Source organism: Endozoicomonas sp. G2_1 (assembly GCF_017744155.1).
Lineage (GTDB): Bacteria > Pseudomonadota > Gammaproteobacteria > Enterobacterales > Alteromonadaceae > JAGHQT01.
Genome location: NZ_JAGHQT010000007.1, coordinates 57,672 through 115,342, shown reverse-complemented (window position 1 = coordinate 115,342; position 57,671 = coordinate 57,672). Strand labels below are relative to the sequence as shown.

The window sequence follows — 57,671 nt, the reverse complement described above, 5'->3', positions numbered from 1 at the left end:
AACAGTTGTTTAACAATCAAAGTTTAGCACTTTACCAATCACTCGATGACTGGCTACAAGCACAAAGCACTATCGCTATCAAACGCAGTTTTTACTCACCAATACTAAACTACGGTTACAGCGAAATAAGTCAAAATGACGAAGTTTGGCAAGACTTCAACGCGGAATTTCCCGACCATCAAAGTCGAGTTACCCATACAAAAAATCAACCTAATTACCGCTGGTTAATTGGCAGGTCGGCAACGGTTGGCGTTATCGAGCTCAATATTAACATTGATAAAAGTAACGCTAACGCACTACTGTCGGAAGTGACAAAGCTTTCCACTGTGCTCAATCAATTGATACAAAGCCACAACCAAGCGTTCGCCGACAATCAAAACGCTCAAATATCATGGCACTACACTGGCCCAGTTGCCCTTAATCATGCTTATATCGATGTTGTTAGAGCCGAATTGATAATGTTTATTCCTGGCGTGATATTGCTATTTTTAATTGTGCTGCGAACAGTGCTCGGCCAGTTTAGTACCAGCCTTGTCCTTATTGGCGCTGGCCTAGTTTCTTGTCTTATTGGCTTTGGCATGACCGGGCTATTGAGTGTATCCGGATTAATCAGCGGCCAAATTACCGCGATTAACGCATTCACTCCAGTGATTATTATTACGCTATCAATTGCGGCAAATTTGCATTTAGTTATCGCATTTCAGCAACCTTTAAAATCACACGTAAACAACGAAATTACCGATTTTAGTAACCAAAAAAATGCGCTATTTTTGGCACTTGCCGCTAACAAGCGACCATTAATAATGAGCATGCTCAGTACCGCATTTGGCTTTGCTATGTTATTGTCGAGTCCGTCGCCTCCGATTCAAAATATCGGCATCACTATCGCCTTTGCCATGTTAGCCAACTTAGTAATATGCCTTATCTACTTACCTAATTGGCTATTAAAAATGGCAGCTGAAAATAAAGAAAACCGCTGCCAGACGGCATTATCGGGCGCACTCAAAAACCTCGCTATTATACTCGAAAAGCGAGGCACTTTAGTTATGTTAGCTATTTTCCTGATAAGTGTGGTTGCCATCGCTGGCTTGAGTCAATTCAATATTAACGATAAACCTTTGGATTACTTCGCTAAAGACCACCCTTTTAGCCAAGGAACAGCAGTTGCAGAAAAAGAGCTCGCCGGTGTCAGCGTACTCAATTATCAGCTAACCACTTCACAATCAAACTTGGCTAACCGCTCAGACTTAGCTGTATTGGCCGCCTTTAAAAGCTGGTTAGCATCTGAGCATCAAGCAAGTTTAATCACACCACTCAATCGCCTACTTGATAACCCTGCATTAGTTGATAGCCTTGAATTATCTTCAACGCTTGGTTCAAAGTGGCAAAACCAACCCTATTTTAGCCATTGGTTTGCGCCTAATTTACAGCAAGCAAGATTGCAAATATTGTTGCCAAAACTCGACAGCAAAACACTACTCGCCAGTGAACAAAGCATTAATCAATGGTTTAACCAAGCAAATGCGCATCAAGATTCAAGCCTAGCGCTAGGATTAACGTTAGACTTAGGATTAACATTAGACTTAAACCTAGACAGAGTCACCAGCCCAGATTTAACCTTTGCAACCCTGGTTGAAAACAATACCAAAAACATGTTTTTTTCGCTGGTTTTCGCCCTTTTCGCAATCTCAATAATCATTGGTTTAGTAGAAAAATCAGTCAAAATTGCGATGATAGCCTGTCTGTGCAACAGCTTACCCATTGCCCTTGTTTATGGTTTGTGGAGCTTAATTGGCGGTGATATCACATTGGGAAGCGCCTTAGTGATGGGCATGATTATGGGCATTATTGTCGATGATAGTTTGCATCTGATTCACAAACGCCGCTTTGCCAATTCTATTTCAGCCTTGCTCAACCTTGCTGGACCAGCTATTGTCGCCTCCAGCATAATGATACTTCTGGGTTTAAGCGTCGGCCTTGTCGCTAATTTCAAACCAATCTCTGACCTTAGCACGCTCGTTTTACTGAGTATTGTTGCTGCCCTTATCGCCGATTTATTGTTACTACCGCTTTTGTTAAAGAAAGCGGGACTGCTGAGCATTAAGGTCAAAAGCAGTGAAGGTAAAAGGTAATCAAAGTGAAAGGCAATTGCGATGACAGATAAACCATACCGCTGCTTTACTGGAAAACTAATCGCTAATGCGACGGTTACCACTAGCCGTTGGTTTGAATCGTGGCAACAACAATTCCAACAAACAGATTTAGCCGTCACTTTAAGTTCAGAGCAAGCAAATGCACTGGCAAGGTTACTGCCACTGCTAATGTGTGGAGAACAATCGGCCCAATTGGTGTTTAATCAAACCCTTGAACAATGCCAAGCCGATAGCGAAACAGGTATATACCAGCAACTGGCAGAGATTGAAGCTGACGAACAATTTCACGACTTAGCGCTACAACAAGTATTTGCTCAGTTGCCAACTCCAGAAGGTCTGTCTCGAATTACTCGCCGAGCTCAATTGTTTTTCTGTCGCTTAAATCAAACCAAGAGTAAACAAGAACACTTTGCCCGTATTCGCCATTTAGACGCCTGCGTCACCATTATTATGTCGGCAATGGCAGCGAGCGCACTTGGTCCACAGCACGTTATTTCACAGCTGTTTCAACACATTCAGAAAGACGAAGCTAGGCACGTTAAAATTTCTAGCCAATATGTTCGACTGCTTGGCGGTGACAACAAAACGATTTTAGCCGAAGCCCAAATGATTAAGCGCGAGTTAGTTAATTTACTGAGCAGTGAAAAAACAGCATTTGAAACCCTTGGTGTCGACAGCCAGCAGTTATTTGCGAGAATATTGAAATGACCAAACCTTACCAACAACAGCTCGATGCCCTTGCTGATCTGCCTCAAGCAACTTTTGCTACCTATTCAGTAAAGCTGGTCAGCGCTAGTCATGTCTTGCCCAATAATCCGATTAACAATCACGAGCTAATTCAAGCGCTAAAACAACAAACGTCTTCGGGCTTAGCCCGTAAAGCTACGATTATCAGTAAACGTTTAGGGATTGAGCAGCGTTATTTAAGCCGCTCATTAACCAGTGCCATCAGCCAAGCACAGCCAAGTAGTACTGACATAGGCTATAAGGCAATCACTCAAGCGTTATCAGCAGCCAACTTAACCGTTGACGACATCGGCTATTTAATTGGCCACACCACAAGCCCAGCAACATTGCTGCCGCCCAATATCGCATGGGTGGCAGAGCAACTAAACTATCACGCGCCTTATATGGAACTCAGACAAGCCTGCACTGGCTTTGCCAATAGCTTGCAAATAGCGTCAGCCATGTTGTCGAGTCAAACTTGCCAGCATGTTGCGATTATGGGTAGTGAAGTTGGCTCAGTCTACTTTGATTTATCGAGTGAATTTATCGACACCAAACAACTAGTTAATTTTATGCAAATGGGCGATGGTGCCGGCTCGGTTATTTTGAAAACTGTGGAGCCAAAAGATTTCGACCAAAGTGGCGTGATTAGTGATATTTACACCGGTCAAATTGGCGTTGGTAAAATGCCTGGTTTTTCAATGCCACAAGGTGGCAGTAATGCCGTCTATTGCCAGCAAGGTCTGCCATATTTTGACCATCAAGTCATTAATGTTAGAGAAAGTGGTGAGCAGCTATTTGTTATGGGATTAAGAGCCATTCTCACACGCGGTTATCAGCTTGATGACTTTGCTTATATTTTGCCGCATCAAGTCAATGGTCATCTCGATACTTTACTAAGCGAACAGCTCGGCGTACCTGCGACGCGCATTATCAATGATGCAAAACACCTCGGTAATTTAGGCTCCGCCGCTATTTGGGTCAGTTTAGATCGATTGATAAAATCCGAGCGTTTATCCAAAGGTGATAAAGTTTTAGTGCTTGGCGCGGAAGCCACCAAATACATGTATGGTGGCTTTGTTTATCAGCATTAGCTTACTTTTCTAACACTGAAGTTACTGGGCTAACACTTGCCCTTCACGTCTTGGATCAGCGCCGCCAATCAATAACATATTAGCTTTATTGGCATTAGCTTTGTCGTTTGCTTTTTGCCCAGATGCGTTATTGCTGAGGTTACGCACTTCTATCGCGTGTAAACCGCTGTTTAAGTCTCTCACCTGCACTTTGTGACCCATGGCAACTAGTTCAGGTTCAAGCGTCGCAATCGAGGTACCTTTTTCAAGTGTTGTATAGCGATTTCTATTGGTCACTTTGGGCAAATTAATCGCTTCTTGTGCATCTAGTTGCCAATCTAGGACACCGATAACGGTTTGAGCAACGTAATTAATAATGCGGCTACCACCTGGCGCGCCAACCACTAACTTCAAAGAGCCGTCGCGATTAAAAACCATGGTTGGCGCCATTGAGCTTCTCGGCCGTTTATTTGGCTCAATGCGGTTAGCCACTGGTTTGCCATCTCGCGTTGGTGCCAGCGCAAAGTCAGTTAATTGGTTATTTAAAATAAAACCTTCAACCATCACAGCCGAACCAAATGCCATTTCAATGCTAGTGGTCATGGAAATAGCATTGCCCTCGCCGTCGACAATTGAGACATGACTCGTTGACGGTAAGTCGTAATTTTGTTCATCGGCGTATGCCAATGCAGTATCGGGTTGACCTGCAGTGGCTTGTCCCATATCTCGGCTGCGGTTAATTAATTGGCTGCGCATTTGGGTGTAGTCATGGGCGATCAAGCCTTGGCTTGGCACTGAGACAAAGTCACTATCGGCGAGATAACGGGCACGGTCAGCAAACGCTAAGCGAGAGCTTTGACTAAATAAGTGAGCCGCCATTAAGCTATTTGGCGCGTAATCACTCATGGTGAACTTTTCAAGCTGCTTTAGTATTTGAATAACAGCAACGCCACCCGAGCTTGGCGGTGCCATACCACAGACGCGATACTGGCGGTAATCACCACATAAGGCCGGCCGTTCAACCGGTTGGTAATTGGCCAAATCAGATAGACTCAGCAAGCCCGGTGCAACCGCGCTTTTAGCGACGGCATCAACCATGCGCTTGGCGATCCAGCCCTGATAAAAAGGTTTGATACCATCTTTGGCAAGGCTGCGATAAACCTTGGCCAATTGAGGATTTTTTAACAAGGTTCCCGCCTGAATTGGCTCGCCTTGCGGAAATAAGTAATCTTTTAACGGTGCCAATTGCGCGACACCAGGGTTAAACTTTAGCGCGACTAATTTCGCCATCCGCGGTGAGACAATAAAGCCTTGCTCAGCTAATTCAATGGCATCGGCAAACAATTCAGACCAAGGTAGATTGCCGTGTTGATCATGAGCCATTTTTAGGCCCGCCAATACGCCCGGGACACCTACTGAGCGACCGCCAACAACGGCTTTTATCCATGGAATGGCTTTGCCATTTTGATCTAAAAAGAGCTTATCTGTGACCTTTTGAGGGGCGGTTTCACGGCCATCAAAGGAGGTCAATTTTTGCTTTTGTTGGTCCCAGTGCAAGATAAAGGCGCCACCGCCAATACCGGAAGACTGAGGCTCAACTAGGGTCAGTACCAACTGCACAGCAATGGCGGCATCGATAGCACTGCCACCGCGCTGCAAAATATTGTAACCGGCTTGGCTAGCATAAGGATTAGCCGCTGCCACCATATACTCTCTACCTAATACGGCCGTTTTGGCTTGTCTGCCAGTTGCCGCCTCAGGCTCTCGGTCTTCTCGTTTATTATTCTTAGCGAGTTTTGCCGTTATTGGCGTTGTTGTTACTTGTCTAGTATCTGATTTAGTATCTGAGGCTGCGTAAGCGTTGTGATGAACTAGGCTCGTGCTCATTGCCGTGCTTAAAACAGCAGCGCTTAGCGCGAACCTAATTGGTCTGAAAGACCCTGTTGATGGTAGAGATAACATCATAAATCCCATGGGTTGAGTAAGTTTAAATAACGCTAAATGTGGTTTAACGAATGCCGCTTGGCGCTATTTTTATCAAACCGCTATTTGTGCGTTGGCACAAAGCGTTGATGAAATTGATTAAAATCGGCAAAGCTCGCTAACAGCGGCTGATATTTTTCACTCGAGCCTTCAAGTAAACTCAGTGCATAGCCACAAGCTTCTAACGTTGAAAACGCATTGTCTTTGCGGGTTTTTCGTATTTGATATTGACTGACAAAGCCCTGTGGCAATGCCACCATAGACAGTTCACGTAAACAAGTCGATAGCATAAACATGCGATAAACCTTTTTCCACGTACCATCTAGCAAAACTAAACAATACTCAGTTAAATCTTCACCATCAAGATGCTTGCGATAATTTTCATCAATTATTGTTGCCGACTCGCCCGGATATAACAAGCGCACTTTATCGCCGTATGTCTGCAAAATATCGTTAAATTGCGCACTTTGATCAAAGTTTTCACCGACGATAACAGTTGAATGTTTCAACGAGCCGGATAACAAAGGCACCGACGCTTTACTTTGTTTTACTTCAGTTGGGTGCTGCAGTATGACAACTGGCATTTCGTTGTCGATATCAGTGAAAAATCGACAAATACAGGCTTTTTCAGGTTTGAGGCAATGTTGGCAAACCCGTCGTTTAGTATTATCGCGACTCTGGTCAGTAGTATTCATCGAGCTTGAGGAGGTGTTATCAGGCATTAATCATTACAATAAAACAACAAGCGTTTATTGTAACGATTAATGCACTGCTAACCCAGCGATTAATAATCGCTGCAGGTTAGTTCAAGCGAAATTGGTGGACAATAGCAGTAAGTTTATCGTTGGCTTGTGCCAAAGCTTCTGCGGCATGATTAACTTCGCGACCATTTTGCACCACGTGTTCAACCATATCACTGATTTTAATCATATTGCGATTAACTTCTTCAGAAACTGAGTGCTGTTGCTCTGCAGCGGTGGCAATTTGCAAGTTCAAGTCGTTAATATCAGCGACGGAATTGACAATTTGATCTAGGCTACCGACAACACCATTGGTTTGCTGTGCTGCTTCTTCACAGCTATTACGAGTGTCTTCAATACCTTTAATTACGTTTTGCGAACTGGTTGTTAAACGGTTAATGGTATTGTGAATTTCACTGGTGCTTTCTTGAGTTCTCGAGGCTAACGCTCTAACTTCATCAGCAACAACGGCAAAGCCTCGTCCTTGCTCGCCAGCACGTGCAGCTTCAATCGCAGCATTTAACGCCAACAAGTTAGTTTGTTCGGCAATATCGCCAATCACTCTAAGCACAGCGGTAATGTTGGATATTTCATCACCCATCAAATTTACGTGAGCGGATGATTGCTCAACCTTACCAACCAACTCAGTGACGTTTTGAATTGCGTCAGTGACAGCTTGTTTAGATTGCTCCGCTTGGCTGTTTGTTTGGCTAGTAAAATCTACCGCTTCGGCGGTATTACGAGCAACATCATTAGAAGTAGCGCTCATTTCGTCAAGTGCAGCAGCAACTTGTACCGTTTCACTTCTGTGACTGTCTAAAACCTGATTGCTGGTCTGGTTAATATTTTGCAATTCGTTAACACTTGTAGCCAATTGTCCTGTAACACTAGCCACTTCAAGCATCATATTTTGTAGATTACCGATAAAGGTATTAATGTCAGATGAAATTATCCCTAAATCATCTGTGCGATAAACCTGTAAACGCTTGGTTAAATCGGCATGGCCACTGGCGAGATCGCTGACCGTGTTTTTAAGCTCAATAACTGGACGATAAGCAAAAGAAATGGCGAAGTATATGGCAATAGTCGATAACACTATCATCACTAAGGTAGTGATAACAGATTGAACAAGCGATTCATCAATAACGCGGTAAACTTCAGCAGTGTCGACCGCTACTAGCATGTACCAGTGGTTATGTTGGTTTAATTGCACTTTTTGATAATAAGCAATTTTACTTTTACCCAAAAGTTCAAACTCAAATAATCCCGTGCCAGTTGCCAACATCACGCGTTCTAACTCAGCCAGTTGTTCAAAGTCAGATAAACGAGATTCACCCGGCACATCTACTTCACCCGTAGAAGAAATAGTTAAACCAGTGTCGTCATACAATGCGGCAATGGCGCCACTAAATGTTGCTGCTTTTACAAATGGGTCTAAGGCATTTAAATGAACGTCTGCAGAGAGCACGCCGGCAAATGTTTGACCGTGATAAAATGGCTTAGCGATAGTGACCATCACTTTGCCAGACGTCGCCCCGACGTATAAGTCTGAAATGATAATATCACGAGCGTTTTTTGCTTGTTGATACCAGCCGCGGCCACGTGGGTCATATTGACCGGCGTTATATTTACCTTTGCTACTGCTGTACGCAGAACCATTTTCAAAGCCAATAATAAAGGTCGACGCTTCTGAGACGTTAGCCAGTATTTTCAAGCGAGCAATGATTTCTTGTTCCGATAGACGAACAGAAAAAAGCTCTGCTGAGCCCGCGACTTCTTTTTCGATGTTGGCGATATAACTCTGTACTTTGTCAGCATTGCTCGACAAACGTTGAACGGAGTACTCGTTAACGTTTTGTTTAGTAAGACTAGATAATTGTTGATAGGCGATCACAGCCAATGTGACCATAGATAAGGCGAGTAAGCTAATCGCAACGACCAGGATTCGTCCTTTAAAATTTAACAAATGTTTCAAATTAAACCTCAATTTAAACTTGTTTCCAATTTTTTGTACTTTGTCTTTGCCAATTTGCTAGCGCAGAAATTGACAAAGTTGGCCAATATAACGTATTTACTCTAACAACTCACCTGAGAAAACACATTTTTTTATATTTTTCGTCTAAAGCACAAAAACCTCTGAAACTCACAATTAAATTGAGGTTTATTTAGTTATTACTCGGGCACTCTAACCCAGCCCTCCATGATAATTCGCGCGCTGCGGCTCATGATTGCTTTTTCAGCGTGCCACTTGCCCGCTAATTGGCTCGCTTGAGCGCCAACCCGCAAGGTGCCAGAAGGATGGCCAAAACAAACACTGGTGCTATCACCACTGCTATCATTGTTGCCTGCAGCACTCGCAACAAGTGTACCGGGTATTGCTGCAGCGGTTGCTATTGCTACTGCCGCGGTGCCCATCATGGCGTGGTGGAGTTTACCCATAGACAATGCTCGCACTAACACATCAACATCTGTCGCACTCACTTCTCTACCGCTTGATGATTGATAGCTTTGCGCCGGTGCGACAAACGCTATTTTAGGTGTGTGTTGCCGCGTGGCCGCTTCAGATAAGTCATTAATTAAGCCCATTTTTAAAGCGCCATATGCCCGCAAACGTTCAAATTTTGCCAAGGCCTCAGCATCATTATTGATGGCGTCTTGTAGCTCGGTGCCGGTATAACCAATATCTTGCGCATTAACAAAAATGGTCGGAATACCGGCGTTAATCATAGTGGCAGGCAATGAGCCACTGGCAATAATGTCGGTCGGTACGGTTAATTCATCAACTAAGTTGCCGGTCGGGAACATATCACCGTCGCCATCAGCTGGGTCGACAAATTCCACTTGAATTTCCGCTGCTGGAAAGGTGACGCCATCGAGTTCAAAGTCACCGAGCTCTTGGACTTCACCATCGCTGATGGGCACTTGAGCGATAATGGTCTTATTGATGTTAGCCTGCCAAATGCGTATTTCGGCCACGCCATTTTCTGGCACCCGCTCAGGCGCAACTATGCCACAATGAATGGCGAAAGCGCCAACAGCGGCAGATAAATTGCCACAGTTGCCACTCCAGTCGACAAAAGCTTTATCGATTGAAACCTGACCAAATAAGTAATCAACATCGTGATCAGCTTGCTCGCTTTTTGACAGTATCACTGTTTTGCTGGTACTAGAGGTTGCCCCGCCCATACCGTCAATTTGTTTGCCGTATGGGTCAGGACTACCAATCACTCGCAATAGTAAGCTGTCTCTGGCTTGACCTGGTACTTGAGCGGCCTTTGGCAAGTCGGTTAGATTAAAAAACACGCCTTTACTGGTGCCGCCCCGCATGTAAGTTGCAGGTACTTTAATTTGCTTAGCTTGTATAGCTTGCTTTGCTGACATAGTTTCACTCCGAAATAGTTGTCTGGGCGCAACTCATATAGATTATTAATGTGCCGATTCTAGAAAGTCTTGGGCGAATTTCTGCAATACGCCGCCAGCCTTGTATACTGACACTTCTTCTGCGGTATCTAGTCGACACTTAACGGTAAACGTGACTTGTTCACCATTTCGACGGGTCATCACTACTTGCATAGTGCCTCCTGGTGCTGGCTCGCCAACAACATCATAGGTTTCGCTACCGTCAATAGCATAGCTATGGCGAGTGTCGTCATTGATAAACTGCAAAGGCAATACGCCCATACCGACTAAATTGGTGCGGTGAATACGCTCGAAACCTTCGGCAACAATCACTTCAACACCGGCAAGTCTAACCCCTTTGGCTGCCCAATCTCTCGATGAGCCTTGACCGTAATCAGCACCCGCGATAATAATCAAAGGTTGGCTGCGGTTCATGTAGGTTTCAATAGCTTCCCACATTCGACTTTCACGACCTTCAGGTTCAATGCGGGCCAAAGAGCCTTGTTTAACCTTACCGTTTTCGTCACGGCACATTTCGTTAAGCAACTTAGGGTTGGCAAAGGTTGCACGCTGTGCGGTTAAGTGGTCACCTCGGTGGGTCGCATAAGAGTTAAAATCTTCTTCAGGTAATCCCATCTTATCGAGGTAATCTCCTGCCGCGCTATTGCGCAAAATCGCATTTGACGGAGATAAGTGATCAGTGGTGATATTATCGCCTAATACCGCTAATGGCCGCATTGCTTTCATGGTGCGCTCGCCAGCTAAAGCTCCCTCCCAATATGGCGGTCTGCGAATATAGGTGCTTTGTGCTCGCCAGTCATATAACGGGCTTTTCGCTGGTTCAAACGCGCCTAAATCGAACATTGGCGTATATATTTTCTTAAATTGCTCCGGTTTAACAAACTCGTTAACAATCGCGTCAATCTCTTCGTCGCTTGGCCATAAATCACTCAAACGAATATCATTGCCAGCGCTGTCTTGACCAAGCACGTCTTGTTCAATATCAAACCGCATGGTACCAGCAATAGCGTAGGCAACCACTAAAGGCGGCGATGCTAAAAACGCTTGCTTAGCATAGGGATGAATACGGCCGTCAAAATTTCGGTTGCCCGATAAAACAGCGGTTGCGTATAAATCTCGGTCGATGATTTCTTGCTGAATCACAGGGTCGAGCGCACCACTCATACCATTACAAGTGGTACAAGCATAAGCGACAATACCAAAGCCCAATTTTTCTAGTTCTGGTAATAAGCCTGACTCTTCTAAATACAACTTGGCGACTTTAGAGCCTGGGGCAAATGAGCTTTTCACCCAAGGCTTGCGCACTAAACCAAGTTCATTAGCTTTGCGTGCCAATAAACCGGCTGCAACCACGTTGCGCGGATTCGAGGTATTAGTACAACTAGTAATCGCAGCAATGATCACTGCGCCGTCAGGCATTTGACCATCATCGCTGTCACTGGTTTGACTTTCCGGTGATTTAACAAAGCCTTGGTCTGATAGTGCACTTGTCGGCAATCGGCGATGTGGATTAGAAGGGCCCGCCATATTGCGGCCAACGCTTGATAAATCAAACTCTAATACGCGCTCGTACTCTGCTTCAGTTAAATCGTCTGCCCAAAGTCCAGTGTGTTTCGCGTATTTTTCTACTAATTCAATTTGCTCTGGCTCACGACCGGTAATCTTCAAATACTCTATGGTTTGTTGGTCGATGTAAAACATGCCGGCAGAGGCGCCGTATTCCGGCGTCATATTAGCAATGGTTGCTCTATCACCTATGGTTAAATCAGCAGCGCCATCGCCGAAAAACTCCAAGTAACTCGAGACAACGCGCTCTTTACGCAAAAACTCAGTGATTGCTAAGACGATGTCAGTGGCGGTAATACCCGGTTGTCTTTTGCCCGTTAACTTAACGCCGACAATGTCGGGTAAGCGCATCATTGACGGTCTGCCAAGCATTACCGTTTCTGCTTCTAAACCACCAACACCAATGGCAATAACACCTAAGGCATCAACATGGGGCGTGTGGCTGTCGGTACCAACACAGGTATCGGGAAACGCCACCCCGTCGCGCAGTTGAATAACCGGTGACATTTTCTCAAGGTTGATTTGATGCATGATGCCGTTACCCGCTGGGATAACATCAACATTTTTAAACGCGGTTTTAGTCCACTCGATAAAGTGAAAACGATCTTCATTACGGCGCTCTTCAATTGCTCGGTTTTTATCAAAAGCTTCTGGGTCAAAGCCGCCGTGTTCAACTGCTAACGAGTGATCAACAATCAGCTGTGTTGGCACAACTGGGTTCACTTTAGCCGGATCTCCGCCTTGCTCAGCGATGGCATCCCTCAGACCCGCCAAATCAACCAAAGCGGTTTGTCCAAGAATATCGTGACAAACAACACGAGCCGGATACCATGGAAAATCTAAATCTCTCTTGTTGCCAATAATCTGCTTTAGTGAGTCAGTTAACGCTTCAGGTGCACAGCGACGCACCAGTTGTTCAGCAAGCACGCGAGAAGTGTACGGTAATTTGGCATAAGCACCTGGGCTAATGGCCTCTACTGCTGCGCGGGTATCAAAAAAATCTACGTTGACACCATTAACCTTGTAATCGGGTAATGGCTTTCGATGTTGGTAGTTCATCATGTGGTCCTTGTGGACAATAACAGAGGTTATCAAGCAACTTAATGACAATAACAACCTGTAAAAAAAACCGAAGAAAGAGCCCTAATGGACAATGTTTTACGAATGGCGAGAACTAGCAGCTGAGCACGGCTACTAATTCTCGTTAACCGATTTATCGCTCGGCAATTGGCGCGACTTTTCGAGGCTCTGCCCCGGTGTAATCAGCACTTGGACGAATAATCCGGTTGTTGTCACGCTGCTCCATTACGTGTGCCGCCCACCCGGTTAGACGCGAGCAAACGAAAATTGGCGTAAACAACTTAGTTGGAATGCCCATAAAGTGATAAGCAGAGGCGTGGAAAAAGTCTGCATTACAAAATAGCTTTTTGGTATCCCACATAAACTCTTCACACGCCACAGAAATATCGTACAAAGAGGTATCACCAAATTCAGCAGCCAGCTTTTCAGACCATGCTTTGATAATAACATTGCGCGGATCCGACTCGCGGTAAATGGCATGTCCAAAGCCCATGATTTTCTCTTTGCGCTCTAACATGCCTGCCATTTGCACTTTGGCATCTTCTGGCGAGCTAAACTTTTGGATCATATCCATTGCCGCTTCATTGGCACCGCCGTGAAGTGGACCGCGTAACGAGCCAATAGCGCCCGTGATACAAGAGAACATGTCCGATAGCGTTGAGGCACAAACACGGGCAGTAAAGGTAGAGGCGTTAAATTCGTGCTCAGCGTATAGAATTAACGAAACATCCATCACTTTGCGATGCTGATCTGACGGTGTTTCACCGCGTAATAGCTTCAAGAAATGGCCGCCAATAGAATCTTCATCGGTTGTACAATCAATTTCTACACCTTCGTGGCTGTAGCGATACCAATAACACATAATCGCCGGAAACGCTGCCAGTAAGCGGTTTGCCGCTTTGTTTTGCTCTGAAAAATCCACTTCAGGCTCAATATTGCCCAAAAAGGAACAACCCGTACGCATAACATCCATTGGGTGAGCATCGGCAGGAATGCGCTGCAGCACTTCTTTTAACGCTTGTGGTAAGTCGCGCTGAGCCTTCAACTCAGCTTTGTAATCAGCGAGTTCACTCACTGTTGGCAGCTCACCGTTAAACAGCAAGTATGCAACTTCTTCGAAAGTAGCGTTATCGGCCAAATCAGACACATCGTAACCGCAATAGGTTAAACCAGAGCCAGATTTACCCACTGTACACAACTTAGTTTCACCAGCACTTTGACCGCGTAATCCAGCGCCGCCTAATTTCTTATCTACCATCACTTATCTCCTAATATCCTGTTGTAATTCTTTTGTTGTAATTCTTTTTAGGCTATTTGTTCTTGCCTTGGGCAAACAAACTATCTAGCTTTTGCTCGTAATCGTGGTAGCCGAGGTAGTCGTATAGCTCCATACGCGTTTGCATGGTATCTAAGACCGCTTTTTGGTCACCGTCGGCAAGTAGAGTTTTATAAACCAGTTCTGCCGCTTTATTCATTGCTCTAAAGGCTGATAAAGGATAAAGCACCATGGCTGCGCCCCATTCGCCTAGCTGCTCTTTATTCCAAAGCTCAGTTTGACCAAATTCAGTGATATTGGCCAAAATTGGGACATCTAACGCTTCTGAAAACGCGCGATAGTGCTCTTCTGTTTTCACTGCTTCAGCAAAAATACCGTCAGCACCAGCGGCAACGTAAGCTTTAGCTCGTTCTATTGCTTTTTCTAGCCCTTCTTGAGCAAAGGCATCAGTACGCGCCATAATGAAAAAATCTTTATCGGTGCGCGCATCTACTGCCGCTTTAATGCGATCAACCATTTCCTCTGTCGATACTATTTCTTTGTTTGGTCGGTGACCACAGCGCTTTTGTGCTACTTGATCTTCCAAGTGAACCGCAGCAGCACCCACTTTTTCCATGTCTTTAATGGTTTTAGCAATATTAAATGCTCCACCCCAACCAGTATCAATATCAACCAACAATGGCAGACTCGATGCAGAGGTAATACGCTGAACATCGGCGACAACATCATTTAACGATGTCATGCCCAAATCAGGTAGACCGTATGAAGCATTGGCAACACCACCACCGGATAAGTAAATAGCTTGGTGACCAAGCTGCTCTGCCATCATTGCACAGTAGGCGTTGATCGTACCAACCACCTGTAACGGCTTGTTATTTTGGAGGGCTAAACGAAATTTAGCGCCTGGCGATAAACGTTCTGACATACTGTGTTCCTCGATAGATAAAGTGTTAAATAAGGTACTTATTCATTATTGCCAACTTGATTGGCAGTCAAATTAACAGCAATTTTGCTTTCGATATTTTTGCGCGACGCGGCAATATGGCGACGCATTAAAATTTCTGCCAATTCACCATCGCGCTCAGCAATGGCTTCAACAATACGGGCATGCTCGTCAAACGCTTTGCTAGCTCGCGGGCTATTCATACCAAATTGGCAGCGATACATGCGGATAACGTGGTAAAGCTGACCACAGAGAATATTGATAAGTTCTTGATTGTGGCTGCCTAGAATAACTTTGTAGTGAAAGTCTAAATCGCCTTCTTCTTGGTAATAGGCAACGCCATCTTGCAACGCTTTGGCACTGGCGTGTTTGTTGAGCATGGCTTTCATTTGCTCGATTTCGTCTTCGGTCATATTTTGCGCCGCTAAACGACACGCCATGCCTTCGAGAGCTTCGCGCACTAAGTAGATTTCAATCAAGCTCTTAACCGTACATTCAACAACGCGAGAGCCAACATTGGCTTTGCGTTCAATTAAATGACATTTCTCTAATCTGTTAAGTGCCTCTCGCAAGGTTGAGCGGCTCACTTGAAAACGCTTAGCTAACTCGGGTTCGCTAATCTTGCTACCCGGCGCTATCTCGCCTTCAACAATGGCAAACTGTATTTGTTCAAATACTTTATCTGCGGTGGTAATCGGTTGTTGTCTCGTTGGATTATTAAACGCCATAAATTGTCGACAATCTTAAAAACTTGCAATGATAATAAACAAATCAGGAGTAAGATCAAGCGAGCACAGGCAAATTGTCGACAATTTTAGACTATAGTCGTAATCAATCTTGTAAATATATTAATCCAAGGAGGAGATCAGCAGTTGCACTGAACAGCGAAACTGCTGAAGAATGCCCTATTAACCGAAGAACCAATAGCAAACGACAATTGCCGCAAACATACCAGCAAAGTCGGCAATTAAACCGCAGCTAATGGCGTGGCGAGTATATTTTATACCGATAGAGCCAAAGTATACCGCCAATACATAGAAAGTCGTTTCGGTCGAGCCTTGCATCACTGAGGCCAAACGACCAGCAAAAGAATCTGCACCATAGGTATTCATGGTTTCAATCATCATCGCCCGAGAACCTGAGCCGCTTAACGGCTTGATAAAAGCCGTTGGCAGTGCATCAACAAAGCGTGAGTCAAAACCAAGCCAGACCACTAATTGGCGAATAATGTCGACAATCCCGTCTAAAGCGCCGCTGGCTCTTAACACGCCAATGGCGCACAACATCGCCAACAAGTAAGGTATCAACTTAATACTAACCTCAAAACCTTGCTTAGCTCCTTCGATAAAGCTTTGGTAAACATCGATTTTTGCACGAACACCCGCCACTAAAAAACCAACCAGCACGGTTAAGATAAGAAAGTTGCCCAAGAACGAAGATTGCTCCGCCAACGCCTGAGCGCTTAGCTGAGTAAAATAAACTAACAAGCCACCAATTAACGCCATAGCTGCGCCGAGATAGAGCATCACAACGCGATTCAACAAGTTTATCCGCTGGACAACCGCCACCGCGCACAAGCCCGCCATAGTCGACGCAAAGGTTGCTAATAAGATGGGTAGAAAAATATCGGTTGGCTCTGCTGCCCCTTGCTGCGCTCGATAAACAAAAACAGCAATCGGAAACAAGGTTACCGACGAGGTGTTAAGTACCAAAAACAAAATTTGTGCATTAGTCGCGGTATCTTTGCTGGGATTAAGCGATTGTAGATCTTGCATTGCTTTTAGGCCAAGTGGTGTCGCCGCGTTATCCAAGCCTAAAAAATTGGCCGACAAATTCATTGTCATTGAGCCCATTGCAGGATGGCCTTTTGGAACATCAGGCATCAATTTAGTAAAAAGCGGCGAAATAAACCTAGCCAATGCCCCAACCACACCAGCTTGTTCAGCTATTCGCATCATGCCAAGCCAAAAACACAAAATGCCAATCAGACCGATGGCAATGTCAACCGTGACCTTGGCCATGGTAAAAATACTACTGACAACTTGCTCAAAAATATCCGCTTGTCCGAGTACTAGCCACTGAAATAAACAAGCAATAAAGGCGACGAAAAAGAAGCTTAACCAAATGAGGTTTAACACGACGAGCTCACTAAAAATGACACTGGAATTATCTTAGCACTAAAATTATCAGGAAAAACAAATCATTGAAAATTACCATCACATTGTCAGACAAAAACTCGCTGAATTTAGCGAATAAAATTCGCTTTTTAAAGAAGCTGCACTACACTTATCTTATCGTTCAAAAACTGTACAAATAAATTATTCAGTGCTCGCTAATATCTCGTACTTAACGGGTAATTTTGTAAACAGTTAAATAGCGCACGGCTCATGCCAATGAGCCATTCCCCTGAGCCCGAAGCAGTCTCTGTTTCGGGCCTTTTTTATGTTCATGAAAGAACGGTCAGACTTATTGTTCCAGACAAAGTCTAAGTACCGACGTCCATGTCGGCACGAGGTTTATGCTCCTGCAAACCTTTATGTACCGACGTCCATGTCGGCAATAGCGCGGTGCATGGCCTTTAACGCCATCCGTGGCTCCCAAGGCATTAATACTTCCGTGTATGTCAGATGGCAAGGAGCGCATATGCTCACAAAAAATGCCAACTTTACTGATACTCGTCAAGCTGGACATCTATCTATATCTGGAAGGTTACCTTGCAGTTTCAGGAAACAAGCGTCTGAAGTTGTTTGAGGTGATTTCAGCGATTTGTTCAACCGATTGACCGCGGACACTGGCAAGAAATCTTGCGACATCAGCGACATAAGCCGGTTGGTTTTGCTTTCCTCGATGTGGTACAGGAGCAAGGTATGGCGAATCGGTTTCAATCAATAAGCGATCATCTGGCACTTGCTTGGCAACATCGCGCAGCTCACTGGCATTTTTAAAGGTGACAATGCCAGAAAACGAGATATAAAATCCCATTTCCATTGCAGCTTGTGCCATTTCAAGACTTTCAGTAAAGCAGTGTAGAATACCGCCGACTTGTTCGGCGCCCTCTTCTCGCATAATGGCAAGGGTATCTTCACGAGCATCTCTAGTATGAATAATCAGTGGTTTGGCTAATTTTTTCGCCACTTGAATATGCTTGCGAAAGGCATCTTGTTGGACCTGACGCGTTTCTGGCGCGTAGAAGTAATCTAAGCCAGTTTCACCAACGGCAATAACGCGCTTAGTTTGTGCCAATCGTTCAAGCTCTTGGCTATCAACCATATCTTCTTGATTAAGTGGATGTACACCACATGAGTACCAAACATTGTCAAAATGTTGAGTACTTGCCACCATATCTGGAAAATCTTTCAGCGTGACTGAAACACAAAGTAACTCACTGACCTTAGCCGCTTTTGCATTGGTTAATACGTTATCAAGGTTGTCGCCAAAGTCTTCTAACTTGAGGCGATCTAAGTGGCAATGGGAGTCAATAAACAAAATTCTATTCTCGTGGTAAAGTCTGTATCTATGGTGCAGCAAAGGTTAAATAACTTACTGGCACTATTGGCTTGTCTTGAGCTTATTTGGTGCAGGCAAGTCGCATTACATGGTTAATGTTGGTTCTGAGGAATTTAAAAACCGAGCTATCGATTTTTCGATTTGGTTGCGAATATTATCAGGATCTTTCAAAAAACTAATACCGACTCCAGCTGGTGTACCGTTTTGCGCGCCAAGTGGCGTCAACCAGCACACTTTGCCTTCAACCGTTGATGGCTCCAGCGAGTCTGGCAACATAATATCAACCGCACATTCAGTGCCCAATTCGTATTGTTCAGGGGTGCGAATGAAAATACCGCCGTGTTTTAAAAACGGCATATAAGACTGATACAAGTCTCGATCACTGACAAATTCTAAGCTGAATTTTTCCATAATTTACACATTTACGTATTATTTGGCATTTATTGGTACTAATTAGTATTAAGCCACAGCCAAGAGATTTTTTAATTCGATTAATAACTTGTCTATGATATAGCGCTTGTTGACTTGCACCAAGTGTTTTATTTGGCCTTGGCATTTTAATAGCAATTCAAACGCAGATTGTATTTGTTGAGCTTGGCTTGGTAATTCAACAAGCTCGGCTGAAGTATTATTGTACTGCTGAGCATTAGCGCTTGTGCTTTTTACCGAACGGCGCACCGAATAAGCCAAATACTTTTCTAACCAGCGCAAACCGTGTTGGTGGTTCACCAATAGTTCGCTGAGCTGCTGATAAGATCCGCGACCTTGAAGATAGTCAACCAACAATTGACAAAAATCGTGGTACTCTTGCATGACATCAGGGTCAATGAGCTCTGGCAGTTGCGACAAGTTAACAAAGCTGTCTTGCTGCTCGGCGTTGTACAAATTAGCTAATGCCTGACCACTGGGTGGCCTAATCGAAATCACTTGGCAACGACTGACAATAGTCGGTAACAACTTTGCCATATCATTTGTTAGTAGCACAATCACAGTATTTGGGCTTGGCTCTTCCAATGTTTTCAGCAAGGCATTGCTCGCGGCAACAGTCATTTTATCAGCACAATCAATTTGTACTGTTTTAAAGTGACCGAGTTGCGCCCTCTTCTGAACAAAGTCTGTGAGCTGTCGAATATCATCAACTCCAATTACTTGTCCATCAGGTGTTAGGTGCTTGTGATCTGGATAGGTGTTACTGACATTTAGCTGACAATGCTTACATTGCCGACAAGCTCGGCCATCAGCTGGTTGCTGGCAACCGAGCAATTGAGTTAGCCAGCTGGCGAGCGCACTCTTACCGACGCCACTAACACCAGCAAAAATCAGGGCATGAGGTAAACGCTGCTGCTGCCATTGCTGATGCAGTTGGCTCTGATATTGGCCGAGCCAACGATAGTCGGTATTTGATGATAGCGGCAAAAGATTTTCCAATTAACTAGCAAGTACAACAATAAACAGCACTATTCTATCAACAGATTGTCATTTAGATCGACACTGATTGTGATTATTCTCGAGAGCAAATTCAAACAGGTGCTTGAATTTTGCTCAACCATAGTCAAATATAGGGACTAATCGTTTAAAAATAATAAAAAATTAATGGTGGGGAAAATGTCAAAAGATAATGTTCAACAACAAGTATCAGCACAAGAATGGCAAATGCGTGTCGATTTAGCGGCTGCCTATCGGCTAGTTGCTTTGTATGGTTGGGATGATTTAATTTTCACTCATATCTCAGCTCGAGTACCCAATACAGACCACCACTTTTTAATCAATCCCTATGGCATGATGTTCGAGGAGATTACTGCATCTAGCTTGGTCAAAGTAAACTTGAATGCGGAAAAAGTGATGCCATCAGAATACGATGTTAACCCTGCTGGTTTTACCATTCACAGCGCCATTCACGAGGCCAGAGAAGATGCCAACTGCGTTTTACACTTGCACACTGATGCTGGTGTTGCCGTGTCTGCTCAGCGCCAAGGTTTATTGGCCATCAGCCAAAACTCCCTGTTTCCGCTGGCTTCATTGAGCTATCACGATTATGAAGGTGTCGCCCTTAACCCCGATGAAAAACGGCGCTTAGTCGATGATCTAGGTGAAACTAATTCGATGATACTAAGAAATCACGGCACCTTAACCATAGGTTCGAGCGTTGCCAATGCGTTTTTGGCCATGTTTGTCCTCGAGCGAGCATGTCGCATACAAATTATGGCTCAATCGGGCAACAGCGATTTGGTTTATGTGCCACAAGCGATTGTTGATGGCATTAGCCAGCAAGCGGCACAAGTTACCAAAGGCTTGGGCGGTTCACTGGCGTGGCCGGGGTTATTGCGAAAGCTTGATCGCATTGATCCTAGCTATAAAAGTTAATCAATCACTATGTCAGGTATCAAATCAACAAACGATGTGGCAAATCAAACATCGCTAATCAAACCTAGCACTTGGTCGCTTGCCAATTGGCAAAAATGTGGCCGTTATTATGACTATCAGGGTCAGCAGATTTTTTATCGCGATTCCAATTGCGATAAGCACGACCAGCCAATGCCCGCCTCAAGTGCTGAAAAGCCCGTTCTATTGTTAATTCACGGCTTTCCAACAGCATCTTGGGATTGGCATTATATCTGGCCGACACTAGCACAAGATTATCGGTTAATTGCTGTGGATATGATGGGTTTTGGCTTTTCAGCAAAACCCGAGCGTTACTCATACTCAATCATGACTCAGGCTGATTTAATCGAATCAGTGCTTTGTGAGCTTCCAATTAACCAATGTCATATACTTGCCCATGACTATGGTGATACTGTTTGTCAGGAGTTAATCGCAAGATGCCAAGAGCGCTTAACCGCTGAAACCAGCGAGCAAGGCGTTGTGATACAATCAGTGTGTTTGCTAAATGGAGGCTTGTTTCCCGAAACCCATCGCGCCCGACTGATTCAAAAGTTGCTCAACAGCCCTATTGGCTTCTTGATTGCCAAAATGACCAACAAAGCGCGCTTTCAAAAAAGTCTGTCTGCCGTTTTCGCACCAGACAAGCAACCTACGCGAGAAGAACTTGAGCAATTTTGGCAATTAGCTTCCCACAACAATGGCGTTGCTCGCTTTCATCAACTCATCGGCTACATTAATGAACGTAAAGTTTATCGCAGTCGATGGCTACATGCGCTGCAAAAGTGCCCAGCCCCGCTAAGGCTGATAAACGGACTGCTCGACCCTATATCAGGACAACACATGGTCGAGCGCTATAAGCAATTGATTAACAATGCTGATGTTGTTGCTTTACCTGATGCCAGTCATTACCCGCAAGTTGAAGTACCTGAGCAAGTCGTCAACGGTTTTTATCAGTTCCAACAAAACATTGCCAACGCAACCGATAACTGATGCGCTGTTAGTGACGTATTACGCTTATTTTAATAACTTGGCAACGCAAGCAATAACATCTTGAGCTACTTGCTGCTTGCTGTTGGCGGCGTCGATCACCGTAAAGCGATCTGGTTTGGCTGCAGCTTGAGCGAGATAACCGTTTCTCGCTTTAACTAAAAAGTCCATTTTTTCATCTTCCATACGATCGAGCTTATCACCTCGGCCGTGCACACGTTCTAGGCCTACTTTAGGGTCAAGATCTAAAATAATATTCATATCAGGTTCAAAACCTGACTTGGCAATTTGGTTGATATTATTAATCAAATCAAGGTCGATACCACGGGCATAGTGCTGAAAACTGATGGTCGCAGCATCAAAGCGATCACTAATCACAACAGCGCCTCGTTCAATTGCCGGAATAATTTTTTCTTGCACGTGCTGAGCGCGAGAAGCGGCAAATAACAACAACTCCGTCAGGTCCGTCATTTTATCGTTGGCTTTATCGAGGATAATATCGCGTATTTTTTCACTAATTTCAGTGCCACCAGGCTCTCTGGTCAACACTACTTCACGACCTTGTTGGCTAACGTAACTTGCGATTTCATTAATTACTGTCGTTTTGCCAGCGCCATTACTGCCGTCACAAACGATCATTAAACCTTGATTCATAACCTTCCAAATAAAACTGTTAAACTTTTACCTAACTTTTATCTCACTTAGGCCTAAGCTAGACCTAATGTGCACCCAACCAGACATAACTTAGTTGAGCTGATAACGACGCACGGCGCGATTGTGATCGGCTAAGTTGGTAGAAAAAATATGCTCGCCCTTGCCATTACTAACAAAATACAGATACTCGCTCGTTGCAGGTTGCATTGCCGCGGTAAGTGATTTCAATCCGGGCATTGCAATTGGCGTAGGAGGCAAGCCGTTGATGCGATAGGTATTATACGCCGTTTTTTCGCGTAAATGTTTCCTTTTTATATCGCCTTGGTAGCGTTCACCTAAACCGTAAATCACGGTAGGATCTGTTTGCAGGCGCATTTTTCGATTTAACCGATTGATAAACACCGATGCAATCAATGGTTGTTCACTGTCGACACCGCTTTCTTTTTCAATAATCGACGCCATGATCAAGGCTTGATAAGGCGACTGATACGGCAAGTCAAGTGCTCGTTGTTGCCATAAACCTTCAAGCTGTTGCTGCATATTTTTGTGCGCACGCGCTAAAATAGCAATATCTTTAGTCCCTGCGGTAAAGGCATAAGTGTCTGGAAAAAACCATCCTTCGGGATTAGTCGCAGCAATACCGAGTTTATTTGAAATATCAGCGATCGTCTGCTCAGATAAAGTCTGGTTTAAACGCGGATGTTTGGCTAACTCACTTAGCCACTCTTTAAAGGTACTGCCCTCGATAAAAGTAATTGAAAACTGATGTTCTTTGCCACTAATCACCTGAGTTAGCAATTGATAACCACTCGCTTTAGCTGGAATCAGATAGGTGCCGACTTTCAACTTGGCATATTCAGGGAAAATACGGGCGTAATTGCGCAGCCAAAAACGGTTGGCCAACCAACCTTTCTCGACTAAACGCTCAGAAAAACGATGGATATTATCACCAGCTTTTATCGTCACGAAACTATCTGAGGCTAAGTTAAGTGACTGATGAAGATGTTTATTTAAGCTATAGGCAAACCAAGCTCCTGATGCACTAGTCACTAAAAATAGTGTTAAAACAATGCGCATCAACCAAGCTTTGATCGATGAACTGGCGCCAGCTTGGCTCGGCTCAAGGTTGTGCTCTACCTTTTCATCGCCTGAATTGTTTTCATCTAAACCTAACTGTTCTCGCTTAGTCATTAAAGCTCCCCTGAACCGATAAACCACATTCCATTGCCAACGACTGGCCACAAACACTGCTTACCGGAACAACTCCCATTACACTGTTGCAAACAAAAATTTCAGTTATTACTTCCGATTTTATCAGTTCGATAAATTCGTTACGCTTGATACGGCACTGGATTACATCTGGCACTTTACTGAGAATTTGTTGCCGCATTAGACCATCAACACCTGCTTTATCCAGGGTTGGTGTATGCCATCTCCCCGCCTTAAGCCAGAACACATTACCTGCACACACTTCAATAATACAATCGTTAAAATCAGTGACAATTAAATCATCGTATTCGCTGTTATCAAGCTCTCTGCGCGCTAACACTTGCTCTAAGCGGTTTAAGTGTTTAATACCAGCAAGTTGCGGATTAACGCCCAATTTAGTTTCAGCGATGCCTAGTTTTATCCCTTTTTGCTGCCACTCGTTATAATGCTCTGGATAAGGACTATATTGAATGATGACATTGAGCTGACTCGCTTGTTCAGGCAAGCCCTGCCTCGAATAGCCACGACCACCAACACCTGCCGTTAACATAACTTTCAAGACGCCTTGTTGATGATACTGGCAAAAGCTTGTTAATTGCTCTGTTAAGCTTGATAAATCAGGGCTTGGTAACGCTAAGCGCTGACAACTTTCCACCAGCCTTTGTATATGTCCAGATTGATTTATCAAACGCCCTTGGTCAATTAAGCCTGTCGTAAAAACACCATCTCCGTAGGCAAGACCTCGATCTCGAACACTAATGACGTCACTGACTTGACCATTAATGACACAAGCACCATTTTGCTCTGTTAGTGCAGTGAATAACTCGGTTTGAACTGACAAAAGTACCTCAAAATCGTAGTAGTGCTCTTAGTAATAACACGCTGGGCTTTTTCTATTTCAACACACAAAATAAAAAGCCTGAATACGAGCAATTTAAGAATTTGCTAGTATTCAGGCTTAACAAGCTTTTTTCAAGGCTTTTAACTATCTCGCGGCCGGCAAGACCATGGTTTTCAGCGATTAAATTCGCTTAAACACCAATGAACCGTTAGTGCCACCAAAACCAAACGAGTTACAAAGCGCGTAGTCTAAGGCAACGTCACGGGCTGTATGGGCGATGTAGTCCAAATCACAACCTTCACCCGGGTTATCCAAGTTAATGGTTGGCGGTACGGCGCCATTAGCTAATGCTTGAATCGTGAAAATAGCTTCAACCGAGCCAGCAGCGCCTAAGAGGTGACCAGTCATCGATTTAGTTGAGCCAACTAAAACATTATTAGCACTGCTGCCAAACACTGATTTAACTGCGTTGGTCTCAGCAATATCACCGGCTGGCGTAGACGTACCATGAGCGTTGATGTAACCAATCTCGCTTACGTCAACTTTGGCATCGTTAATCGCGTTTTGCATTGACTGCGCAGCACCAGCACCATCAGCAGGTGGTGAAGTCATGTGATAAGCATCACCACTCATACCGAAACCGGCTAATTCAGCGTAGATTTTAGCACCACGAGCTTTAGCGTGTTCGTACTCTTCAAGCATAACAACACCAGCACCGTCACCCAGAACAAAACCATCGCGATCTTTGTCCCATGGACGTGAAGCTTGCTCAGGCGCATCATTTCTGGTCGACAAAGCTCTTGCTGCGCCAAAACCACCCATACCGAGTTGCGTTGACGCTTTTTCAGCACCACCCGCTAACATGGCGTCAGCATCGCCGTAGGCAATCATACGAGCGGCGTGACCAATATTGTGAACACCACTTGTACACGCTGTCACAATCGAGATATTAGGCCCTTTTAAGCCTTTCATAATCGATAAGTGGCCAGAAATCATGTTGATAATGGTTGATGGCACAAAGAACGGCGACAGCTTACGCGGCCCACTCTTGATTAATTTCTCGTGGTTTTCTTCAATAAGACCTAAACCACCAATGCCGGAACCAATAGCAACACCAACGCGTGGTGCGTTTTGTTCATTGATTTCCAAGCCTGCATCATTTAAGGCTTGAATACCTGCTGCGATACCATACTGGATAAATAAATCCATTTTTTTGGCATCTTTTTTGGCCATATAGGCTTCAACATCAAAGTCTTTGACTAACCCGGCAAATCGAGTTGGATACTGGCTAACATCAAAGTGTTCAATATTGCTAATGCCACTTTTGCCAAGTAATAAGTTTTGCCAAGTTTGTTCTGGGGTATTGCCCAAAGGGCTTAACATACCAAGACCGGTAACTACAACACGCCGCATGGGATGAGTTGCCTCCGATAGATTTTTCAAGATAGGATTTTACAGGCTTTGGCTCAGTTTACTGCGGTTTATCATTGGCTCTTTAATAGTAAATTCGCTAATGCAATATTTACCACAACCATGAACAACAAACCCACTTTCGCACAAAGCAAATAGGCGGCCTCAGTAGACCGCCTATTTAATAATTATTACTGGTTAGCTGTAACGTAATCAATAGCTGCTTGAACAGTAGTGATTTTCTCAGCTTCTTCATCAGGAATTTCAGTATCAAATTCTTCTTCTAACGCCATTACTAATTCTACTGTGTCTAAAGAATCAGCGCCTAAGTCGTCTACGAATGAAGCTTCATTTTTAACTTCGTCTTCGCTTACACCTAATTGCTCAACAGTAATTTTTTTTACGCGTTCTTCGATAGTGCTCATTTTTTTTCCTTTAATAGAAAATGCAATTTATTAAATTGCGTGTAGTGTATTCGCCAACAGGTTGCCATGCAAGTAACTAATTGTTCTTTTTATCGTGGTCTAACCTGTAGCAGGTTAATATTAATACAAATTTTACTGGTTTAATCAAGCGATTAAACCATGTACATGCCGCCGTTTACGTGCAGTGTTTCACCTGTGATATAGCCTGCGCTATCCGAGGCTAGAAAGGCCACTGCATTGGCAATTTCTTCCGGCTTACCTAAACGATTTGCTGGTACTTGGGCAAAAATACCTTCTTTTTGCTCATCTGTTAACGTTTGCGTCATATCTGTATCGATAAAGCCTGGCGCTACTGTGTTAACCGTAATACCGCGTGATGCAACTTCACGCGCAAGTGATTTAGTAAAACCAATCACACCCGCTTTTGCTGCCGCGTAGTTAGCTTGACCAGCATTACCCATAGTACCGACGACAGAACCAATGTTGATAATACGGCCATTGCGCTTTTTCATCATGGCGCGAATCACTGTTTTGCTCAATTTAAAAATTGAGGTCAAGTTTGTATCAACAATTGATTGCCACTCGTCATCTTTCATACGCATAAAGACATTGTCTTTAGTGATACCGGCATTGTTAACTAGAATATCAACGTCGCCGAAATCAGCTTTGATCTGTGCAAACAAACCTTCAATTGAAGCCGAGTCGGTAACATTAAGCACAAGGCCTTTGCCAGTGCCTGATTCATTTAAATAGCTGTCAATGTTGTCTGCACCAGACTGTGACGTTGCTGTACCAATAACTGTAGCGCCCAACTGTTGCAGTTGAAGTGCAATTGCTTTACCAATACCACGACTTGCACCAGTGACTAACGCAACTTTACCTGTTAATGAAAACATAGATAAATCCTAATTGTTTGTTTTATCAGTTAATGTTTATAACTCGGCCGCTTTTGCCAACGATGCACGATCGTTAACAGCAACACAGTTAACTGTTTTGTTAATTCTTTTTACTAAACCTTGTAATACCTTGCCGGGGCCAACTTCTAACATGGTATCTACGCCTTGTTCAGCTAATGCTTCTACTGTTTCAGTCCAGCGCACAGGGCTGTACAACTGGCGAACTAGCGCATCTTTAATCGCATCTACTGAGTTCTCAACTTTAACGTCAACGTTGTTGATAACATCAACAGTTGGCTGATTAAAGGTGACGTTGTTGAATTCAGCTGCTAATTTGTCGGCGGCATCTTGCATTAACGCACAGTGTGATGGAACACTTACTGGCAATGGTAGCACGCGCTTAGCACCGGCTTCTTTACACAAGGCTCCGGCGCGTTCAACTGCCGCTTTGTGGCCCGCAATAACCACTTGACCTGGCGAGTTAAAGTTAACCGCAGAAACCACTTCGTTGTCAGCCGCCTGTTGACAGGCATCAATAATCTCTTGATCCGCTAAACCAATAACTGCCGCCATAGCACCAACACCTTCTGGCACAGAGGCTTGCATGAATTGACCGCGTTTTTCTACTAGTTTAACGGCATCTGTTAGTGTTAACACACCTGCACAAACTAATGCTGAGTATTCACCCAAACTATGACCAGCTACCGCTTTAGGTGCGATGTTTTGCTCATCTTTTAACACGCGCCAAAGGGCAACGCTTGCCGTTAATAACGCCGGCTGAGTGTAATTTGTTTGATTGAGCTGCTCTGCCGGACCTTGGCTAATTAGTTGCCAAACGTCATAACCAAGCGCTTGTGAAGCTTGTTCAAATGTTTCTTTGACAATAGCGTGGTCAGCTAAGTCAGCCAACATACCTACGGCTTGTGAACCCTGACCAGGGAAAACAACAGCTAGATTATTTTGCATATCTCTTAACTCTTAATTTCTTTATTTTTATTAGAACTCAACAACCGCAGAGCCCCAGGTAAAACCACTACCAAAAGCTTCTAACAACAGTGTTTGTCCTCGTTTAATTCGGCCGTCTCGCACAGCAATATCAAGTGCAGTTGGAATAGTTGCTGCTGAGGTATTAGCGTGTTTGTCAACGGTAACGACAACGCGTTCCATTGGCAGTGATAACTTTTTCGCTGTTGCTGAAATAATGCGCAAATTCGCTTGATGTGGCACTAACCAGTCAATGTCAGATTTCTCTAAATTGTTATGGGTTAATGTTGTTTTAACAATTTCGCTCAGCTTGCTGACGGCTACTTTAAATACTTCGCGGCCAGACATGTATAAGTATGAACGGTCGATCGACAGCGGATCACCACGACGTGGTAAATCACAGCCCAAAAGCGCTTGGTAGTTACCGTCAGCGTGAAGATGCGTTGATAATATGCCTGGTTCTTCGCTTGCTTCAATAATACAAGCACCTGCGGCATCACCAAACAAAATATAAGTCGTGCGGTCAGTTGGATCGCATAGATGTGATAAGGCATCTGCGCCTATCACTAAAACCTTTTTTGCCATGCCAGACTTAATGTACTGGTCAGCCACACTGAGGCTGTAAATAAAACCAGAACACGCGGCAGCTACGTCAAAGGCGGGAATATTGGGCGTATCAAGGTATTGTTGCACATAACAAGCGGCACTTGGCAACGACGCTGCTGAGCTCGTCGTACCAACAATAATCATATCGAGTTCAGAGGCTTGAATGCCAGCCATCTCAAGCGCTTTTTCAGCGGCACGAGCGCCCATAAAGGCTACTGTTTCTTCTTCGTTGGCGATACGCCTTTCTTTGATACCTGTGCGTTCGGTAATCCATTCATCTGTGGTATCAACGATCTTTTCAAGATCGGCATTAGTCCTTACCTGGTCAGGAAAATAACTTCCCGTACCAATAATTCGTGAATACATAGCGTTGTTTTATAGCCTCTGTTGTAAACCCAGTTCCAACTTGGTTTTAATTTTGTCAGGAACTTGTCTTTCGACTTCTTTGATAGCTTCGAGAATTGCTGCATAAAATGCATCGTCACCAGCATTGCCGTGACTCTTGACAACAATTCCACGCAATCCTATCAAACTTGCCCCGTTATACTGGTCGGGGTTCATTGATTTCAACAGTTTTTTTAACGGTCGGGTCAACATTTTGCCGATTATTCGCACAAAAACGTGTTTTGCCAACGCTGCCATAAACTTATCGTAAACCAGACGGGCAACACCCTCGCAAGTTTTTAAGGCGACATTACCGACAAAACCATCACAAACAATGACATCGGCTTTGTTGCTGAAAATATCACTGCCTTCAATAAAGCCGATATAATTGACGTCTGGGTTACTACTTAGATAGTTTGCAGCCTGTTTAATGGGATCACTGCCCTTGATCTCTTCTTCGCCCATGTTGAGCAGTGCTACTTTCGGCCTTTGGATACCATCAACCTGCTCCGCCATCACTGAGCCCATGACACCAAATTGATACAAGACTTCAGAGTTACAAAAAACATTAGCACCCAAATCGAGCATGAAAACATTTTTGTCGTCGTTGTGGGTTGGCAGTGCACTAATTAATGCTGGTCGTTCGACTCCGGGCAAGGTTTTCAGCACGCAATGGGCAGTTGCAAACAAAGCGCCGGTATTGCCGGCACTAACACAGGCTTGTGCTTTATTGTCGTGGACTAAATCAATAGCACGACGCATTGAAGAGTCTTTTTTAGTGCGCATTGCAACGACGGGTTTTTCGTCCATAGCAACGACTTGACTGGTGTGTTCAACACTAATTCGGGCTAGATGATCTGGATTTATTTTGAGTCGAGCAAGGATTTGCTCAATGGTATTTTGATCGCCGCATAAGATGAGATAAAGTTCAGGCACATTTGCAATGGCCTTAGTTGCGGCTGAAATAGTTACTAGGGGGCCTTGATCGCCCCCCATAACATCTAACGCTATGGTTAGATTGTTCAAAGCAAATTCGCTTATTTAGCGATTACTTTAACACCTTTGTAAAAACCATCAGCAGTAACGTGGTGACGACGGTGTGTTTCGCCAGATACTGAATCTACTGATAAATTTTCAGCGGTTAATGCGTCATGTGAACGGCGCATGCCACGTCTTGAACGAGACTTTTTGCTCTTTTGAACAGCCATTGCCTAACTCCTAAAATCAATTAATTACTTAAGTTGTTTCAATACATCAAATGGATTCGGCTTATCCTGCTCTTCCGGCAACTCGCCCCAAACACTGTCAGCAGGAGCTGCACAGTCTTTCAAGTCGTGCTTCGGGATTAGTGGAATCGCGAGTAGTAACTCGTCTTCCACTAAAGCGCGCAAATTCACTTCACCATTTTCATCTAATTCAATTGCGTCATAATAAGACGGCAAATTGTCAGCTGCTTCTGCATTTTTAACCGGACTAAACGAAAAATCGATCTCGAGGTCCATGGCCAAATCTTCAGTACAGCGCTGACACGTCAGTACTACTGATGCTGAGCCTTGACCGGAGATGACCACCAAGCCAAGTTCATCAACTTCAAAGTTGACACTGACATTAACTTGCTGACAGCAGCTTTGACATGCTGACAGCAATCTATCCATTTCCGAAGTGCCAAAATAACCGTCGCACTCTAAACGACGTTGAGCACTTTTATACGGATCTATTGTTACTGGAAGTTTAAGATTCTGCATAAGGCGCGCATGATAATGCCACTGCTGCCCGCTGTCAAAAGAAAATTGCCCTATTTCGTTTAAAAAACGCTACTTTAGCCCAATATTATCGTTAACCTGACATTCTTACTATCAAATTGAGTAAAAACCATGCAAAAGCTGATATTAGCCTCTACCTCTGTTTATCGAAAACAGCTATTAGAAAAACTCAATATTTCCTTTGATTGCGCTAAACCTGACGTTGACGAAACACCTTTACCAGATGAAACGCCATTGGCTTTAGTAGAGCGCTTAGCAATCGCCAAAGCAAAAGCCATTGCAGTAAAAGACGACAGTAAAGCAAGCAATGCCTTAGTGATTGGCTCTGATCAAATTGCTGTTCATCAAGATGATATTTTAGGTAAACCTCACACTGAAGAAAATGCCATAAAGCAGCTCACCCGTTTTAGCGGAAACAAAGTGACCTTTTATACCAGTTTATGTCTGTACGATAGCCAAGAAGATAACTACCAAGTGACTATCGAACCCTTTGAAGTGCACTTTCGTCATTTAACGAATGCAGAAATATGCGCTTATGTAAAAGCAGAACAACCGCTAAACTGCGCTGGCAGCTTTAAAAGCGAGGGGTTGGGCATCAGTTTGTTTGAAAAATTAGTTGGTGACGATCCAAATAGCTTAATTGGTTTACCGCTGATTCAGCTGTTAAAAATGTTCAACAACAAAGGCATAAATGTACTCACTGATGCCAATAAATAATCACAAGGTTATTTAAGCTCAGTGCTTGTAGCACAATATTAAATGCGTGAAACAAAAAATGCGCTTTCGTTACCGCAAGCGCATTTTGATCTGATTAAACCACCAACCACCTATCTGTATTAGTCTTGAATACTCGCTAACATCTCAGCGACTGAATCAAAGGTGTATTTAGGCTGGTATTGGCTGAGACGTTCGGCATTTTCAACACCGTAAGTCACTGCAACCCGATCAACCCCTGCCCGTTGCGCCATCTCCATATCGAAACACGAATCACCAATCATCACCACCTGTTCAGGTTCAACTTCTAATTCGGCAAGTAACTGATTAAGCATATCAGGAGAAGGCTTAGACTCGGCTTCGTCAGAACATCTCGCAGCGGTAAAGTATTGTTCAGTGCCACTGGTTTGCCACATCAATTCCAAGCCACGACGAGACTTACCAGTTGCCACCGCTAACACCTTATCCTGGGCTTTTAAGGTTTGTAACAGGGTTTCTGCATGATCAAACATTAAACACGGTGTTTGATTGAGTTCGCGAAACTGTTGTTTGTACTCAGTGGTCAGTAACTCAGACAAAGGTTTGCCATCGATATGGGCTTGTCCTTGGCTAATGTGATCAGGAAATAGTTGAGCGAATGCTTCAGGCAAGCTCAAGCCAATAATGCTTTTGGCGGTGTCAAAGTCAGGTACTGGTAACTTCGCTAATTTGGCGCAGGCTTGAATTGACGAAACAATACGCGCCACCGAGTCCATTAAAGTGCCGTCCCAGTCAAAAATATAAACTTGATAACCTTTCACTGTCGCCTTCTCCTGTTAATCCTTAGCTTTAGTCAGTTGTGCCAACGCCTTTGACAAATTGTCGTCAAGCGGCGCTTCAACTTTAATGCGCTTTTCTAATCTTGGGTGCATAAATTCGATACTGGCGGCATGCAAAAACAAACGTTGAAGTCCTACACTTTTCATTTCTTGATCAAATTCAGGGTGACCATATTTAGGATCGCAAGCAATGGGATGCCCTTTAGTTTGGCAATGCACCCTAATTTGGTGAGTACGGCCAGTCACCGGAAACGCTCTCACTAAAGTAGCGCCTTGATAGTGCTGTAACACCTTAAAGCGCGTTTCTGACTCTTTGCCGTTAACATTGTCGACGACCACAACTCGCTCACCCGATTTAAGATCGTTCTTCTTCAAACCTTCGGTGGCCCGAGTCAGTTTAGGAGACCAACGCCCTTTCACTAAGGCATGATAAAATTTCTGGACTTTTTTATTGCGCAATTGCTCGTGTAAAAAACGCAAACCCGATCGGCGTTTGGCAATCACTAAGCAACCGGATGTATCTCGGTCTAACCGATGGACTAACTCAAGCATTTTGGTGTCGGGTCTCAGTGCTCTTAGCGCTTCAATCACACCAAAGTTAACACCACTACCGCCGTGCACGGCCATTCCCGATGGCTTGTTGAGAACAATAAACAATTCGTCTTCAAACAGTATTTTTTGCTCTAAGCTAGCAACCGAATTTAGTTGTGTTGAAACCGGCGTTTTTTGCTCAGAAACGCGAATAGGCGCAACGCGGATAGTATCATCGGCGGCTAATTTATAATCTGGTTTAGTTCGCTTTTTATTGACGCGAATCTCGCCTTTGCGCAACAGGCGGTAAATCATGCTTTTAGGGACACCTTTTAAGGTTTTAAGCAAAAAATTATCGATGCGTTGGCCGGCGTCATCACCATCAACGGTGAAAAAACGAACTTGAGGTTTATCAGTATCTTTCATGGCGCGCAGTTTAACATGTTTTTAGAAAATAAAAGCAGTATTTCATTGCCTTATCTAAGCTATCAATGAGATAATAAAAGCGCTATATTAGAGCAAGTATTAGCTTATGTTAAAAGTATGTTAATACAGTTTAAAATAGTAGTTCTCGAGCTCTGTAAAATAGTAAGAGGTCGACTGCGGCCAGCTTAATGTGCGCAATAACACAAATATCAGCGATAAGCACCGATAAACACTTAGTGTATTGAAGACACATTAATCTTTGACTATGGCCTATTGTTAACGATTGACGCGTGTAATTTGTCAAACTCTAAACATAAACAGTCTATCCAGTGAAAAGAGCAATTATTAATTGAAAAGTGAAATAGTTCGCCTCAAAAACCGTTAAGCCACTAACAATAAAATACGCTTAGCAACTTATTTAAGGTGAATTATTAACACTCTAGGCACAGCACCATAGCTGAGCACATAAAGTTATAGAAAGTATTTAGCTTAATCAGCAATGAGCTGGTTAACACTTTGAAAAATTGAAATTTTTGAACAGCTTACTAAGTAATATGGCTTAGTAAGATTGACACCCGTGAGGCTGACAAACCGCTGTTTAGTTAACGACAGAATGCTTTGTGTACTAAGCAAATGATGTGCTGTGGCTAAAAATAAGAGTCACAACATTATGAAACGTATGTTAATTAATGCTACGCAGTCGGAAGAATTGCGCGTAGCACTGGTTGATGGCCAACGACTTTACGATTTAGATATTGAAAGTCCAGGTCATGAACAAAAGAAAGCAAACATCTACAAGGGTAAAATTACCCGCATAGAACCTTCTCTTGAAGCTGCTTTTGTTGACTATGGCGCAGAACGCCATGGCTTCCTACCAATGAAAGAAATCGCTCGCGATTACTTTCCTGACGGTTACACCTTCCAAGGCCGTCCAAATATCAAAGATGTACTCACCGAAGGACAAGAAGTTATTGTCCAAATTGATAAAGAAGAGCGCGGCCAAAAAGGCGCTGCGTTAACAACATTTATCAGTTTAGCTGGCAGTTACTTAGTGTTAATGCCTAACAATCCGCGCGCAGGTGGCATTTCTCGCCGCATTGAAGGTGACGAACGCACTGACTTGAAAAACTCGTTGAGCAAGCTCAACTTGCCAAAAGGCATGGGCTTAATTGTTCGCACTGCAGGTGTTGGCAAAGCTTACGAAGAATTAGAATGGGACTTAAGTGTATTACTGCACCACTGGCAAGCGATTTCAGAAGCCGCAGCAGCGCGCCCTGCACCATTTTTAATTCACCAAGAAAGCAACGTTATTTTACGTGCCATTCGCGACTACTTGCGCCGTGATATTGGTGAAGTGGTTATTGATCGCCCTAAAATTTACGAAAATGTTAAACAACACATCGAGCTTGTCCGTCCAGACTTTCTCAGCAAAGTAAAACTGTACAACAACGACGTACCGCTGTTTACTCACTATCAAATTGAAACCCAAATAGAATCGGCGTTCCAACGTGAAGTGCGTTTACCGTCAGGTGGTTCAATTGTCATTGATCCAACTGAAGCAATGACCTCAATCGATATCAACTCAGCCCGAGCAACCAAAGGCGGTGATATTGAAGAAACCGCGTTTAACACCAACTTAGAAGCAGCTGATGAAATTGCTCGCCAATTGCGTTTACGCGATTTAGGCGGCTTAGTGGTTATCGACTTTATCGATATGACACCTGTACGTCATCAGCGCGAAGTAGAAAATCGCATGCGTGATGCCGTTCGCCAAGATCGCGCGCGCATCCAGTTAGGCAAAATTTCTCGCTTTGGCCTATTGGAAATGTCTCGCCAGCGCTTGCGCCCATCTATCGGTGAAACCAGCCAAAACGTTTGCCCTCGTTGTAACGGTACTGGTCATGTTCGCGGTATTGAATCGTTGGCCTTGTCAGTACTTCGCCTGATGGAAGAAGAAGCGATAAAAGACAATACCACGCAGGTTCAAGCACAAGTGCCTGTACCAGTGGCAACTTACTTGTTGAACGAGAAACGTCGCTCGGTCATGCACATTGAAAAACACCACAAAGTGCACGTACTGATTATCCCTAACCCGCACATGGATTCGCCGCAGTACGAAGTTGTTCGCGTTCGCCGCGACGAAACCGTGGCCGAAGCTAGCTATGAAATGCCGATTCAAGAAGCGAAAGTTGAAGAAGCTGTAATGCCTAAGTTTAACGCAGAAGCAGTAAAACGCGACGAGCCGGCATTACAAGGTATGACAGCGCCTAAACGCGCGCCAAAAGTTGAACCAAAAGCAGAGCCTGTCAAAGAGCAAAGCAAAGAAAAAGGCTTAATGGCTAAAATTGGTGCTTGGTTCAGTGGCTTATTCAACAACGAGCCAGAAGTCGAACAAGTACCAGAAAAACCAAAACGCGCCCGTAATGACAACAGACGCAAGCCGCGTAAACCACGTCAAAACCAACGCCGTAATCAACGCCCAAAAGGTGATGAGAACAAAGTTGAAGAAAGAGAAAATCGCGGTAATCAAGCGAATAGAAATCAGGCCAATAAAACTAAAAAGCCTAATCGCAACAAAACCGATAAAGAGCGCAATCAACAGCAACCAAAAGAAGAAAAAGTTGCTGAACGTCGTCAGCGTCGCAACAATCGCAAAAAAGTGCGTGTTGCCGAGCAAGACAGTGCTGTTACACAAACTGACCAGTCAGTAGCAACAGAAACAGCGCGTAAGCCTGTAGCTAACGAACATAAAAACAGCGAGCGTAAAAATACTGAGGCCAAAAAAGCTAAAGCTAACAATACCTCGCAGCAAGCTCAAGTTGAGGAATCTGTTGAACAAGCACAAAACAGTGCAAACAATCAACCTCGTCCAGACAAGAGTGAAAATGGTAAAGAAGAGCGCTCGCGCAATCGTCGTTCACCGCGCCACTTGCGCTCTCACGGTCAAAAGCGTCGTAAGCAACACAACAATGCAGATGCTAGCACCGAAGAGAATCAAGTAGTGCAAGAACAGCCTGCTACTGAGGATCCAATTGAGGCACGCTATCCGGAAGCAAGTCCAGAAGAAACAAGTGCAGTGAAAGCACCTGAGTCAACTGTTGAAACGGTTAGCCAAGACAGTGATGCACTCAATCAAGAAGCGAAAGCACTTGCAGAGCAGGCGCTTAAACAAGAGTTAAACGCGCTAGACACAACTGATGCTGAATCAATTAATGAAACCCGTGAAGAGCAGCAAAACTTGCCTCTAGAAGAAACAGCAACAGTAGCTGCTGCTGATACCACAGAGGTTGTTGAGCAAAGCACTGTTGCAGACTCGGTGCAACAAAACGATGTTGATGAAAACCAACAAACGTTTGAGTTTACTGAGCAGGAACAGGCTCAAGATAATGAAAGTACTTCGGAGCAGGCAGAGACTACTGACGTGGTTGCAGAAGTTGAACAAACAACTGAGCCACAGTCTAATGTCGAAAGTCTTGAAACAACTGAACTTGCAGCACCAGAAGTGTCTGAGCCGGTAACAGCCACCGAGCAGGACAGTGAACAGTCAAGTGAGCAAGTAGCGGTATTCGCTAAACCAAGTTATAGCGCTCGAGCAACCTCACCGATGGCCAAGCCTGAAACAACTAATCACTTGGGCGAAATTCCAACGGATTTTCTTGCCAATGCTGACCGTATCGCTTATCAAGCCTCAGGTCGAGCGGCAATTGTTGCTGACGTTCAAAGCAAAAGTAGCTCAGAAGCGACAAAAGCTGTTTAAACTAATATAAAGTTAGTAGCAAAACCAAAAAGAGCGGCAATAGCCGCTCTTTTTTTATCCAAGTTAACCGCAAAGCAAGCCAATTAAATTCTTAATGCCGCTTTATTAACTTCTATAATTTTTATACCAACACCTTTAACGTTCAGTAGTTGTTCAACGGTTTCAAACTGCCCATACTCTTGACGATAATCAATTATCGCTTGAGCTTTCTTTTCACCGATACCTTTGAGCTTAGTTAAACTCTCGATGTCTGCAGTATTAATATTAACTAGAGCTTGTTTAGCAACCGCATCAGCACCATCAGCGAGTAGAGGTTCGTTAACAGTATCTGCAAAGCTATTACTAGACACTGTAATAAGTGCAGCAAATAAAGCAGAGAACAATAAAATGGTGGTGGGTTTATCAGTTTTGATATGTTTCATAAATCATCCTTATTTCATCTACATCCAAAGATAAGTATCTTTTTGATACTCATCCTTAGGTGTAGAGGTGATTTATGCGCTTGTCAAATAGTGAACTAAATTTACCTTACTGAAAAACTGATAACGTAATGAAAAGATAACCGTTAAACGCTAGCAAGCGATTGATTTATTTCACGTAATACTTTTGCCGGATCATCCGCTTGAGTTATTGGTCGACCAATGACCAAGTAATCAACACCGATACTAACGGCTTGCTCAGGTGTCATAATGCGTTTTTGATCATCGCTATTGCTGCCGGCTGGGCGAATACCCGGCGTCACAAGCTGAAACGACTGCCCTAGTTCTGCTTTCAACATTTCTGCCTCTTGGGCTGAACAAACTACGCCGTCTAAGTCAGCACTTTTGGTCAGTGCAGCTAAATTTAAAACGTGTTCTTTCGGTGATAAATCAATACCAATACCCTGTAAATCCTGCTCAGACATACTGGTTAACACGGTAACGGCAATTAACAATGGCGCTTTATCACCATAAGGCACTAATGCTTCTTTCGCCTTTTTCATCATTTCACTGCCGCCACTGGCGTGCACATTCACCATCCAAACACCAAGTTCAGCTGCTGCTGTTACCGCTTTTGCAACAGTATTTGGGATATCGTGAAATTTCAAGTCGAGAAATACATCAAAACCTTTGTCCGTTAACGCTTTTACAAACTCAGGACCAAAATGGGTGAACATTTCTTTACCCACTTTTAAGCGACAGTCGCTCGGCGATACTTTATCGACAAACGACAAGGCGTCTTGCTGATTATTAAAATCTAATGCAACAACAACTTTTGCATCACGCATAACTATTCTCTTTCTCACTTATTTACAACACGAGTGACCTGGCACTCACTAAAATTAATTAGGTAAACACGAAAGTGTGCTCACACCTTTTTATCAATAGAAACAAGGCGATCCATTATTCACCTTCTAAACCGCGAACTGGTTTGAGCTGCTCCCAGTCATGACAAGACGGACAAGACCAGTAATGGACACTCGAATTAAAACCACAAGTTCGACAGCTATAACGCGGCTTAACTTTTAAATACTCGCTGACTAAGCCTTTGATTACATCTAACCCTTCATTGGCATTTGCCAGTTCAGCGTCGTTCATTTGTATTTTAACAAAATGCCTAAAGCCCCGAATAGTTGGTCGTCTTTTCAGCGCAGACAACAAATACTCCCGAGCTCTACCAACGCCGTGTCGCTTTTCAACATGGGACAAGTATTTAATCAGTACACTTGTTGCTCCCGTTTCTTCATAAGCTTGCTTAATAAACTGAAAGTACTCACTTTCTTCGTCAAGTTTGAGATAGCAAGCTTGCATATTATCAATGACATCGGGGAAAAACTCTTTATCTTGATGATAAATAGCGATATAGCACTTTTGCGCCTCACCGTATTGTTGATGTTTCTCGTAAACTTGTGCCAATAGCCAATTAGCGCGACATGAATTGGCATCGTACTCCAATGCCTGCTCTAACAGCTCAATAACATCGATAAACTTGTCCGCTGCTAATGCGTCGGTGGCCAACTCGCAGTAAAAATTTGCCAGTGCGTGCAGTAATTTTTTATCCCCGGTTTTGCGAATTGTTTTGGTTAAGCGCACGCCCTGCTGCCAGTCTTTCGTCGACTGATACATTTGAAGCAAGTATGTTAAACACTTAATCCGATAATACTTGTTTTTAAGTAGGCGAATAAAAATTTTTTCGGCGCGATCAAAGAGGCCCGCACTTAAAAAGTCTTTACCCAACTCAAACGCCGCACGCTGTTTTGCTTTCGTTGGCAACTCTTGGTGTCTGACTAAGTGCTCATGAACTTTTAGCGCGCGATCTAACTCGCCACGGCGTCTAAACAGATTTGCCATGGCAAAATGTGCTTCAACCGTTTCGTCTTCAACAGATAGGGTATCAATTAGGTAATCAATTGCTTTGTCTTTCTGATTAGAAAGCAGGTAGTTAATACCGGTTGAGTATTTTTTTGACAGGTCTTCTTTAACGGTTTGATCGTTTTGCTTAATACTATTACGCCCCATAAACCAACCATAAGCCATGGCAACGGGCAATAATAAAAACAGTAACTCAAGCATTAACTAGCGACCTTTTTAGTGCGCTGTTTTATCCGTCGACTAACAGACCACAACATCGATAGTGCAACACCAATACCAATACCAATAGTTGTAAAAAGCGTGACCGCTTGCGCAATGGTCAACTCGGTTTTGGCTATCATATAGTTCAGGGTAATTAATTCATTGTTTTGACTGCCAAAAATAAAGGCGATTAAAAACAATATTAACATCAACAACAAAGTTAAATAAAAACGCATAATAAAATCTATAACAATAAAAACTTAGCTACTTAGTTATTTGCTTACGTCCGATGTAAGAAGATTTTCATTGCCTTAGTAGTTAAAGGAAGCTTGAACAATCAAAATCGAACCATTTTACATAAAAAAACGGCATGCTAACTAGCATGCCGTTTTAATATCAATTATTCAATCAAGAGATTGAGGCATTAACGCGCTCACGTAACTCTTTGCCTGGTTTGAAATGCGGAACGTACTTACCAGTAAGTTCTACAGATTCACCCGTTTTTGGGTTACGACCAGTGCGCGGTGCACGGTAATGTAATGAAAAACTACCAAATCCTCTGATTTCAATACGGTCACCTTTTGACAAGGTTTGCGCCATCATTTCAAGAATCTCTTTAATCGAGTTTTCAACATCCTTTGCTGATAAGTGATTAAATTTATCAAACATCCGTTCAATGAGTTCTGACTTGGTCATTAGACCTCCCAGTGTTCACTTAGCTCGCGCCAACAGAGTTAACATAAGGGAGAGTAACAACCTAAGTTGTACCCTCCATCCAATTTTTTCTCAGTTCTTGATTAGTTTTTAGCGTTTTTGAACGCTTCAGCCATCGCGTTAGAGAAACCAGCGTCGTCAGCTTGGTTTAAGTTTTCCATCGCTTGACGCTCGTCAGCTTGGTCTTTCGCTTTGATTGATAAGCTGATAGTGCGGTTCTTGCGATCTACACCAACAAACTTAGCTTCAACGCTGTCACCAACTGAAAGCTCAGTAGAAGCATCTTCAACACGGTCGCGTGAAATATCAGCAACGCGTAAGTAACCTTCAACGCCTTCTGCTAATTCAATCTTAGCACCTTTAGCGTCAACTTCAACAACATTACCAGTTACGATAGCACCTTTCTTGTTGTCAGCTAGGTACATGTTGAACGGATCGTCTTCAGTTTGCTTAACGCCTAATGAAATGCGCTCACGCTCTGGGTCAACTTGTAATACGATAGCTGTGATTTCGTCACCTTTCTTGTATTCACGAACAGCTTCATCACCGCCGTTCCAAGAAATGTCAGATAAGTGAACAAGACCGTCGATGCCACCGTCAAGACCGATGAAGATACCGAAGTCAGTGATTGACTTGATCTTACCGCTAACTTTGTCACCTTTGTTGAAGTTCTTAGCAAACTCTTCCCATGGGTTCGGGATACATTGCTTAAGGCCAAGAGAAATACGACGACGCTCTTCGTCAATTTCTAATACCATCACTTCAACATTGTCGCCTAAGTCAACAACTTTAGATGGGTGGATGTTTTTGTTAGTCCAATCCATTTCAGAAACGTGAACAAGACCTTCAACGCCTTCTTGGATTTCAACGAAACAACCGTAGTCAGTTAAGTTAGTTACGCGACCAGAAAGTTTAGAACCTTCTGGGTAACGGTTAGCAATTGCTACCCATGGATCTTCGCCTAACTGCTTCATACCTAGAGATACACGAGTACGCTCACGGTCGAACTTAAGGACTTTAACTTGGATTTCATCACCAACGTTAACGATTTCACTTGGGTGCTTAACGCGCTTCCAAGCCATGTCAGTGATGTGAAGTAGACCATCGATGCCGCCTAAATCAACGAACGCACCGTAGTCTGTAAGGTTCTTAACGATACCTTTAACTTCTTGGCCTTCTTGTAGAGACTCAAGAAGTGCATCACGTTCTACACTGCTTTCTGATTCGATAACAGCACGACGAGAAACAACAACGTTATTACGCTTTTGATCAAGCTTAATAACTTTGAATTCTAAATCTTTACCTTCAAGGTGTGCAGTATCACGTACTGGACGTACGTCAACTAATGAACCTGGTAAGAACGCACGAATGTTGCTAACTTCAACAGTGAAGCCGCCTTTAACTTTACCGTTGATAACACCGATAACAGTTTCTTTTTCTTCGTATGCTTTTTCAAGTACTTGCCAAGCTTCGTGACGTTTTGCTTTCTCACGAGAAAGTACAGTTTCACCGAAACCGTCATCTGTTGCGTCTAGTGCTACGTCAACTTCAGAACCAACTTCGATTTCTACTTCACCAGCAGAGTTTTTGAATTGGTCAATTGAAATAACAGACTCTGATTTAAGACCAGCGTCAACAATAACGTTGTCTTTTTCGATTTTAACAACAGTACCCTTAATAATTGAACCAGGGCGTGTTTCGATTTCTTTTAAACTTTCTTCGAAAAGTTGTGCAAAATTTTCAGTCATAATGGGTTATGAACTCAATGTTTAGTATCCAATCGACTACCTGTCTCATGGGGTTGTGAATAAAACTCAAGCACATCCATGGCCAAAGTAAAAAAATAACTAAAAAGCCTATGCGTAAACGCTTAAGCTTCCTCTACTTGCGCTAGCTGTTCTTGGGCAAAACCAAGGATTTTTTCTACCACTTGATCAATAGAAAGTTCTGTAGAATCAATCTCTAACGCACCTTCTGCTGGTACTAGCGGCGCAACTTCACGGTTGCGATCACGCTCGTCACGTAGACGTATGTCTTCCAAAAGGCGCCCGATACTAACATCAAAGCCTTTATCTTTCAACTGATTAAAACGGCGCTCAGCGCGTTCTTCAGCGCTAGCAGTTAAAAATACTTTAACGGGCGAATCAGTAAAAACCACGGTGCCCATATCTCGACCGTCAGCCACTAAACCTGGCTCAACGCGAAATGCGCGCTGACGACGCAATAATGCTTCTCTAACACGCGGGAAAGCAGCAACCTTTGACGCCAACGCGCCAACTTCCTCAGTGCGAATCGCATTGGTGACATCTTCACCTTCTAAAACGATTTTGCTTTCACTTTGGTTGTCGATTTCAAACTGGACATCTAAGTGCGCGGCTATCGGCACTATTGGCTCTTCTTCATCTAAACTAATGTGGTGATGCTGAGTCGCTAACGCCAGCACTCGATAAATTGCACCACTATCTAATAAGTGCCAACCTAAACGCTCCGCAACTAATCGCGCTGCTGTTCCCTTACCAGCTCCACTCGGACCATCAATGGTGATAATTGGAACGCTATCCTGCATACATTTTTTCTCCAAAGGTAAAAATCGCCGCGATTATACGGGAATATATCGATAAAATCGCGTAAAAAATTATTTTGTAACATTATTGCCCGACAAATTTGTCAGTTTATTGCGTTGGCGCAAATGTTATATCGGTCTAGCATAGACCCGATGTCTGAAAATAAAATTACTGACTAATTGGACAACTTTGATAATACTAGACTGAATGCTAGTAGTAGAGTCGATTTTTTGGTGTAAGTTCAATGGCGAGCACAGTCGGTGCTCGCCGGTGGTTATTTAGCAACAGTTACTTAGCAAATGGTTCTGACTTACAAAGACACTTGCGCCAATTTATCAAAATAATCTGGGAATGTTTTCGCAGTACACTTAGGGTCGTTAATCGTAACCGGTGTATCACTTAATGCGACTAATGAAAAACACATGGCAATTCGATGATCGTTATAGGTGTCAATCTCTGCGTGCACAAGTGTTTCAGGCGGTGTTACCGAAATATAATCCTCACCTTCGTCAACAACCGCACCTACTTTTCTCAGCTCAGTTGCCATTGCCGATAAACGATCAGTTTCTTTGACGCGCCAATTGTAAATATTGCGAATCGACGTTGTTCCTTTAGCAAAAAGTGCCGCTGTCGCAATGGTCATGGCCGCGTCTGGGATGTGGTTCATATCCATGTCAACAGCTGATAATGGCTTACCGACAACGGTAATGGATTCATCTTGCCAGGTAACTTCTGCACCCATTTGCTCTAAGACATCAGCAAAGTGTTTATCGCCTTGAACACTGAGTTTACCAACGCCGTGAACTGTCACTTGGCCGCCTTTGATTGCACCAGCAGCTAAAAAGTAAGATGCCGACGACGCGTCACCTTCAACCATATAACGCTCAAGGGCTTGGTATGTTTGCTGCCCTTTGACGCTAAACGATTGATAGTTGTTGTTAGTCACAAAAACACCAAAACGACTCATTATATCAAGCGTAATATCGATATAAGGTTTCGATACTAGGTCGCCTTCAATAACAATTTCAGTATCTGTCGCTAACAGTGGCGTTATCATCAAGATAGCAGTTAAAAACTGACTTGAAATCGAACCATCAATAGTCACTTTGTCACCAGAAAGTGGGCGGCCATTGATTTTAACAGGTGGATAATCGTTATTTTCCAAATATTCAATATCGCAACCAAGCTGGGCCAAGGCATCAACCAAATGGCCAATCGGGCGTTCTTTCATGCGCGGTTCACCCGTGAGAATAAACTCCCCTTTACTTGCAGCAAGTGCTGCGCACAGTGGACGCATTGCTGTACCCGCATTACCCAAATAAAGCTCTAGCAACTTGTCAGTACTAAAAAAGCCATTGTTGCCAACAACTGTGCACTCGGTACCACACTCGCTAAGTTGATACTCAATTCCTAACGCAGTTAATGCATTTAACATGTGCTTGATGTCATCGCTGACCAACAAATTAGTAATTTTGGTTGTGCCTTTTGCCAAGGCTGCGATCAGCAAAGCGCGATTTGATAAGCTTTTAGAGCCTGGTAAAAAAACTTCACCGACAATTTTATCAATCGGATTTAGCGTAAGTTGCTCCATTTATTTATTCTCTTGTTCAAACTTTTTCATAAAATCTACTAAGGCTTGTACACCTTCAATTGGCATTGCGTTGTATATGCTAGCTCGCATACCACCAACGCTGCGATGCCCTTTTAGCGCCAACAACCCTTGTTGTTCAGCCTGCTCTAAAAAGTCACTATTTAACGCCTCGTTGCTCAGCCAAAAAGGCACGTTCATTCTGCTGCGATTTTCGGGGCTGATAGTATTTAGGTAAAAATCGCTGTTATCGATAAATTGATAAAGTAGCGCCGCCTTGTCTCTATTAACCTGCTCTATCGCCGGTACGCCACCAAGTTGCTTTAACCATTGAAAAACTAAACCAGCTAAATACCAAGCATAAGTTGGTGGTGTGTTGTACATAGAGTCGCTATTGGCCAACGTTTGGTAATTCATAATTGAAGGCGTGCCTTGGCGAGCTTTACCGAGTAAGTCATCGCGAACAATCACTAAAGTTAACCCCGACGGGCCAATATTTTTTTGCGCGCCTGCGTAGATAACACCAAACTTAGCAACATCAATTTGATGAGACAAAATGGTTGATGACATATCCGCCACCAATGGAATGTCGCCAGTGTTGGGAACATCAAACATTTCAATGCCATCAACAGTTTCATTTGGGCAGTAGTGGACATAATCAGCACCTGCAGATAACGACCACTCGCTGCTCGCGATGACAGACTTTGAACCGTTTTGCTCAGCAATGGCATCAACAACATTGATGTCACCATATTCCGCCGCCTCCTTTGCCGCGGCCTTTGACCACGAACCAGTGACAACATAATCGGCTTTGCCACCAACAGACAATAAATTTAATGGCACCGCTGAAAACTGGCCGCGACCACCACCATGGCAAAACAATACTTTGTAGTTGTCAGGAATATCGAGCAAGGAGCGTAAATCCGCTTCTGCTTGTTCAGCGACGGCAATATAGTCTTTACTGCGATGGCTCAGTTCCATCACTGAGCAGCCGTGGGACTGCCAATCGACAAACTCTTGCTGGGCTTTTTTCATGACCTCTACCGGCAACATTGCAGGACCTGCGCAAAAATTATAAACCCCTGACATAACTTTTTGTTTCACCTCTAAAATTAAAACTAACTAATAAAAGACTAAATACATTATAAATTTTTGCCGTGTGGGTAACTCGTTATCCACGACAATAGCTTTGGCTGCTCGTGGGTATGAACATCTGACCCACGCTACTGAACTTAAAACTACGCTCCTTGTCCTCCATGACACCGCGTTATTGCGGGCAAGGATGCCCGTACTTAGGTTTTGTACGGAACAATAAACCTGACCGTACTTCCTGTACATATGCGCTCTTTGTCATCCATGACACCGCGCTATACCGTACTTCCTGTACATAAAAAAATAGGCGGATAAACCGCCCATTTTTATGCTGATAAGACACTATCGTCTTAATCTTCGGTGGCAGTATCACCTGATTGTTCAGCTTGAGCATCAGTTGCATCACTAGCAACAGTCTCACCCGTTACTTCGCTAATGGTTTCGCCGTCAACATCAGCAGTAGCTACTTCTTCAATTTCGTCGATGCGCTGTAAAGCAACTACGTGCTCGTCATCGGCGGTACGAATCAAGCGCACACCTTGGGTATTACGACCAATCACGCTCACTTCGTTGACACGGGTACGCACCAGCGTTCCGTTGTCAGTAATCATCATGATCTCGTCATTTTCCTCAACTTGAACAGCGCCAACAACTTTGCCGTTGCGCTCGCTCACTTTGATTGAAACAACACCCTTAGTTGCACGGCTCTTAGCTGGATACTCTTCCAACGCAGTGCGCTTACCGTAACCATTTTCAGTGACAGTCAATACTGGCCCGTCATTTTTAGGTACGATAAGTGATACGACTTTTTGATCACCTTCGAGCTTGATACCACGAACACCTGTTGCTGTTCGTCCCATCGCGCGAAGTGCGTGCATTTCTTCACCTGTTTCCGGATCAATTTTCACTTCACCAGTTTCGCTATCGCGCAACTTCTCGTTAAAGCGAACCACTTTACCTTCATCAGAGAACAACATAATGTCGTTGTTACCATCGGTAATATCCACGCCAATTAAGGTGTCATCATCTCTTAAGTTAAGGGCAATAATACCGTTAGCACGCTGATTAGAATATGCTGTCAATGGCGTTTTCTTCACAGTACCTGAAGCCGTAGCCATAATGATGTACTTGTCATCTTCATATTCGCGTACAGGTAAAATAGCAGTAATGCGCTCATCGGCTTCAAGAGGTAATAAGTTGACAATTGGACGACCACGAGCTGTGCGGCTCGCAAGTGGCAATTGATAGACTTTCAACCAGTAAAGTTTACCGCGATTTGAGAAACACAGAATCGTATCGTGAGTATTGGCGACCAACAAGCGTTCGATAAAGTCTTCATCTTTCATTTTAGTCGCTGCTTTACCTTTACCGCCGCGACGCTGCGCTTCGTAATCGGTCAACGCTTGATACTTAACGTAACCTTCGTGAGAAAGCGTTACTACGACATCTTCTTCATTGATCAAATCTTCTAGCGATAGATCGTGAGAGGCTGCCGTAATCTCAGTACGGCGCTCATCGCCAAACTCATCACGAATAGCTTCGAGTTCTTCACGAATAACTTCCATCAAACGGACTGAACTTGCAAGAATATGCAATAATTCTGCAATTAAATCTAATAACTCTTTATACTCACTTAGAATTTTTTCGTGTTCCATACCTGACAACTTGTAGAGTTGTAGGTCAACAATCGCTTTCGCCTGTGCTGGCGTTAAGTAGTATAAATTGTCGCGAATACCGTATTGTTCTTCTAGCCATTCAGGGCGAGCGGCATCTGTACCAGCAGCTTCAAGCATGCCTGCGACATTACCTAGTGCCCAACCTTGAGCAACTAATTTTTCTTCCGCTTCTTTTCTGTTGGCTGAGTTTTTAACTAATTCGATAACTGGGTCAATATTAGCTAATGCAATCGATAAACCTTCTAAGATATGGGCTCTGTCTCTTGCTTTGCGCAACTCAAAAATCGTTCTGCGAGTCACCACTTCGCGTCGGTGAAGCAAGAACGCTTCAAGCATTTCTTTTAAGTTAAATAACTTTGGCTGACCCTCGGCTAAGGCGACCATATTTAAGCCAAACGACACTTGCATTTGTGTCAGTTTGTACAAGTTGTTTAAGACAACTTCACCCACTTCACCACGCTTGATTTCAATAACCATGCGCATACCGTCTTTGTCAGACTCATCACGCAAGGCAGAGATACCTTCAAGGCGTTTCTCTTTAACTAGCTCAGCCATTTTTTCAATTAAGCGAGCTTTGTTCACTTGATAAGGTAACTCGTGAACAATAATGGTTTCTTTGCCGTTATCTTCAGTTTCAATTTCAGCGCGTGCACGGATGTTAATTTTACCGCGGCCAGTTTTGTACGCTTCAACAATACCCGCTTTACCACTGATAATACCAGCAGTTGGGAAATCTGGACCAGGCACGTAATCAAGTAACTCATCAATGGTTAAGTCTTGATTTTCAATCAAGGCTAAACAACCGTTGATCACCTCGGTTAAGTTGTGTGGCGGAATATTCGTCGCCATACCAACAGCAATACCAGAAGTACCATTAACCAGTAAGTTAGGAATACGGGTCGGCATTACCGCCGGAATTTGCTCAGTGCCGTCGTAGTTAGGAACAAAATCAACGGTTTCTTTGTCGAGGTCTGCTAAAATTGAATGGGAGATTTTCGCCATTCTAATTTCGGTATAACGCATCGCCGCCGCAGAGTCACCGTCAACAGAACCGAAGTTACCTTGACCATCTACTAACATGTAACGCATTGAAAACGGCTGTGCCAAACGAACAATGGTATCGTATACAGCAGTATCACCGTGCGGGTGATATTTACCGATTACGTCACCAACGACACGCGCCGATTTTTTATACGGTTTGTTGAAGTCGTTGCCCAATACATTTTGTGCATATAAAACGCGTCTGTGTACTGGTTTTAAGCCATCTCGAACATCTGGTAATGCACGGCCAACAATTACGCTCATCGCGTAATCTAGATATGAGCTTTTCAGCTCGTCCTCAATATTTACAGGAACGATTTCTTTTGCCAGATCGGTCATAAATCGATGGTTTCCCTATGAATAGATATTTTATCGAAATTATTATAATTAGAGTGAGAGTGCGGCATAAAAAGCTCACATTGTAAACTCTACTGCTACAAGTGTACTTAACGTTAGCATGAGACACTTGCTTAAAAGCGCATAGTAACACAAAAACTACGGTTTTTGCGTCTTTTTAAAAGCACCATTCTGCGCACATCTCAGCGTGAATTCAAGTGCTTATTTGCTATTTTACTGTCACAACATAAGCCTTTGATTATTAACATGTAATAACACGTTGAATCGGCGAAATAAACACCGCTAATTAATATCCCAAGATATTGGATGATTTTTTGTACACGACAAAAGTCCAATTGAGCTCATGGTCGTGCTCAATGCTAGCAAAGCTAAGTTCATTAACGTTATACTAATAAGCGTTTTCAGTCATAAAAAATACGCATAAAAACAAGGATAAATTATCCAATGAACTTAAAATTAACAAGCATTGCAGCAGCACTATCAATTGCCCTTTTCGGCTGTCAAAATCAGCAAACAACCGCGACGAGCACAGCTAAAGCGGAGCAGAAAGTTGAAAACGCGATAAGTGAACAACAATACCTAGAGCAACTATATCGTGAAGCCAACCGAGTGCTATTTCAAAAACGCGTATTATCCGCAACCTTATACGGACTTTCTAGCGACCAGGTCGGTTTTGAATACCAAGGCAAAATGGAAAGCTATCAGCCAGCAACCGAAGCAGAGCTAAGAGCATCGTTACTGGCTTTATCGAAAAAAATCAAAAACGCACCACTCAATGGCGCCAGCACTAACGACAAAAACACCCAATTAGTGATGGCAAACTTAACCCGCTATTTTGCCGGCCATCCCGATTTCCCCATTGGTTATATCGACACATGGATGGGACTTTCACCTTTTGTCGTCAACCAAATTAACGGCCCATTGATCGATATTCCTCGTTACATGCAAACCGATCAACCATTGACCAATGAAGCACAAGCGCAAGATTATATTGCCCGTTTGAACCAATTTGATCAGCTTATTGGCAGCATTGAAACCAAACTTGCCGCCGATGTTGCCCAAGGTTGGATTGCGCCAAAAGTAACGCTAGAGGGCGCACTGAGCTACCTCAACCGCTTCACTCAATCAACGCCAGCACAGCACCCACTAACAACAGCTTTCGCTGAAAAAGTTAACGCTATCAGCGCACTCAGCACTGAGCAAAAACAAGACTTAATCGCGCAAGCTACAAAAGCGGTAAGCGAAGTTGTTTACCCAGCGTATCAGTCAATAGCACAAGCGACAGAGCAACTCATGAGCAATGCGAGAGTCGAGTCTGGTATTTGGGCACAGCCAAATGGTGCTAAATATTATCAGGACGCTATCGAGCAACTGGGAGATAGCAAGTTAAGTGCTGAGCAAATTCATCAGATTGGCCTTGATGAAGTCAAACGCATTACCGCTGAGATGAACAGTATCTTAACATCGCAAGGTTATGTTCAGGGCACTGTTGGCGAGCGTATGGTGGCGCTTAATGACGAAGAGCGCTTTTTATACCCAGATTCTGAACAAGGGCGTGCTGACCTGCTTGCTGATTTAAACGGTTATATCGACGAAATTACCGAGAAAATGCAGCCGCTTTTTAAAACTGCACCGTCATATCGCGTTGAAGTAAGAGCCTTTTCTAAAGAAGTGCAAGACGGCGCTCCAGGTGGCCAATACACGCCACCGTCAGTTGATGGTTCAAAACCGGGCATTTACTGGATTAACCTCAGAGATATGAAGGCAAATCCGAAATTTGGTCTTAAAACACTGACGTATCACGAAGCAAACCCTGGGCACCACTGGCAAGTGGCATTAAACTTGGAACAAGACAGTTTGCCGTTTTTACGACGCATTGCTCCGTATAACGCCTACATCGAAGGCTGGGCACTTTATTCTGAGCAGGTTGCAGCAGAGTTAGGCATGTATCAAGACGACCCTTTTGGCGATTTAGGCCGCTTGCAAGCTGAGCTGTTCCGTGCCGTTCGCTTAGTTGTTGATACGGGTTTACATCACAAGCGTTGGTCTCGTGAGCAAGCTATTGATTACATGGCCAAAACGACAGGTTCGGCAAAGTCAGATGTTATTTCAGAAATCGAGCGCTATATGGCATGGCCCGGTCAAGCGCTGGGTTACAAACTTGGCATGCTCAAGATTTTATCAATGCGTGCACATGCTGAGGCTGTGTTAGGTGACAAATTTGATTTAGGCGAATTTCACGATCTGATTTTATTGGGTGGAGCCGTGCCTATGGCCGTATTGGAGCAAAATATTAACGATTGGATCAACAGCAAATAATCCGGCTTTTACCTATAGCGGATTAGGAAACAAAAAACGGCGCTGTTAACGCGCCGTTTTTTTATTGTTTTGGTGTCAGACACGCTTCAATTCATCGCACACCTATCACAAACTAAATAAAGCATTTAAAGCGCTTTACTTTCTATTTCAATATCTTGCTCTAGTTCTTGTTCTAATTTTTGCTGCGGCTTGGATGTCAGCATTGCCATAGTTTTGCCATGAGCAACTGGCGAATGAGTTTTGGGGTCAATTTGAACAAACACGATATCATCAGCCAAACAAATCGTCTTTTTAGTTGCTTTATTGCGTACCAAACAAGTCACCGTGATTGAGGTACGGCCTACTTTTTTCACAGCTAAGCCAAATTCGACAATATCTCCCTGCAATGCAGGTGACTCGAAGCTGATCTCTCCCATGTGCTTGGTGACCAAACAGTTGGTTTCCAACTTACAAATAGCAAAAATTGCCGCTTCTTCGTCAATCCATTCTAGGGCTCGGCCGCCAAAAAGTGCATTGGCATAATTCAAATCATTTGGCATCACCAAACGACGAGATAAAAAACGCATAGTCAAATTACAAAATAAGTTAAAACGCTAGTATACCTAATCTGACATCGCCTCTTCATAATTTTTTAACCATTTAATCAATTCGGGAAAGTGATCATCCCGAGCTTTAGGGTGAGTCAAAATGTTAATGTGGTCATAGTCGAAATGATTGCCAGCACTTCTAGACAATAGTGAAAACTTGGCGGCTTGATTATTGGTTTCTTCAATGAAGCGTTTTACGTCCCGTTGATGCCCCATCAACTTATCATTGACCCCAGTGATATGCCATGTTGGTGGCCATGTAATTGATTGCGCCGCTTGCTGATAATCGAAGTCGTCAATGCGGTCTCGCCATTTTCCCTGCTTGACCCATGCTGAAATGTCTTGCACTGAAATGCGCGTTTCATTGTCAGCGCCAAGTTTTTTGCTGACTGCATCAAAATAGCCTGTTTTCTTCGAAAGTTTTGGCGCCAGCCAGTGCCAAAATAGATCTAGCTTGAACCATTTTTCAACACTCTTGACGGATATGGTTCGCTTAGTGCCAAAGCATATTTTACTGCGAACATAATCGAGATTTTCAGGGTAGCGTGCTAAACAGCTTGCCAGTAATACCCCGCCCCACGAGTGACAAATAAGGTGGGCTGGTTGATTGGTTTTAGCAAAAACAAACTTTAAGAACGCAGGAATATCACGTTGAATCGATTCTAACTGACCGTGATCATTTCGCTCAGCAACATTAGGAACGCTTTTGCCGCGGCCTCGAAAATCCGCGACAAAAACATTAAAACCTTGCTCAGCGAGAAAACACGCTAAACCTTTACCAGAATCAGTATAAAAAATTTTGCCATTTTCAACGGTGCCGTGCAGCATCAATATGGGTGTACCTAATTGATCACCATATATATGTCTGAGATGAAGTTGATGACCGTCATCGTCAAGATAAAGCGATTCTTGTTTTATTTCTTGCCTTGCTTGTTGTTGCTTTGCCAATTTCTTTTCCCTCAAAGGTCAGACCAGACATCGATTAAATTAAAATAACCGCTTTTGGATAACAGAGCAAGAGGTAGCGGGAAAGGATATAAGATAGAGATAGAGATAGAGATAGAGATAGAGATAGAAACTCTCGGCCATGGCACCGCGGAATACCATACGTCCTGTATATAAAAAATCCTCGCTGATTACTCAGCGAGAATTTTTAGTAAAACTTTTACTCCGCGAGTAAGAATATTACTCGTGAATAAAATTATAGCTCGTCAGCGTTGTCAGTTAGGTAAGAGGCAACACCTTCAGCAGAAGCTGTCATACCTTTGTCACCTTTTTCCCAACCTGCTGGACAAACTTCACCGTGATCTTGGTGGAATTGTAATGCATCAACCATACGTAACATTTCATCAACGTTGCGGCCAAGTGGTAAATCGTTAACTACTTGGTGACGTACGTTACCTTCTTCATCAATTAAGAATGAACCACGGAAAGCAACGCCAGCTTCTGGATGCTCAACGTCGTATGCTTGACAAATTTCGTGTTTAACATCAGCAACTAAAGTGTATTGCACTGGGCCAATACCACCTTCGTTTACTGGTGTGTTACGCCATGCGTTGTGGCTGAATTGAGAATCGATTGATACACCGATAACTTCAACGCCACGGCTCTTGAACTCGTCCATACGGTGATCAAAAGCGATTAATTCTGAAGGACATACAAAAGTGAAGTCTAGCGGGTAAAAGAAGACAACCGCTTTTTTACCTTTGATGGCTTCTGATAACGTGAAGCTATCAACAATTTCACCACTACCAAGTACTGCTGCTGCGGTAAAGTCTGGGGCTGGACGACCAACTAATACACTCATTTTCTTCTCCAATATGTAAATAAAGCAATGATTGCTTAAGTGTTTTTCTTAACTATTATCGTTTTTTTTGAGGCGAATGCTGTTACATCCGCCATTAAATAAATACTATGCGTCTTCTTCAGTTGCGTGCTTCGCGGCAACTTCTTTAACTAAGCTTTGCAATTCGCCTTGTTGATACATTTCCAAAATAATGTCACAACCGCCGATCAATTCACCTTCAACCCATAATTGTGGGAAAGTAGGCCAGTCGGCATAACCAGGTAACTCAGCGCGGATATCTGGATTTTGCAAAATATCAACGTAGGCAAATTTTTCACCGCAAGACATTAATGCTTGTGATGCTTGGGCTGAAAAGCCGCAGTTTGGCAGCTTGGGAGAACCCTTCATGTAAAGTAAGATGTGATTTTCGCTAATTTGTTCTTTAATACGCTCAATTGTATCCATGATAACCTCTGTTCGGCACGACTAAACTCACTTATATGGCATAAAAACCAAAATTCAAGCACGAGATTTAGATTATTTCGCAATAATCATCAGTAAATAGTTGTTATCGCCCTGTTGTTAATAGAGTTGTTTTTCGTTTGTCACATCCCAATAAAGTAACTAGGCTATGTTTAATAAACACCATCTCAGTGCATAAAAACTCGCCTATCGACTAATCTAGTGTTTAATAAGATTAGTATTACTATGGCAAACGACAAAAAAATAAGTAAACTATGCACGTTTTTTGAAAACTTGAGTATTTTACTAGGTTTTTTCTAAAAACAAACAGTTTCTTTATTGTTAACTAAAAAATAATTATTTATAACCCTTTCTTGGAGAGAAAAATGGCTATTGAATTACCTGCGTTACCTTACGAGCAAAATGCCTTAGAACCGCACATTTCAGCAGAAACCCTTGAGTATCATTACGGCAAACATCACAACACATACGTGGTTAAGCTTAACGGTTTAATCGAAGGTACTGAGTTTGAAGGTAAGTCATTAGAAGATATCGTTAAATCTTCAACTGGTGGTGTTTTCAACAATGCAGCACAGATCTGGAACCACACGTTTTACTGGAACAGCTTAAGCCCGAATGGCGGTGGTCAACCAACTGGCGCATTAGCTGATGCAATCAACGCAAGCTTTGGTTCTTTCGAAGCTTTCCAAGAAAAATTCAACGACAGCGCAGTAAACAACTTTGGCTCAAGCTGGACGTGGTTAGTAAAAAATGCCGACGGCAGCTTAGCAATTGTTAACACTTCAAATGCAGCAACTCCTTTAACTGAAGAAGGTGTTACTCCATTAATGACGGTTGATTTGTGGGAACACGCCTACTACATCGACTACCGCAATTTACGCCCTAGCTACTTAGCTGCGTTCTGGGCACTAATCAACTGGGATTTTGCTGCAGCAAACTTCGCTTAATCACTAGAGATTATTCCTCGGTGGCTCAATTTACCACCGATAAAAACATCAAAAGCCGATAGCTTAACTACCGGCTTTTTTATTGCCCGCATAAAACTCGTACCTCAACCCTCGGTAATAAAGCTAACCATTACAACGAGATACTTTGCTGAATTTGTTTAAAAAATTTACAAAAAATTCCATCTTTTTATTGTTCTCTTGCGTATACCTACTACGCTTATAAATAGTAAAACAGCGCTCTTGTTAGAACTCTGTTGTCACTTTTCCGGTCTACTTTCTCAGACCCTTTAATGTAGCGGCTGCGCTAAAAAGAGCGATAGTCATGATGTTTTGGAGGCGGTTATGAGTATTTTTCAACATTTTCAAACGCGTTACGAACAGGCGCAAGAAGAACACTACAGCATTCAAGAATTTCTCGATCTTTGTCGTCAAGACAAATTTGCTTACGCTAGCGCCTCAGAGCGGCTACTTAAAGCCATTGGCGAACCTGAGATGATTGACACGGCAAACGATCCGAGATTAAGTCGAATCTTCTCTAATCGCGTTATTGCACGCTACCCTGCATTTTCAGAGTTTTACGGCATGGAAGATGCCATCGAGCAAATTGTCTCCTACCTAACCCACGCTTCTCAAGGCCTTGAAGAGAAAAAACAAATATTGTATTTACTTGGCCCAGTCGGTGGCGGTAAATCATCATTGGCTGAAAAACTCAAAGCATTAATGCAACAAGAGCCGATTTATGTGCTCAGTGCCAATGGCGAGCGCAGCCCAGTAAACGACCACCCGTTTTGTTTATTCGACGCCAATGCCGATGGCAAAATACTGCAACAAGAATATCAAATCCCTAAACGCTACTTAACCACGATTATGTCGCCATGGGCAGCCAAGCGCTTACAAGAATTTAAAGGTGATATTGCCAAGTTTAGTGTTGTCAAAGTATATCCTTCTATTCTCAATCAAATTGCCATTGCCAAAACAGAACCGGGCGATGACAACAACCAAGATATTTCATCACTAGTGGGTAAAGTTGATATTCGCCAACTCGAACATTTTGCTCAAAACGATGCAGATGCTTATAGTTACTCAGGCGCCTTGTGTCGCGCCAACCAAGGGGTAATGGAATTTGTCGAAATGTTTAAAGCGCCGATAAAAGTGCTTCACCCCTTATTAACCGCGACTCAGGAAGGTAATTACAACCCAACCGAAGGTTTGTCTGCTTTGCCATTTGACGGCATATTACTCGCGCACTCCAATGAATCGGAATGGCAAAGCTTCAGAAACAACAAAAACAATGAAGCGTTTTTAGACAGGGTTTATATCGTTAAAGTCCCCTACTGTATGCGCGTTTCTGAAGAAGTTAAAATTTACCAAAAATTGCTTGAAAACAGTGAGCTTAGTCAAGCGCAATGCGCACCAGACACCCTAGAAACCTTGGCGCAATTCACGGTGCTGTCGCGCTTAATGGAACCAGAAAACTCAAGCTTGTATTCAAAAATGCGGGTCTATGACGGTGAAAGCCTCAAAGACACTGACCCGAAAGCAAAATCGTATCAAGAATATCGCGACTACGCCGGTATTGAAGAAGGTATGGCGGGCTTATCAACGCGTTTTGCCTTCAAAATATTGTCGCGCGTTTTTAACTTTGATCACGGTGAAGTCGCTGCCAACCCTGTACACCTGTTTTACGTCCTTGAACAGCAAATCGAACGAGAACAGTTACCCAAAGAAATTGCCGAGAAATATTTAGAGTTCATCAAAGGATATTTAACGCCTAAATACATCGAATTTATCGGTAAAGAAATTCAGACAGCCTATTTAGAGTCGTACTCTGAGTACGGGCAAAATATTTTCGACCGCTATGTCACCTATGCTGACTTCTGGATTCAAGATCAAGAATACCGAGATGCCGAAACGGGTCAATTATTCGACCGAGAAGCCTTAAACAACGAGCTGGAAAAAATAGAAAAGCCAGCTGGAATTAGTAACCCGAAAGATTTTCGCAATGAAATCGTTAACTTTGTCTTGCGCGCTAAAGCCAATAACAATGGCAAAAACCCATTGTGGACTAGCTATGAAAAACTGCGCACGGTCATCGAAAAGAAAATGTTTTCAAATACCGAAGACTTACTTCCGGTTATTTCGTTCAATGCAAAAACGTCTACCGAAGACCAACAAAAGCACGATGACTTTGTTGAGCGCATGATGTCAAAAGGCTATACCCAAAAACAAGTCAGGCTGCTATCTGAATGGTATTTGCGTGCCAGAAAATCCTCGTAATAGAGTAGTTAACTGATGAGGAGTAGTATATGGCCAATTTTATTGACAGGCGTTTAAACAGCAAGAACAAAAGTACGGTAAATCGGCAGCGATTTTTACGACGCTACAAAAGTCAGATCAAAAAATCAGTTTCTGACAGCATTAATGGTCGCAGTGTTACCGATGTCGACAGTGGTGAAAGTGTTGTTATCCCGAAAAAAGACCTTAGTGAACCTATTTTTCACCAAGGTCAAGGTGGCGTGCGCGATCGCGTTCACCCTGGCAATGATCAGTTCACCAAGGGCGATAAAATAAAACGACCACAACAAGGGCAAGGGCAAGGCTCCGGTCAAGGTAATGCCAGTGACTCTGGTGAGGGAAACGACGACTTTGTCTTTTCTATTTCAAAAGACGAATACCTCAATTTGTTGTTTGAAGATCTCGAGCTGCCTAAT

The 57,671-nt window shown here is 43.5% G+C and carries 50 protein-coding genes (2 of these 50 cut by a window edge); 11 read left to right on the top strand and 39 right to left on the bottom strand.

Annotated elements, in window-relative coordinates:
- The 3 genes in view from J7384_RS10525 to J7384_RS10515 are tightly spaced (at most 21 nt apart) and all read left to right on the top strand, a layout consistent with a single transcriptional unit that may run on beyond the window.
- On the top strand, positions 1 to 2,132 hold the 3' portion of the coding sequence (locus tag J7384_RS10525) for an MMPL family transporter (RefSeq protein WP_209113785.1). The gene continues 226 nt to the left of window position 1, outside the view; 2,132 of the gene's 2,358 nt are visible here — the last part of the coding sequence; the start codon falls outside the window, past its left edge; its stop codon occupies positions 2,130 to 2,132.
- Between the two features lie 21 nt (positions 2,133 to 2,153).
- Positions 2,154 to 2,861: a hypothetical protein gene (locus tag J7384_RS10520; RefSeq protein ID WP_209113783.1), complete on the top strand. Its 708-nt coding sequence runs from the start codon at positions 2,154 to 2,156 to the stop codon at positions 2,859 to 2,861.
- Complete coding sequence (locus J7384_RS10515; RefSeq protein ID WP_209113781.1) at positions 2,858 to 3,973, top strand: 3-oxoacyl-ACP synthase III family protein; 1,116 nt, start codon at positions 2,858 to 2,860, stop codon at positions 3,971 to 3,973. The genes J7384_RS10520 and J7384_RS10515 overlap by 4 nt, the downstream gene beginning before the upstream one ends.
- A gap of 21 nt (positions 3,974 to 3,994) precedes the next feature.
- On the opposite strand, the gene ggt is transcribed toward J7384_RS10515, so the two are convergent.
- From ggt to holB, 12 genes are all read right to left on the bottom strand, one after another.
- Entirely contained in the window at positions 3,995 to 5,839 is a 1,845-nt protein-coding gene (ggt, locus tag J7384_RS10510) for a gamma-glutamyltransferase (RefSeq protein WP_209113779.1), read from the bottom strand.
- A 158-nt stretch (positions 5,840 to 5,997) separates the two neighbouring features.
- Positions 5,998 to 6,657 (bottom strand): tRNA-uridine aminocarboxypropyltransferase, encoded by a 660-nt coding sequence (locus J7384_RS10505; protein WP_209113778.1) that lies wholly within the window; start codon positions 6,655 to 6,657, stop codon positions 5,998 to 6,000.
- Positions 6,658 to 6,736: 79 nt separating this feature from the next.
- Positions 6,737 to 8,650, bottom strand: a complete 1,914-nt coding sequence (locus tag J7384_RS10500; RefSeq protein ID WP_209113776.1) for a methyl-accepting chemotaxis protein — start codon at positions 8,648 to 8,650, stop codon at positions 6,737 to 6,739.
- 197 nt (positions 8,651 to 8,847) lie between these two features.
- Positions 8,848 to 10,056 carry a 2-methylaconitate cis-trans isomerase PrpF gene (prpF, locus tag J7384_RS10495; protein ID WP_209113774.1) on the bottom strand — a complete coding sequence of 403 codons (1,209 nt, stop codon included), beginning with the start codon at positions 10,054 to 10,056 and terminating at the stop codon, positions 8,848 to 8,850.
- Between the two features lie 45 nt (positions 10,057 to 10,101).
- Complete coding sequence (gene acnD / locus J7384_RS10490; RefSeq protein ID WP_209113917.1) at positions 10,102 to 12,720, bottom strand: Fe/S-dependent 2-methylisocitrate dehydratase AcnD; 2,619 nt, start codon at positions 12,718 to 12,720, stop codon at positions 10,102 to 10,104.
- A gap of 154 nt (positions 12,721 to 12,874) precedes the next feature.
- A complete protein-coding gene (prpC, locus tag J7384_RS10485) occupies positions 12,875 to 14,002 on the bottom strand; it encodes a 2-methylcitrate synthase (protein ID WP_348523863.1) in 1,128 nt (375 codons plus the stop codon).
- A gap of 49 nt (positions 14,003 to 14,051) precedes the next feature.
- Positions 14,052 to 14,942 (bottom strand): methylisocitrate lyase, encoded by an 891-nt coding sequence (prpB, locus tag J7384_RS10480; RefSeq protein WP_209113770.1) that lies wholly within the window; start codon positions 14,940 to 14,942, stop codon positions 14,052 to 14,054.
- Between the two features lie 38 nt (positions 14,943 to 14,980).
- Positions 14,981 to 15,688, bottom strand: a complete 708-nt coding sequence (locus J7384_RS10475) for a GntR family transcriptional regulator (protein WP_209113768.1) — start codon at positions 15,686 to 15,688, stop codon at positions 14,981 to 14,983.
- A 180-nt stretch (positions 15,689 to 15,868) separates the two neighbouring features.
- Positions 15,869 to 17,098: a spore maturation protein gene (locus tag J7384_RS10470; protein ID WP_209113766.1), complete on the bottom strand. Its 1,230-nt coding sequence runs from the start codon at positions 17,096 to 17,098 to the stop codon at positions 15,869 to 15,871.
- A 571-nt stretch (positions 17,099 to 17,669) separates the two neighbouring features.
- Positions 17,670 to 18,446 carry a YchF/TatD family DNA exonuclease gene (locus J7384_RS10465; protein ID WP_209113764.1) on the bottom strand — a complete coding sequence of 259 codons (777 nt, stop codon included), beginning with the start codon at positions 18,444 to 18,446 and terminating at the stop codon, positions 17,670 to 17,672.
- Between the two features lie 105 nt (positions 18,447 to 18,551).
- Entirely contained in the window at positions 18,552 to 18,878 is a 327-nt protein-coding gene (locus J7384_RS10460) for a PilZ domain-containing protein (protein WP_209113762.1), read from the bottom strand.
- Between the two features lie 48 nt (positions 18,879 to 18,926).
- The gene (gene holB / locus J7384_RS10455) at positions 18,927 to 19,883 is read right to left on the bottom strand and encodes a DNA polymerase III subunit delta' (protein ID WP_209113760.1); all 957 of its coding nucleotides are present in this window, start codon (positions 19,881 to 19,883) and stop codon (positions 18,927 to 18,929) included.
- 189 nt (positions 19,884 to 20,072) lie between these two features.
- Here holB and J7384_RS10450 point away from each other — a divergent pair, with 189 nt between their 5' ends.
- Entirely contained in the window at positions 20,073 to 20,831 is a 759-nt protein-coding gene (locus tag J7384_RS10450) for a class II aldolase/adducin family protein (RefSeq protein ID WP_247741739.1), read from the top strand.
- A 9-nt stretch (positions 20,832 to 20,840) separates the two neighbouring features.
- The gene (locus tag J7384_RS10445) at positions 20,841 to 21,839 is read left to right on the top strand and encodes an alpha/beta hydrolase (protein ID WP_209113756.1); all 999 of its coding nucleotides are present in this window, start codon (positions 20,841 to 20,843) and stop codon (positions 21,837 to 21,839) included.
- A gap of 24 nt (positions 21,840 to 21,863) precedes the next feature.
- On the opposite strand, the gene tmk is transcribed toward J7384_RS10445, so the two are convergent.
- The 11 genes from tmk to yceD form a co-directional block, all read right to left on the bottom strand.
- Entirely contained in the window at positions 21,864 to 22,490 is a 627-nt protein-coding gene (gene tmk / locus J7384_RS10440; protein ID WP_209113754.1) for a dTMP kinase, read from the bottom strand.
- Positions 22,491 to 22,580: 90 nt separating this feature from the next.
- On the bottom strand, positions 22,581 to 23,681 hold the full coding sequence (gene mltG, locus J7384_RS10435) for an endolytic transglycosylase MltG (RefSeq protein ID WP_209113752.1): 1,101 nt from the start codon (positions 23,679 to 23,681) through the stop codon (positions 22,581 to 22,583).
- On the bottom strand, positions 23,674 to 24,540 hold the full coding sequence (gene pabC, locus J7384_RS10430; protein WP_209113750.1) for an aminodeoxychorismate lyase: 867 nt from the start codon (positions 24,538 to 24,540) through the stop codon (positions 23,674 to 23,676). The genes mltG and pabC overlap by 8 nt, the downstream gene beginning before the upstream one ends.
- Before the next feature lie 180 nt (positions 24,541 to 24,720).
- A complete protein-coding gene (gene fabF / locus J7384_RS10425) occupies positions 24,721 to 25,953 on the bottom strand; it encodes a beta-ketoacyl-ACP synthase II (RefSeq protein WP_209113748.1) in 1,233 nt (410 codons plus the stop codon).
- A 188-nt stretch (positions 25,954 to 26,141) separates the two neighbouring features.
- A complete protein-coding gene (gene acpP / locus J7384_RS10420; RefSeq protein WP_184422433.1) occupies positions 26,142 to 26,375 on the bottom strand; it encodes an acyl carrier protein in 234 nt (77 codons plus the stop codon).
- Between the two features lie 152 nt (positions 26,376 to 26,527).
- Positions 26,528 to 27,271, bottom strand: coding sequence for a 3-oxoacyl-ACP reductase FabG (fabG, locus tag J7384_RS10415; RefSeq protein WP_209113746.1), 744 nt, complete (start codon positions 27,269 to 27,271; stop codon positions 26,528 to 26,530).
- A gap of 36 nt (positions 27,272 to 27,307) precedes the next feature.
- Positions 27,308 to 28,237, bottom strand: a complete 930-nt coding sequence (gene fabD / locus J7384_RS10410) for an ACP S-malonyltransferase (RefSeq protein ID WP_209113744.1) — start codon at positions 28,235 to 28,237, stop codon at positions 27,308 to 27,310.
- A gap of 30 nt (positions 28,238 to 28,267) precedes the next feature.
- On the bottom strand, positions 28,268 to 29,227 hold the full coding sequence (locus J7384_RS10405; RefSeq protein ID WP_209113742.1) for a beta-ketoacyl-ACP synthase III: 960 nt from the start codon (positions 29,225 to 29,227) through the stop codon (positions 28,268 to 28,270).
- A gap of 9 nt (positions 29,228 to 29,236) precedes the next feature.
- Positions 29,237 to 30,271, bottom strand: coding sequence for a phosphate acyltransferase PlsX (gene plsX / locus J7384_RS10400; protein ID WP_247741738.1), 1,035 nt, complete (start codon positions 30,269 to 30,271; stop codon positions 29,237 to 29,239).
- An 11-nt stretch (positions 30,272 to 30,282) separates the two neighbouring features.
- Complete coding sequence (gene rpmF / locus J7384_RS10395; RefSeq protein ID WP_138318033.1) at positions 30,283 to 30,453, bottom strand: 50S ribosomal protein L32; 171 nt, start codon at positions 30,451 to 30,453, stop codon at positions 30,283 to 30,285.
- 24 nt (positions 30,454 to 30,477) lie between these two features.
- A complete protein-coding gene (gene yceD / locus J7384_RS10390) occupies positions 30,478 to 30,990 on the bottom strand; it encodes a 23S rRNA accumulation protein YceD (protein ID WP_209113740.1) in 513 nt (170 codons plus the stop codon).
- A gap of 129 nt (positions 30,991 to 31,119) precedes the next feature.
- On the opposite strand from yceD, the gene J7384_RS10385 reads away from it, so the two are divergent.
- Positions 31,120 to 31,725: a Maf family protein gene (locus J7384_RS10385; RefSeq protein WP_209113738.1), complete on the top strand. Its 606-nt coding sequence runs from the start codon at positions 31,120 to 31,122 to the stop codon at positions 31,723 to 31,725.
- Between the two features lie 119 nt (positions 31,726 to 31,844).
- Here the strand turns inward: J7384_RS10385 and J7384_RS10380 are convergent, their stop codons facing one another.
- Positions 31,845 to 32,522, bottom strand: coding sequence for an HAD-IA family hydrolase (locus J7384_RS10380; protein WP_209113736.1), 678 nt, complete (start codon positions 32,520 to 32,522; stop codon positions 31,845 to 31,847).
- 15 nt (positions 32,523 to 32,537) lie between these two features.
- The gene (gene rluC, locus J7384_RS10375) at positions 32,538 to 33,497 is read right to left on the bottom strand and encodes a 23S rRNA pseudouridine(955/2504/2580) synthase RluC (RefSeq protein ID WP_209113734.1); all 960 of its coding nucleotides are present in this window, start codon (positions 33,495 to 33,497) and stop codon (positions 32,538 to 32,540) included.
- A gap of 670 nt (positions 33,498 to 34,167) precedes the next feature.
- Here rluC and rne point away from each other — a divergent pair.
- Complete coding sequence (gene rne, locus J7384_RS10370) at positions 34,168 to 37,254, top strand: ribonuclease E (protein ID WP_209113732.1); 3,087 nt, start codon at positions 34,168 to 34,170, stop codon at positions 37,252 to 37,254.
- 83 nt (positions 37,255 to 37,337) lie between these two features.
- Here the strand turns inward: rne and J7384_RS19570 are convergent, their stop codons facing one another.
- The 10 genes from J7384_RS19570 to gyrA form a co-directional block, all read right to left on the bottom strand.
- Entirely contained in the window at positions 37,338 to 37,676 is a 339-nt protein-coding gene (locus J7384_RS19570) for a ComEA family DNA-binding protein (protein WP_209113730.1), read from the bottom strand.
- Between the two features lie 143 nt (positions 37,677 to 37,819).
- Positions 37,820 to 38,521: an orotidine-5'-phosphate decarboxylase gene (gene pyrF, locus J7384_RS10360; RefSeq protein WP_209113728.1), complete on the bottom strand. Its 702-nt coding sequence runs from the start codon at positions 38,519 to 38,521 to the stop codon at positions 37,820 to 37,822.
- Positions 38,522 to 38,636: 115 nt separating this feature from the next.
- Positions 38,637 to 39,806 (bottom strand): lipopolysaccharide assembly protein LapB, encoded by a 1,170-nt coding sequence (gene lapB / locus J7384_RS10355; RefSeq protein WP_209113726.1) that lies wholly within the window; start codon positions 39,804 to 39,806, stop codon positions 38,637 to 38,639.
- Positions 39,806 to 40,042 (bottom strand): LapA family protein, encoded by a 237-nt coding sequence (locus J7384_RS10350; RefSeq protein ID WP_209113724.1) that lies wholly within the window; start codon positions 40,040 to 40,042, stop codon positions 39,806 to 39,808. Before J7384_RS10350 ends, lapB begins: the two co-directional genes overlap by 1 nt.
- A gap of 172 nt (positions 40,043 to 40,214) precedes the next feature.
- Positions 40,215 to 40,502 carry an integration host factor subunit beta gene (gene ihfB / locus J7384_RS10345; protein ID WP_209113722.1) on the bottom strand — a complete coding sequence of 96 codons (288 nt, stop codon included), beginning with the start codon at positions 40,500 to 40,502 and terminating at the stop codon, positions 40,215 to 40,217.
- A 101-nt stretch (positions 40,503 to 40,603) separates the two neighbouring features.
- Complete coding sequence (gene rpsA, locus J7384_RS10340) at positions 40,604 to 42,268, bottom strand: 30S ribosomal protein S1 (RefSeq protein WP_209113720.1); 1,665 nt, start codon at positions 42,266 to 42,268, stop codon at positions 40,604 to 40,606.
- A 122-nt stretch (positions 42,269 to 42,390) separates the two neighbouring features.
- On the bottom strand, positions 42,391 to 43,086 hold the full coding sequence (gene cmk / locus J7384_RS10335) for a (d)CMP kinase (protein WP_209113718.1): 696 nt from the start codon (positions 43,084 to 43,086) through the stop codon (positions 42,391 to 42,393).
- Between the two features lie 308 nt (positions 43,087 to 43,394).
- Entirely contained in the window at positions 43,395 to 44,675 is a 1,281-nt protein-coding gene (aroA, locus tag J7384_RS10330) for a 3-phosphoshikimate 1-carboxyvinyltransferase (RefSeq protein WP_209113716.1), read from the bottom strand.
- Positions 44,676 to 45,761: a 3-phosphoserine/phosphohydroxythreonine transaminase gene (gene serC / locus J7384_RS10325; protein ID WP_209113714.1), complete on the bottom strand. Its 1,086-nt coding sequence runs from the start codon at positions 45,759 to 45,761 to the stop codon at positions 44,676 to 44,678. It abuts the gene before it with no gap.
- Positions 45,762 to 46,114: 353 nt separating this feature from the next.
- A complete protein-coding gene (gene gyrA / locus J7384_RS10320; RefSeq protein WP_209113712.1) occupies positions 46,115 to 48,820 on the bottom strand; it encodes a DNA topoisomerase (ATP-hydrolyzing) subunit A in 2,706 nt (901 codons plus the stop codon).
- Positions 48,821 to 49,282: 462 nt separating this feature from the next.
- Here gyrA and J7384_RS10315 point away from each other — a divergent pair, with 462 nt between their 5' ends.
- Positions 49,283 to 51,157: a DUF885 domain-containing protein gene (locus J7384_RS10315; protein ID WP_209113710.1), complete on the top strand. Its 1,875-nt coding sequence runs from the start codon at positions 49,283 to 49,285 to the stop codon at positions 51,155 to 51,157.
- Positions 51,158 to 51,282: 125 nt separating this feature from the next.
- Here J7384_RS10315 and J7384_RS10310 read toward each other — a convergent pair whose 3' ends face one another.
- The 4 genes from J7384_RS10310 to J7384_RS10295 all read right to left on the bottom strand — a co-directional run bounded on the left by J7384_RS10310 (position 51,283) and on the right by J7384_RS10295 (position 53,995).
- A complete protein-coding gene (locus J7384_RS10310; protein WP_209113708.1) occupies positions 51,283 to 51,723 on the bottom strand; it encodes a hotdog domain-containing protein in 441 nt (146 codons plus the stop codon).
- A 36-nt stretch (positions 51,724 to 51,759) separates the two neighbouring features.
- A complete protein-coding gene (locus J7384_RS10305; RefSeq protein WP_209113706.1) occupies positions 51,760 to 52,692 on the bottom strand; it encodes an alpha/beta fold hydrolase in 933 nt (310 codons plus the stop codon).
- 253 nt (positions 52,693 to 52,945) lie between these two features.
- Complete coding sequence (locus J7384_RS10300) at positions 52,946 to 53,551, bottom strand: peroxiredoxin C (RefSeq protein ID WP_209113704.1); 606 nt, start codon at positions 53,549 to 53,551, stop codon at positions 52,946 to 52,948.
- A 105-nt stretch (positions 53,552 to 53,656) separates the two neighbouring features.
- Positions 53,657 to 53,995, bottom strand: coding sequence for a Grx4 family monothiol glutaredoxin (locus tag J7384_RS10295; protein WP_247741737.1), 339 nt, complete (start codon positions 53,993 to 53,995; stop codon positions 53,657 to 53,659).
- A gap of 383 nt (positions 53,996 to 54,378) precedes the next feature.
- On the opposite strand from J7384_RS10295, the gene sodB reads away from it, so the two are divergent.
- The 3 genes from sodB to J7384_RS10280 form a co-directional block, all read left to right on the top strand.
- Complete coding sequence (sodB, locus tag J7384_RS10290; RefSeq protein ID WP_209113702.1) at positions 54,379 to 54,960, top strand: superoxide dismutase [Fe]; 582 nt, start codon at positions 54,379 to 54,381, stop codon at positions 54,958 to 54,960.
- A 342-nt stretch (positions 54,961 to 55,302) separates the two neighbouring features.
- On the top strand, positions 55,303 to 57,237 hold the full coding sequence (locus J7384_RS10285; RefSeq protein WP_209113700.1) for a PrkA family serine protein kinase: 1,935 nt from the start codon (positions 55,303 to 55,305) through the stop codon (positions 57,235 to 57,237).
- Positions 57,238 to 57,266: 29 nt separating this feature from the next.
- A protein-coding gene (locus J7384_RS10280) for a YeaH/YhbH family protein (RefSeq protein WP_209113698.1) crosses the window boundary here: on the top strand, positions 57,267 to 57,671 show its 5' portion. It continues 873 nt past the right edge of the window; only the first 405 of its 1,278 coding nucleotides appear in the window; the start codon lies at positions 57,267 to 57,269; the stop codon falls past the right edge of the window.

Coding starts and splice junctions, on each gene's coding strand:
- pyrF (WP_209113728.1), bottom strand. CDS start 38,521: ATGCGTGATGCAAAAGTTGTTGTTGCATTAGATTTTAATAATCAGCAA.
- rpmF (WP_138318033.1), bottom strand. CDS start 30,453: ATGGCTGTTCAAAAGAGCAAAAAGTCTCGTTCAAGACGTGGCATGCGC.
- J7384_RS10475 (WP_209113768.1), bottom strand. CDS start 15,688: ATGGCGTTTAATAATCCAACGAGACAACAACCGATTACCACCGCAGAT.
- ggt (WP_209113779.1), bottom strand. CDS start 5,839: ATGAGCACGAGCCTAGTTCATCACAACGCTTACGCAGCCTCAGATACT.
- J7384_RS10300 (WP_209113704.1), bottom strand. CDS start 53,551: ATGAGTGTATTAGTTGGTCGTCCAGCCCCAGACTTTACCGCAGCAGCA.
- acnD (WP_209113917.1), bottom strand. CDS start 12,720: ATGAACTACCAACATCGAAAGCCATTACCCGATTACAAGGTTAATGGT.
- gyrA (WP_209113712.1), bottom strand. CDS start 48,820: ATGACCGATCTGGCAAAAGAAATCGTTCCTGTAAATATTGAGGACGAG.
- J7384_RS19570 (WP_209113730.1), bottom strand. CDS start 37,676: ATGAAACATATCAAAACTGATAAACCCACCACCATTTTATTGTTCTCT.
- tmk (WP_209113754.1), bottom strand. CDS start 22,490: ATGAATCAAGGTTTAATGATCGTTTGTGACGGCAGTAATGGCGCTGGC.
- acpP (WP_184422433.1), bottom strand. CDS start 26,375: ATGAGCACTATCGAAGAACGCGTAAAAAAAATTACTGTTGAGCAATTA.
- rluC (WP_209113734.1), bottom strand. CDS start 33,497: ATGAAAGATACTGATAAACCTCAAGTTCGTTTTTTCACCGTTGATGGT.
- J7384_RS10450 (WP_247741739.1), top strand. CDS start 20,073: ATGTCAAAAGATAATGTTCAACAACAAGTATCAGCACAAGAATGGCAA.
- J7384_RS10385 (WP_209113738.1), top strand. CDS start 31,120: ATGCAAAAGCTGATATTAGCCTCTACCTCTGTTTATCGAAAACAGCTA.
- J7384_RS10315 (WP_209113710.1), top strand. CDS start 49,283: ATGAACTTAAAATTAACAAGCATTGCAGCAGCACTATCAATTGCCCTT.
- J7384_RS10520 (WP_209113783.1), top strand. CDS start 2,154: ATGACAGATAAACCATACCGCTGCTTTACTGGAAAACTAATCGCTAAT.
- aroA (WP_209113716.1), bottom strand. CDS start 44,675: ATGGAGCAACTTACGCTAAATCCGATTGATAAAATTGTCGGTGAAGTT.
- mltG (WP_209113752.1), bottom strand. CDS start 23,681: ATGACTAAGCGAGAACAGTTAGGTTTAGATGAAAACAATTCAGGCGAT.
- prpB (WP_209113770.1), bottom strand. CDS start 14,942: ATGTCAGAACGTTTATCGCCAGGCGCTAAATTTCGTTTAGCCCTCCAA.
- J7384_RS10515 (WP_209113781.1), top strand. CDS start 2,858: ATGACCAAACCTTACCAACAACAGCTCGATGCCCTTGCTGATCTGCCT.
- ihfB (WP_209113722.1), bottom strand. CDS start 40,502: ATGACCAAGTCAGAACTCATTGAACGGATGTTTGATAAATTTAATCAC.
- J7384_RS10445 (WP_209113756.1), top strand. CDS start 20,841: ATGTCAGGTATCAAATCAACAAACGATGTGGCAAATCAAACATCGCTA.
- rpsA (WP_209113720.1), bottom strand. CDS start 42,268: ATGACTGAAAATTTTGCACAACTTTTCGAAGAAAGTTTAAAAGAAATC.
- J7384_RS10460 (WP_209113762.1), bottom strand. CDS start 18,878: ATGGAAAAATTCAGCTTAGAATTTGTCAGTGATCGAGACTTGTATCAG.
- rne (WP_209113732.1), top strand. CDS start 34,168: ATGAAACGTATGTTAATTAATGCTACGCAGTCGGAAGAATTGCGCGTA.
- prpF (WP_209113774.1), bottom strand. CDS start 10,056: ATGTCAGCAAAGCAAGCTATACAAGCTAAGCAAATTAAAGTACCTGCA.
- J7384_RS10285 (WP_209113700.1), top strand. CDS start 55,303: ATGAGTATTTTTCAACATTTTCAAACGCGTTACGAACAGGCGCAAGAA.
- fabG (WP_209113746.1), bottom strand. CDS start 27,271: ATGTTTTCATTAACAGGTAAAGTTGCGTTAGTCACTGGTGCAAGTCGT.
- J7384_RS10295 (WP_247741737.1), bottom strand. CDS start 53,995: ATGGATACAATTGAGCGTATTAAAGAACAAATTAGCGAAAATCACATC.
- J7384_RS10405 (WP_209113742.1), bottom strand. CDS start 29,227: ATGTATTCACGAATTATTGGTACGGGAAGTTATTTTCCTGACCAGGTA.
- J7384_RS10505 (WP_209113778.1), bottom strand. CDS start 6,657: ATGCCTGATAACACCTCCTCAAGCTCGATGAATACTACTGACCAGAGT.
- lapB (WP_209113726.1), bottom strand. CDS start 39,806: ATGCTTGAGTTACTGTTTTTATTATTGCCCGTTGCCATGGCTTATGGT.
- cmk (WP_209113718.1), bottom strand. CDS start 43,086: ATGCAGGATAGCGTTCCAATTATCACCATTGATGGTCCGAGTGGAGCT.
- J7384_RS10350 (WP_209113724.1), bottom strand. CDS start 40,042: ATGCGTTTTTATTTAACTTTGTTGTTGATGTTAATATTGTTTTTAATC.
- fabD (WP_209113744.1), bottom strand. CDS start 28,237: ATGCAAAATAATCTAGCTGTTGTTTTCCCTGGTCAGGGTTCACAAGCC.
- yceD (WP_209113740.1), bottom strand. CDS start 30,990: ATGCAGAATCTTAAACTTCCAGTAACAATAGATCCGTATAAAAGTGCT.
- fabF (WP_209113748.1), bottom strand. CDS start 25,953: ATGCGGCGTGTTGTAGTTACCGGTCTTGGTATGTTAAGCCCTTTGGGC.
- serC (WP_209113714.1), bottom strand. CDS start 45,761: ATGTCAGGGGTTTATAATTTTTGCGCAGGTCCTGCAATGTTGCCGGTA.
- J7384_RS10310 (WP_209113708.1), bottom strand. CDS start 51,723: ATGCGTTTTTTATCTCGTCGTTTGGTGATGCCAAATGATTTGAATTAT.
- sodB (WP_209113702.1), top strand. CDS start 54,379: ATGGCTATTGAATTACCTGCGTTACCTTACGAGCAAAATGCCTTAGAA.